57 protein-coding genes and 1 pseudogene (1 of these 58 running past the window's edge) are annotated in these 57,671 nt (G+C 39.0%); 45 read left to right on the forward strand and 13 right to left on the reverse strand.

What is annotated here, in order from left to right:
* The 16 genes from QM877_RS04575 to QM877_RS04650 all read left to right on the forward strand — a co-directional run.
* Nucleotides 1-1,424, forward strand: a 1,424-nt coding sequence (locus tag QM877_RS04575) for an LPXTG cell wall anchor domain-containing protein (protein ID WP_414317728.1), incomplete at its 5' end; no start/stop codon positions are given.
* A gap of 175 nt (nt 1,425-1,599) precedes the next feature.
* The gene (gene hemW, locus QM877_RS04580; RefSeq protein ID WP_414317729.1) at nt 1,600-2,730 is read left to right on the forward strand and encodes a radical SAM family heme chaperone HemW; all 1,131 of its coding nucleotides are present in this window, start codon (nt 1,600-1,602) and stop codon (nt 2,728-2,730) included.
* 4 nt (nt 2,731-2,734) lie between these two features.
* Complete coding sequence (locus QM877_RS04585; protein ID WP_414317730.1) at nt 2,735-3,472, forward strand: acyl-ACP thioesterase domain-containing protein; 738 nt, start codon at nt 2,735-2,737, stop codon at nt 3,470-3,472.
* Between the two features lie 10 nt (nt 3,473-3,482).
* The gene (locus QM877_RS04590; RefSeq protein WP_414317731.1) at nt 3,483-4,256 is read left to right on the forward strand and encodes a TIGR01457 family HAD-type hydrolase; all 774 of its coding nucleotides are present in this window, start codon (nt 3,483-3,485) and stop codon (nt 4,254-4,256) included.
* On the forward strand, nt 4,246-4,869 hold the full coding sequence (locus QM877_RS04595; RefSeq protein ID WP_414317732.1) for a TIGR01906 family membrane protein: 624 nt from the start codon (nt 4,246-4,248) through the stop codon (nt 4,867-4,869). Before QM877_RS04590 ends, QM877_RS04595 begins: the two co-directional genes overlap by 11 nt.
* A gap of 210 nt (nt 4,870-5,079) precedes the next feature.
* Nucleotides 5,080-5,481 carry a Spx/MgsR family RNA polymerase-binding regulatory protein gene (locus tag QM877_RS04600; protein ID WP_045763368.1) on the forward strand — a complete coding sequence of 134 codons (402 nt, stop codon included), beginning with the start codon at nt 5,080-5,082 and terminating at the stop codon, nt 5,479-5,481.
* Nucleotides 5,482-5,760 (forward strand): UPF0223 family protein, encoded by a 279-nt coding sequence (locus QM877_RS04605; RefSeq protein ID WP_045763367.1) that lies wholly within the window; start codon nt 5,482-5,484, stop codon nt 5,758-5,760.
* Entirely contained in the window at nt 5,750-6,517 is a 768-nt protein-coding gene (locus QM877_RS04610; protein ID WP_414317733.1) for an inositol monophosphatase family protein, read from the forward strand. The genes QM877_RS04605 and QM877_RS04610 overlap by 11 nt, the downstream gene beginning before the upstream one ends.
* Nucleotides 6,518-6,523: 6 nt before the next feature.
* Nucleotides 6,524-7,837, forward strand: coding sequence for an RsmF rRNA methyltransferase first C-terminal domain-containing protein (locus QM877_RS04615; RefSeq protein WP_414317734.1), 1,314 nt, complete (start codon nt 6,524-6,526; stop codon nt 7,835-7,837).
* 109 nt (nt 7,838-7,946) lie between these two features.
* Nucleotides 7,947-8,825: a phosphate ABC transporter substrate-binding protein PstS gene (locus QM877_RS04620; RefSeq protein ID WP_049530895.1), complete on the forward strand. Its 879-nt coding sequence runs from the start codon at nt 7,947-7,949 to the stop codon at nt 8,823-8,825.
* Nucleotides 8,825-9,742, forward strand: a complete 918-nt coding sequence (gene pstC, locus QM877_RS04625; RefSeq protein WP_049509826.1) for a phosphate ABC transporter permease subunit PstC — start codon at nt 8,825-8,827, stop codon at nt 9,740-9,742. The genes QM877_RS04620 and pstC overlap by 1 nt, the downstream gene beginning before the upstream one ends.
* Nucleotides 9,732-10,616 carry a phosphate ABC transporter permease PstA gene (pstA, locus tag QM877_RS04630; RefSeq protein WP_000543058.1) on the forward strand — a complete coding sequence of 295 codons (885 nt, stop codon included), beginning with the start codon at nt 9,732-9,734 and terminating at the stop codon, nt 10,614-10,616. The genes pstC and pstA overlap by 11 nt, the downstream gene beginning before the upstream one ends.
* A gap of 10 nt (nt 10,617-10,626) precedes the next feature.
* The gene (gene pstB, locus QM877_RS04635; protein ID WP_414317735.1) at nt 10,627-11,430 is read left to right on the forward strand and encodes a phosphate ABC transporter ATP-binding protein PstB; all 804 of its coding nucleotides are present in this window, start codon (nt 10,627-10,629) and stop codon (nt 11,428-11,430) included.
* Between the two features lie 12 nt (nt 11,431-11,442).
* Nucleotides 11,443-12,201 carry a phosphate ABC transporter ATP-binding protein PstB gene (gene pstB, locus QM877_RS04640; protein ID WP_414317736.1) on the forward strand — a complete coding sequence of 253 codons (759 nt, stop codon included), beginning with the start codon at nt 11,443-11,445 and terminating at the stop codon, nt 12,199-12,201.
* An 11-nt stretch (nt 12,202-12,212) separates the two neighbouring features.
* Entirely contained in the window at nt 12,213-12,866 is a 654-nt protein-coding gene (gene phoU / locus QM877_RS04645) for a phosphate signaling complex protein PhoU (RefSeq protein WP_414260125.1), read from the forward strand.
* Nucleotides 12,867-13,023: 157 nt separating this feature from the next.
* A complete protein-coding gene (locus QM877_RS04650; RefSeq protein ID WP_414317737.1) occupies nt 13,024-13,839 on the forward strand; it encodes an ABC transporter substrate-binding protein in 816 nt (271 codons plus the stop codon).
* Nucleotides 13,840-13,858: 19 nt separating this feature from the next.
* Here QM877_RS04650 and QM877_RS04655 read toward each other — a convergent pair whose 3' ends face one another.
* Nucleotides 13,859-15,133 carry a PLP-dependent aminotransferase family protein gene (locus tag QM877_RS04655; RefSeq protein WP_414317738.1) on the reverse strand — a complete coding sequence of 425 codons (1,275 nt, stop codon included), beginning with the start codon at nt 15,131-15,133 and terminating at the stop codon, nt 13,859-13,861.
* 374 nt (nt 15,134-15,507) lie between these two features.
* Here QM877_RS04655 and budA point away from each other — a divergent pair, with 374 nt between their 5' ends.
* The 12 genes from budA (at nt 15,508) to alaS (ending at nt 28,100) form a co-directional block, all read left to right on the forward strand.
* Nucleotides 15,508-16,236, forward strand: a complete 729-nt coding sequence (gene budA / locus QM877_RS04660) for an acetolactate decarboxylase (protein ID WP_414317739.1) — start codon at nt 15,508-15,510, stop codon at nt 16,234-16,236.
* Between the two features lie 12 nt (nt 16,237-16,248).
* Entirely contained in the window at nt 16,249-17,001 is a 753-nt protein-coding gene (locus tag QM877_RS04665) for a YhfC family intramembrane metalloprotease (RefSeq protein ID WP_371620952.1), read from the forward strand.
* Nucleotides 17,002-17,118: 117 nt separating this feature from the next.
* Nucleotides 17,119-18,024 (forward strand): UDP-N-acetylmuramate dehydrogenase, encoded by a 906-nt coding sequence (murB, locus tag QM877_RS04670; protein WP_414317740.1) that lies wholly within the window; start codon nt 17,119-17,121, stop codon nt 18,022-18,024.
* A 161-nt stretch (nt 18,025-18,185) separates the two neighbouring features.
* Entirely contained in the window at nt 18,186-19,343 is a 1,158-nt protein-coding gene (locus QM877_RS04675) for an ABC transporter ATP-binding protein (protein ID WP_049526954.1), read from the forward strand.
* A complete protein-coding gene (locus QM877_RS04680; protein ID WP_000754116.1) occupies nt 19,324-20,130 on the forward strand; it encodes an ABC transporter permease in 807 nt (268 codons plus the stop codon). The genes QM877_RS04675 and QM877_RS04680 overlap by 20 nt, the downstream gene beginning before the upstream one ends.
* The gene (locus tag QM877_RS04685; protein ID WP_045763347.1) at nt 20,127-20,900 is read left to right on the forward strand and encodes an ABC transporter permease; all 774 of its coding nucleotides are present in this window, start codon (nt 20,127-20,129) and stop codon (nt 20,898-20,900) included. The genes QM877_RS04680 and QM877_RS04685 overlap by 4 nt, the downstream gene beginning before the upstream one ends.
* Nucleotides 20,897-21,967 (forward strand): ABC transporter substrate-binding protein, encoded by a 1,071-nt coding sequence (locus QM877_RS04690; protein WP_414317741.1) that lies wholly within the window; start codon nt 20,897-20,899, stop codon nt 21,965-21,967. The genes QM877_RS04685 and QM877_RS04690 overlap by 4 nt, the downstream gene beginning before the upstream one ends.
* Before the next feature lie 151 nt (nt 21,968-22,118).
* Nucleotides 22,119-22,370 (forward strand): hypothetical protein, encoded by a 252-nt coding sequence (locus QM877_RS04695; RefSeq protein ID WP_060955564.1) that lies wholly within the window; start codon nt 22,119-22,121, stop codon nt 22,368-22,370.
* A 152-nt stretch (nt 22,371-22,522) separates the two neighbouring features.
* Nucleotides 22,523-23,428, forward strand: coding sequence for a GIY-YIG nuclease family protein (locus tag QM877_RS04700; RefSeq protein WP_414317742.1), 906 nt, complete (start codon nt 22,523-22,525; stop codon nt 23,426-23,428).
* Between the two features lie 53 nt (nt 23,429-23,481).
* A complete protein-coding gene (locus QM877_RS04705; protein ID WP_414317743.1) occupies nt 23,482-24,696 on the forward strand; it encodes a PASTA domain-containing protein in 1,215 nt (404 codons plus the stop codon).
* Nucleotides 24,697-24,979: 283 nt separating this feature from the next.
* Entirely contained in the window at nt 24,980-25,465 is a 486-nt protein-coding gene (locus tag QM877_RS04710) for an LURP-one-related/scramblase family protein (protein WP_414317744.1), read from the forward strand.
* 16 nt (nt 25,466-25,481) lie between these two features.
* Entirely contained in the window at nt 25,482-28,100 is a 2,619-nt protein-coding gene (gene alaS, locus QM877_RS04715; protein ID WP_414317745.1) for an alanine--tRNA ligase, read from the forward strand.
* A gap of 94 nt (nt 28,101-28,194) precedes the next feature.
* Here alaS and gdhA read toward each other — a convergent pair whose 3' ends face one another.
* On the reverse strand, nt 28,195-29,541 hold the full coding sequence (gdhA, locus tag QM877_RS04720; protein WP_075230690.1) for an NADP-specific glutamate dehydrogenase: 1,347 nt from the start codon (nt 29,539-29,541) through the stop codon (nt 28,195-28,197).
* A gap of 229 nt (nt 29,542-29,770) precedes the next feature.
* Between gdhA and QM877_RS04725 the strand changes: the two genes are divergently transcribed.
* The 6 genes from QM877_RS04725 (at nt 29,771) to QM877_RS04750 (ending at nt 34,849) form a co-directional block, all read left to right on the forward strand.
* Complete coding sequence (locus QM877_RS04725; protein WP_414273710.1) at nt 29,771-30,706, forward strand: dihydroorotate oxidase; 936 nt, start codon at nt 29,771-29,773, stop codon at nt 30,704-30,706.
* Between the two features lie 32 nt (nt 30,707-30,738).
* On the forward strand, nt 30,739-31,776 hold the full coding sequence (gene holA, locus QM877_RS04730) for a DNA polymerase III subunit delta (protein WP_414317746.1): 1,038 nt from the start codon (nt 30,739-30,741) through the stop codon (nt 31,774-31,776).
* A gap of 69 nt (nt 31,777-31,845) precedes the next feature.
* Nucleotides 31,846-32,451, forward strand: coding sequence for a superoxide dismutase SodA (gene sodA, locus QM877_RS04735; protein WP_126419845.1), 606 nt, complete (start codon nt 31,846-31,848; stop codon nt 32,449-32,451).
* 151 nt (nt 32,452-32,602) lie between these two features.
* On the forward strand, nt 32,603-33,511 hold the full coding sequence (locus tag QM877_RS04740) for a LysR family transcriptional regulator (RefSeq protein WP_049526940.1): 909 nt from the start codon (nt 32,603-32,605) through the stop codon (nt 33,509-33,511).
* Nucleotides 33,508-33,969, forward strand: a complete 462-nt coding sequence (lspA, locus tag QM877_RS04745) for a signal peptidase II (RefSeq protein WP_414317747.1) — start codon at nt 33,508-33,510, stop codon at nt 33,967-33,969. Before QM877_RS04740 ends, lspA begins: the two co-directional genes overlap by 4 nt.
* Nucleotides 33,959-34,849, forward strand: coding sequence for an RluA family pseudouridine synthase (locus tag QM877_RS04750; protein WP_414317748.1), 891 nt, complete (start codon nt 33,959-33,961; stop codon nt 34,847-34,849). Before lspA ends, QM877_RS04750 begins: the two co-directional genes overlap by 11 nt.
* Nucleotides 34,850-34,872: 23 nt before the next feature.
* Here the strand turns inward: QM877_RS04750 and ffh are convergent, their stop codons facing one another.
* Genes ffh through QM877_RS04765 form a run of 3 tightly spaced genes read right to left on the reverse strand, consistent with a single transcriptional unit; the run spans nt 34,873 to nt 37,006 of the window.
* Entirely contained in the window at nt 34,873-36,438 is a 1,566-nt protein-coding gene (gene ffh, locus QM877_RS04755; protein ID WP_414317749.1) for a signal recognition particle protein, read from the reverse strand.
* Nucleotides 36,439-36,455: 17 nt separating this feature from the next.
* Nucleotides 36,456-36,671, reverse strand: a complete 216-nt coding sequence (locus QM877_RS04760; protein ID WP_414317750.1) for a 2-oxoglutarate:acceptor oxidoreductase — start codon at nt 36,669-36,671, stop codon at nt 36,456-36,458.
* 2 nt (nt 36,672-36,673) lie between these two features.
* A complete protein-coding gene (locus tag QM877_RS04765; protein ID WP_045615678.1) occupies nt 36,674-37,006 on the reverse strand; it encodes a putative DNA-binding protein in 333 nt (110 codons plus the stop codon).
* A 153-nt stretch (nt 37,007-37,159) separates the two neighbouring features.
* Here QM877_RS04765 and rnc point away from each other — a divergent pair, with 153 nt between their 5' ends.
* The 4 genes from rnc to QM877_RS04785 all read left to right on the forward strand — a co-directional run bounded on the left by rnc (nt 37,160) and on the right by QM877_RS04785 (nt 42,850).
* Complete coding sequence (gene rnc, locus QM877_RS04770; RefSeq protein ID WP_414317751.1) at nt 37,160-37,858, forward strand: ribonuclease III; 699 nt, start codon at nt 37,160-37,162, stop codon at nt 37,856-37,858.
* The gene (gene smc, locus QM877_RS04775) at nt 37,849-41,388 is read left to right on the forward strand and encodes a chromosome segregation protein SMC (RefSeq protein WP_414317752.1); all 3,540 of its coding nucleotides are present in this window, start codon (nt 37,849-37,851) and stop codon (nt 41,386-41,388) included. The genes rnc and smc overlap by 10 nt, the downstream gene beginning before the upstream one ends.
* A gap of 86 nt (nt 41,389-41,474) precedes the next feature.
* Nucleotides 41,475-42,134, forward strand: a complete 660-nt coding sequence (locus tag QM877_RS04780; RefSeq protein ID WP_414317753.1) for a trimeric intracellular cation channel family protein — start codon at nt 41,475-41,477, stop codon at nt 42,132-42,134.
* A gap of 137 nt (nt 42,135-42,271) precedes the next feature.
* The gene (locus tag QM877_RS04785) at nt 42,272-42,850 is read left to right on the forward strand and encodes an HD domain-containing protein (protein ID WP_414317754.1); all 579 of its coding nucleotides are present in this window, start codon (nt 42,272-42,274) and stop codon (nt 42,848-42,850) included.
* Between the two features lie 303 nt (nt 42,851-43,153).
* Here QM877_RS04785 and QM877_RS04790 read toward each other — a convergent pair whose 3' ends face one another.
* Nucleotides 43,154-43,621, reverse strand: coding sequence for an 8-oxo-dGTP diphosphatase (locus tag QM877_RS04790; protein WP_000136624.1), 468 nt, complete (start codon nt 43,619-43,621; stop codon nt 43,154-43,156).
* A gap of 331 nt (nt 43,622-43,952) precedes the next feature.
* Here QM877_RS04790 and QM877_RS04795 point away from each other — a divergent pair, with 331 nt between their 5' ends.
* From QM877_RS04795 to ftsY, 3 genes are read left to right on the forward strand one after another with little or no spacing between them, the layout of a single operon-like run.
* Nucleotides 43,953-44,744, forward strand: coding sequence for a Cof-type HAD-IIB family hydrolase (locus QM877_RS04795; RefSeq protein WP_414317755.1), 792 nt, complete (start codon nt 43,953-43,955; stop codon nt 44,742-44,744).
* Nucleotides 44,744-45,562, forward strand: a complete 819-nt coding sequence (locus QM877_RS04800) for a Cof-type HAD-IIB family hydrolase (protein ID WP_414317756.1) — start codon at nt 44,744-44,746, stop codon at nt 45,560-45,562. Before QM877_RS04795 ends, QM877_RS04800 begins: the two co-directional genes overlap by 1 nt.
* A 3-nt stretch (nt 45,563-45,565) precedes the next feature.
* Complete coding sequence (gene ftsY, locus QM877_RS04805; RefSeq protein WP_414317757.1) at nt 45,566-47,020, forward strand: signal recognition particle-docking protein FtsY; 1,455 nt, start codon at nt 45,566-45,568, stop codon at nt 47,018-47,020.
* Nucleotides 47,021-47,163: 143 nt separating this feature from the next.
* Here ftsY and tnpA read toward each other — a convergent pair whose 3' ends face one another.
* From tnpA to QM877_RS04840, 7 genes and pseudogenes are all read right to left on the reverse strand, one after another.
* Complete coding sequence (gene tnpA / locus QM877_RS04810) at nt 47,164-47,628, reverse strand: IS200/IS605 family transposase (protein WP_414317758.1); 465 nt, start codon at nt 47,626-47,628, stop codon at nt 47,164-47,166.
* Between the two features lie 186 nt (nt 47,629-47,814).
* A complete protein-coding gene (gene zwf / locus QM877_RS04815) occupies nt 47,815-49,302 on the reverse strand; it encodes a glucose-6-phosphate dehydrogenase (protein WP_414317759.1) in 1,488 nt (495 codons plus the stop codon).
* A gap of 185 nt (nt 49,303-49,487) precedes the next feature.
* Nucleotides 49,488-49,682, reverse strand: coding sequence for a hypothetical protein (locus tag QM877_RS04820; RefSeq protein ID WP_414317760.1), 195 nt, complete (start codon nt 49,680-49,682; stop codon nt 49,488-49,490).
* Nucleotides 49,683-49,796: 114 nt separating this feature from the next.
* On the reverse strand, nt 49,797-50,537 hold the full coding sequence (locus tag QM877_RS04825) for an amino acid ABC transporter ATP-binding protein (RefSeq protein ID WP_049503260.1): 741 nt from the start codon (nt 50,535-50,537) through the stop codon (nt 49,797-49,799).
* Complete coding sequence (locus tag QM877_RS04830) at nt 50,537-52,711, reverse strand: ABC transporter substrate-binding protein/permease (protein ID WP_414317761.1); 2,175 nt, start codon at nt 52,709-52,711, stop codon at nt 50,537-50,539. The genes QM877_RS04825 and QM877_RS04830 overlap by 1 nt, the downstream gene beginning before the upstream one ends.
* 169 nt (nt 52,712-52,880) lie before the next feature.
* Nucleotides 52,881-53,954 carry a sensor histidine kinase gene (locus QM877_RS04835; protein WP_414310537.1) on the reverse strand — a complete coding sequence of 358 codons (1,074 nt, stop codon included), beginning with the start codon at nt 53,952-53,954 and terminating at the stop codon, nt 52,881-52,883.
* Nucleotides 53,939-54,610: pseudogene (locus QM877_RS04840) on the reverse strand (response regulator transcription factor). The gene QM877_RS04835 and the pseudogene QM877_RS04840 overlap by 16 nt, the downstream one beginning before the upstream one ends.
* Nucleotides 54,611-54,779: 169 nt before the next feature.
* Here QM877_RS04840 and QM877_RS04845 point away from each other — a divergent pair.
* The 4 genes from QM877_RS04845 to uvrB all read left to right on the forward strand — a co-directional run.
* Entirely contained in the window at nt 54,780-55,490 is a 711-nt protein-coding gene (locus QM877_RS04845; protein ID WP_414310538.1) for an ABC transporter ATP-binding protein, read from the forward strand.
* Nucleotide 55,491: 1 nt separating this feature from the next.
* Nucleotides 55,492-56,325, forward strand: coding sequence for a hypothetical protein (locus tag QM877_RS04850; protein ID WP_414310602.1), 834 nt, complete (start codon nt 55,492-55,494; stop codon nt 56,323-56,325).
* On the forward strand, nt 56,285-56,974 hold the full coding sequence (locus QM877_RS04855) for a hypothetical protein (RefSeq protein WP_414310539.1): 690 nt from the start codon (nt 56,285-56,287) through the stop codon (nt 56,972-56,974). The genes QM877_RS04850 and QM877_RS04855 overlap by 41 nt, the downstream gene beginning before the upstream one ends.
* Before the next feature lie 291 nt (nt 56,975-57,265).
* Nucleotides 57,266-57,671: the 5' portion of an excinuclease ABC subunit UvrB gene (gene uvrB, locus QM877_RS04860; protein ID WP_414310540.1), read on the forward strand. Its footprint extends 1,583 nt past the window's final position; only the first 406 of its 1,989 coding nucleotides appear in the window; it begins with the start codon at nt 57,266-57,268; its stop codon lies beyond the right edge, outside the window.

The raw sequence follows: 57,671 nt of genomic DNA on the forward strand, positions 1-57,671 counted from the left end.
CTCCAGCTAAGGTAACACCAAATGCACCAAGAACTGAAAAACCAGCTAAGATTGAAATCACACGCAAACCAAATGGTGATGCGATTGTAACGCCTAAGAAACCAGATGGTTCAACATACCCATCAGGCAGCAAGGTAGTGATTCCAGGTGAAAACAACACACCAATCGAAGTAACAATTGGCGACAATGGTTCAGGTGAAGTACCAAATGGCAACCTTCCTAAGAAAGATGTCCCAGGAAAAGGAACAGTAACCGAACCGAACAAGAAACCATCACAACCAGTAGATGTAACAACACCAGCTCGTAAGACACCAACAGTAGATGTTGAACAAGATCCTAAGACAGGTGACGTTACAGTAACACCTAAGAAACCAGATGGTTCAACATTCCCACCAGGAACTAAGGTAGAAATCCCAGGTAAAGATGGTAACCCAATCACAGTAACAATCGGTGAAGATGGTAAAGGTAAAGTACCAAATGACAAACTTCCTAAGAAAGATGTCCCAGGTACAGGTAAGATTACAGAACCAGGTAAACCAGCTGTTGAAGTTCCAGTAACAACACCAGGTAAGGTAACACCAAATACTCCAACAACTGAAACACCAAGTGAGATTGAAATCACACGCAAACCAAATGGAAATGCGATTGTAACGCCTAAGAAACCAGATGGTTCAACATACCCATCAGGCAGCAAGGTAGTGATTCCAGGTGAAAACAACACACCAATCGAAGTAACAATTGGCGACAATGGTTCAGGTGAAGTACCAAATGGCAACCTTCCTAAGAAAGATGTCCCAGGTACAGGAACAGTAACCGAACCGAACAAGAAACCATCACAACCAGTAGATGTAACAACACCAGCTCGTAAGACACCAACAGTAGATGTTGAACAAGATCCTAAGACAGGTGACGTTACAGTAACACCTAAGAAACCAGATGGCTCAACATTCCCACCAGGAACTAAGGTAGAAATCCCAGGTGAAGATGGTCCAATCACTGTAACAATCGGTGAAGATGGTAAAGGTAAAGTACCAAACAGTGAATTACCAGACGGTAAAGTTCCAGGTACAGGTAAGATTACTGAACCAGGTAAACCAGCTGTTGAAGTTCCAGTAACAACACCAGGTAAGGTAACACCAGCAACACCAACAGATCCAATTCCAGATGCACCAGTGACACCTGATACTAATGGAGGTTCTGGTCAAGATACACCAGCACCAGCTACTCCAACTCCAAATGCAGTTACTCCGAATGCATATCAGGTAGATACTAAGACTACTGTTGATAATGGAGCTAAGTCAAATGATTCTCAAAATGTGTTGCCAAATACAGGAACAGAATCAAATGCGACTCTTGCATCTCTAGGTCTTCTTGGTATTCTAGGTGGTCTCGGACTTGCTTTGGGAAAGAAAAAAGAAGACTAAAAATTTAGTTAAATAAACATTCATTCTTTTGTGTTATAAAGACAAACTAGATTGGTTCTGGGAATCGTGTTAGTCATAAAATAAAAAGAATGTTTAGATAAAGAAAGCGAACAATGCTAGGATTTTGTTAAACGGAATTCTAAGTATTGTTCGCTTTTGTGGTATAATAAATACTATGCATAAGAAATCGACATCAGCCTATGTGCATATTCCGTTTTGCACACAGATTTGTTATTATTGTGACTTTTCAAAAGTCTTTATTAAAAATCAGCCAGTAGACAGCTATCTAGAGCATCTACTGCAAGAATTTCATTCTTATGATATTCGAAAATTGCGTACACTCTATATTGGTGGTGGGACACCGACTGCCTTGTCTGCTTCTCAATTGGAAGTTTTGTTAGATGGATTGACTAAAAACCTGGACTTATCAATGTTGGAAGAGTTAACCATTGAGGCTAATCCTGGTGACCTGGATGCTGATAAGATTGCTGTTTTGAAAAATTCTGCAGTTAATCGTGTATCACTAGGAGTTCAGACCTTTGATGACAAAATGCTGAAAAAAATTGGGCGTAGTCATACGGAAAAGGATATTTATGAAAATATCGATCGTCTCAAACTTGCTGGTTTTGATAATATTTCCATTGACTTGATTTACGCACTTCCTGGTCAGACTATGGACCAGGTTAGGGATAATGTTGCCAAGGCTATTTCCCTTGATATTCCTCATATGAGCCTCTATAGCTTGATTTTGGAAAATCATACGGTCTTTATGAATCGCATGAGACGAGGGAAATTACCACTTCCTAAGGAAGAATTAGAAGCAGAGATGTTTGAGTATATCATTGCAGAGCTAGAAAAAGCTGGCTTTGAGCACTATGAAATTTCTAATTTTTCTAAGCCTGGCTTTGAAAGTCGACATAATCTCATGTACTGGGATAATGCCGAGTATTATGGAATAGGTGCAGGTGCGTCTGGCTATGTAGATAGTGTTCGCTATAAAAATCATGGTCCTATCCGCCATTATTTAAAGGCGGTAGAAGAGGGAAGTGCTCGTATCAATGAAGAACACCTGAGTCAAAGGGAGCAAATGGAAGAAGAGATGTTTCTCGGCCTTCGCAAGAAGTCAGGAGTTTCGATGGCACGCTTTGAAGAAAAATTCGAACGGTCTTTCCAGGAACTGTATGGAGAAATCGTCGAAGACTTGATTCAACAAGGTCTCGTGCAGCTTGATAGTGACCGTGTTCGCATGACCAAGAGAGGTCTCTTTTTAGGAGATACAGTAGCAGAACGATTTATATTGGAGTAGAATTATGGGCTTAACTTATCAAATGAAGATGAAAATTCCTTTTGATATGGCTGACATGAATGGCCATATCAAGCTACCAGACCTTATCTTATTGTCCCTCCAGGTATCAGGAATGCAGTCAATTGAACTGGGAGTGAGTGACAAGGATGTTTTAGAACAGTATAATCTGGTCTGGATTATCACAGATTATGATATTGACGTGGTTCATTTGCCTCGTTTTGCTGAGGAAATCACCATTGAAACAGAAGCTTTGACCTATAATCGTCTCTTTTGCTACCGCCGATTTACTATTTATGATGAAGATGGTCAAGAAATCATTCATATGGTAGCTACCTTTGTCCTTATGGACCGTGAGAGTCGAAAGGTTCATCCTGTAGTATCAGAAATTGTCGCTCCTTACCAATCTGAGTTTTCTAAGAAACTGGTCCGTGGGCCAAAATATACAGAGCTGGAAGAAGCGATAAGCAAGGACTACCACGTTCGTTTCTATGACTTAGATATGAATGGTCACGTCAATAACAGCAAATACCTAGACTGGATTTTTGAGGTCATGGGAGCTGATTTCCTGACTAATCATATCCCTAAAAAAATCAACCTCAAATATGTCAAGGAAGTTCGACCAGGCGGAATGATTACTTCTAGTTATGAATTGAATGGACTAGAGAGCAATCACCAAGTCTCAAGTGATGGCGATATCAATGCTCAAGCAAAGATAACTTGGCAAGAAATTAACAAAGATTAGAAAGAAATATATGACTTATAAAGGATATTTAATTGATTTAGACGGAACAATCTATAAGGGGAAAGATAGAATCCCTGCGGGAGAGGCTTTTGTTCACGAGTTACAAAAAAGAGAGATTCCTTATCTTTTTGTAACAAACAACACCACTCGTACACCTGAAAGTGTTCAAGAGATGTTAGCCAATCAGTTTAACATTGACACCCCTGTATCGACGATCTATACTGCAACTTTAGCTACAATTGATTACATGAATGACCTAGGACTTGAAAAGACAGTCTATGTCATCGGAGAAGCAGGCCTAAAGGAGGCCATTCAAGCAGCAGGGTATGTCGAAGATAAAGAAAATCCAGCCTATGTGGTTGTTGGTTTGGACTGGCAAGTAGACTATGAAAAATTTGCTACGGCAACCCTAGCTATCCATAAAGGTGCTCATTTTATCGGTACCAACCCAGATTTAAATATTCCAACGGAACGTGGACTTTTGCCTGGTGCCGGTTCACTGATTACTCTTCTTGAAGCAGCAACTCGTGTAAAACCAGTTTATATTGGAAAACCTAATGCGATTATTATGGACAAGGCTGTTGAACACCTAGGATTAGAGCGCGAAGAAATCGTTATGGTGGGGGATAATTATCTTACTGATATTCGAGCTGGTATTGACAATGGCATTCCTAGTCTTTTGGTAACGACAGGGTTTACAAAACCTGAAGAAGTAGCAGACTTGCCAATTGCACCAACTCATGTCCTTTCAAGTCTAGCGGAGTGGGATTTCGATGAAAACTAAGTTTACTTTTGTAGGAAGTATTCTCTTTCTCCTCTCGCTTGCTATTTTATTGACCATTTACCTGGCTTGGTTGGTCTATCCTCTGGAAATTTCTTGGTTACACCTAACAAGTCGTGTTCCTTTCCAACCTCAGACTATCCAGCATAATTTTAATGTTTTGATGGATTATTTGACCAATCCATTAAATCAAGCATTGGAAATGCCAGATTTTCCTTCATCTGCATCTGGAATCCATCATTTTGCAGTTGTGAAGGGACTTTTCCATCTTGCTCAAGGAGTAGCAGTAGTAACTCTACCGATTTTCTATCTTTTTTGGAAGCAAGTTATTCAGAAAGGTTTTCTGCCACTTTATCGTAGAGCACTCTTAATCATACTTTCTCTACCTTTGGTTCTTGGTTTAGTTGGTGTCTTCATTGGTTTTGAACAATTCTTTACTTTGTTTCATCAAATTCTTTTTGTAGGTGATGATACCTGGCTATTTGATCCGGCAAAGGATCCTGTCATTCTTATCCTACCAGAGAACTTTTTCCTCCATGCCTTTCTTCTATTTTTCTGCTTGTATGAATTGATTTTTGGATTTCTGTACCTACAGAGTAGAAAAACAAATAGATAAGTGAAGAAAAGTATTACTGATTCCAAATAAAATCTAGGAAAAAACTATCGTTTGTAACATGAATATTTCTACTTTTAAGCAAAACATTCACATTTGATTCTAAAAAACCTATTTTTCTTGAAAAAGTAGGTTTTTTTACGGAAATAACTAGTCAAGCGCTTTATTTTTTTGTATAATAGGAATAGAAAAGTATGTAAAGAAGAGGAAAGCATGATTACACTATTTTTATCACCGAGTTGTACATCATGTCGTAAAGCAAAGGCCTGGCTCGAGAATCATAAAGTGCCCTTCCAAGAGCATAATATTATGACCAGCCCTTTAACGAGAAAAGAACTGCAACACATTCTTTCCTTGACCGAAAATGGTACTGATGACATCATCTCGACTCGTTCAAAGATTTTTCAAAAATTGAATATTGATGTAGAGAGTATCTCAGTATCGGAGTTGCTTCATTTAATTGAGCAGTATCCGAGTCTTTTGCGTCGTCCGATTATTATTGACGCAAAGCGGATGCAAATCGGTTTTAATGAAGATGAGATTCGTGCTTTTCTCCCTCGTAGTTACCGTAAACAAGAACTGAAAGAAGCTACATTGAGAGCTGGTATTAATTAGATGAATAAACAGTATAGTTACCCACTAGATTTGTCGTGGAGCACTGAAGAACTTGCTTCAGTGCTTTCTTTTTTTAATGATGTTGAAGCAGCCTATGAGACTAAGGTAGAGGCAAAAAAACTACTAGATTCCTATAAGGGATTCAAAGCGGTTGTTCCAAGCAAGAGTGAAGAAAAACGCTTGGGCCGTGAATTTGAAACTGCGAGTGGTTACTCCTTCTATCGAGCTGTCCAATTGGCCAAAGAACAAGGGGAAGGGAAGATTTCGCTTGGAAAATAAATTTATGTTTGCCAAAGAGATTGTCAAGGAAGCAGGAGACTATATTCTAGCTCATATGCAGGAAGAATTGCATATTGAGAGAAAATCATCCCCTACAGACTTGGTGACTCGTTTGGACAAGGAAGTTCAGAATTTTTTAGTTGATAAAATTCGTTCGCGTTATCCTGATGACCAATTTTGTGCAGAAGAGGGATGTCTACGTGCTTCAGTTGGACATGGATCTGTTTGGGTCATTGATCCCATTGATGGTACCAACAACTTTGTTGCACAAGGTGATGATTTTGCCATTATGGTAGCATATTTTGAAAATAGTGTGGGCCAGTTTGGGATTATTTATGATGTCATGAAAGGTTATTGTTATCATGGAGGAGGTGCTTTTCATGCCTGTCTCAATGAAGAACCCTTGCCTAGTTTTAAGGATAAGCCCTTGCGAGATTTTCTAATTGCGAGTAATGCTGGCATGTTGGAAACAAACGCCTGGGGTGTGGCAGAATTGGCTAATGCTTCACTTGGTGTACGTATCTATGGAAGTGCGGCTATTAGTTTTTCAAAAATATTATCTGGTCAGCTATTGACCTATATCACCTATCTCCAACCTTGGGACTATGCTGCAGCTGGTATCATTGGAAAAAGTTTAGGTTATCAGATTGTTACCTTAACTGGAGAGCCGGTGGATTTTCAGACACGACAACCAATTATGATGGTTCCAACAGACAAGTTGGCAGAAATCCAATCCTATATCTATGAAAGGAAATAAACTTACATGCAATTTCCAGAAGGATTTGTAAAAAAATATGAAGCAATATTGGGAGATGAGGCAAGAGCTTTTCTTGCCTCTTTTGATGATGAGGCAGTTTCTGCCTTTCGCATCAATCCCTTAAAAGAAAGTCAAGTTTCTTTTTCAGATGCTATTCCACATACACCTTGGGGCTATTATGGCAAGGTTTCAGGGAAATCACCTGAGCATGTAACAGGTTTGGTCTATTCCCAAGAACCTGCTGCACAAATGGTTGCACAAGTAGCTCAACCAAAACCAGGCATGAAGGTCTTGGATTTGGCAGCGGCTCCCGGTGGGAAATCAACTCAACTGGCAGCTTATCTTGCAGGCGAAGGACTACTTGTTTCCAATGAAATTTCTAGCAAGCGAGCTAAGATTTTGGTTGAAAATATGGAACGGTTTGGAGCATCAAATGTAGTTGTAACCAATGAATCTGCCGATCGTTTGGCTAAAGTATTTAAAGGATATTTTGACCTAATTGTCCTAGATGCACCATGCTCTGGAGAAGGGATGTTCCGAAAACAGCCAGATGCTATGGATTATTGGAGTGTAGAATATCCAAGCCAATGTGCTGACTTGCAGCGTGAAATTCTAGAGGATGCGGTCACCATGTTGGCTGATGGTGGCCGTTTGGTTTATTCAACCTGTACCTGGGCCCCAGAAGAAAACGAAGAAATTATCAAATGGTTATTGGATAGTTATGATTTTGAATTGATTCCAATCGAACCTATCAATGGTATGGCTCCTGGGATTGATTTTCCAGAGACAGCTCGGATGTACCCACATCGTTTTAAGGGAGAAGGCCAATTTGTTGCTCATCTTCAGTTTAAGGGACAAAACAAGTCAGGCAAGTTCAAGCCTTCTAAGACTAATCTCAGTCGCGAACAGTTGAGTTTATGGCAAGATTTTGAAAAAAAACACCTAAAGATTAATTTGCCAGGTATTTTACAGACTTTTGGAGACCAACTGTATCTCTTGCCTGAAGGTCTACCAGATTTAGGAAAACTAAGAATTGCACGAAACGGACTTCATCTTGGAACCTTTAAGAAAAAACGTTTTGAACCAAGTTTTGCACTTGGCCTAGCTTTGAAACCAAGTCAAGTCAATCAAGGAATTGAAATTCATCAAGAGGACTTTGTCAAATATGTAGCTGGTGAAACAGTTCAATTATCTGAAACTTTGCCAAATGGGTGGTACCAAGTTTTGGTTGCTGGAAATGGTTTGGGTTTTGCAAAAGTGACAGGAAATACATTGAAGAATTATTTCCCTAAGGGCTTGAGGTTTCAGGTGAAAAACTAGTCAAAATCAGTATTCTATGTTATAGTGGAAGTATGGATTTTTTGCATAAAACATAGAAAAATAGGGCGAAATTCCAAGCTATTCATCATTATTTTCAAGGAGACAAATAGTGAAAAAATTTAAAAAACTCACACTCTCTCTTGCGACTCTTTTACTTGCTGGTTCGTTAGTAGGATGTGCAAGTTGGATTGATCGTGGGGAGTCTATGACGGCTGTTGGTTCAACTGCTCTCCAACCTTTAGTCGAGGCGGCTGCAGATGAATTTGCATCAGCTCACATCGGAAAAACAGTCAATGTTCAAGGTGGTGGTTCTGGTACAGGACTGTCGCAGGTTCAGTCAGGAGCAGTAGATGTCGGCAACTCCGATGTATTTGCGGAGGAAAAAGACGGTATTGATGCCTCAGCATTGGTCGACCATAAGGTAGCTGTTGCAGGTTTGGCTGTTATTATCAATAAAGAAGTAGATGTTGATAATCTAACGACGGATCAGCTCCGACAAATCTTCACAGGAGAAATTACCAACTGGAAAGAAGTCGGTGGTAAAGATTTAGCCATTTCTATTATCAACCGTGCGGCAAGTTCAGGTTCTCGTGCGACTTTTGACAGTGTGATCATGGATGGGCAATCAGCAATGCAAAGTCAGGAACAAGATTCAAACGGGATGGTCAAATCAATTGTTTCTCAAACCCCTGGAGCCATTTCCTACTTAGCCTTTGCCTATGTTGATGACTCAGTTGGGACTATCAAACTCAATGGTTATGAACCCATTTCAGAGAATGTAACCACGAATAATTGGCCTTTGTGGTCTTATGAACATATGTATACACTTGGTGAGCCAAATGAATTGGTTGCCGAATTCCTAAACTTTGTCCTTTCAGACGAAGCTCAGAATGGAATCGTTAAAGGAATGGGTTATATTTCAGTTAAGGAAATGAAGGTTGAAAAAGATGCTGCAGGTACTGTGACAGCAATAGAAGGGAGCCAATAATGAATCAAGAAGAATTATCTAAAAAATTGCTCTCTCCTTCAAAAAACTCTCGTCTTGAGAAATTAGGAAAAGGGCTAACTTTTGCCTGTCTCTCTTTGATTGTCATTATTGTAGCCATGATTTTGATTTTCGTGGCTCAGAAAGGGTTATCTACCTTCTTCGTCAATGGTGTTAACATTTTTGAATTTTTATTTGGACAGACTTGGAACCCTTCAGGGAAACAATTTGGTGCTCTTCCGATGATTTTAGGTTCCTTTATTGTTACCATCCTATCAGCTCTTATTGCAACACCATTTGCCATTGGGGCTGCAGTCTTTATGACAGAAGTATCACCAAAAGGGGCAAAGATTTTGCAACCTGCTATTGAACTCCTAGTCGGGATTCCTTCAGTAGTTTATGGATTTATCGGATTGCAGGTCGTCGTACCATTTGTACGTAGTGTCTTTGGTGGAACAGGTTTTGGTATTTTATCAGGAATTTTCGTTCTCTTTGTTATGATTTTGCCGACTGTAACCTTCATGACAACAGATAGCCTACGTGCGGTGCCTCGTCATTATCGTGAAGCTAGTTTGGCTATGGGGGCCACTCGCTGGCAAACCATCTGGCGTGTAACCTTGAAGGCGGCACGTTCAGGTATTTTTACGGCAGTAGTCTTCGGAATGGCGCGTGCCTTTGGTGAAGCCCTGGCTATTCAGATGGTTGTCGGAAACTCAGCCGTTGTCCCAACTTCACTAACAACACCTGCTGCGACTTTAACCTCTGTTTTGACCATGGGTATCGGAAATACTGTTATGGGAACTGTTGATAATAATGTTCTTTGGTCACTAGCCTTAGTATTGCTCTTGATGAGCCTGGCCTTTAACAGTGTGATTAAATTGATTACGAAAGAAAGAGGAAAGAAAAACTATGCACGCTAAGAAATTAGATAAACTTGCTACAGCTGTCCTCTATACCATCGCAGGAATCATTGTGACCATCCTTGCTTCCTTGATTCTCTATATCTTGGTTCGAGGCTTACCTCATGTTTCTTGGTCCTTCTTGACTGGAAAATCATCTTCTTACCAAGCAGGTGGTGGTATTGGAATCCAGCTTTATAATTCCTTCTTCCTTTTGGTCATTACCTTATTCATCTCTGTACCTCTATCAATGGGGGCTGGAATTTATTTGGCTGAATATGCAAAAAAAGGTCGTGTTACCAACTTCGTTCGTACCTGTATTGAAATTCTGTCTTCACTGCCATCAGTCGTAGTCGGTCTCTTTGGTTACCTCATCTTTGTAGTTCAGTTTGAATATGGATTTTCAATTATTTCTGGTGCCTTGGCTTTGACTGTCTTTAACCTTCCACAGATGACGCGTAATGTTGAAGACAGTTTGAAACACGTTCACCATACGCAACGTGAGGCTGGTTTGGCGCTTGGGCTTTCTCGTTGGGAAACAGTTCTTCATGTCGTTATCCCCGAAGCCCTACCTGGTATTGTAACAGGTATTGTGCTTGCCTCAGGTCGTATTTTTGGTGAAGCTGCGGCTCTTATCTATACTGCAGGACAATCTGCGCCAGCTCTTGACTGGTCAAACTGGAATGTTCTCAGTGTAACCAGTCCAATCTCAATCTTCCGTCAAGCAGAAACCTTGGCTGTTCATATTTGGAAAGTCAATAGTGAAGGAACTATTCCTGATGGGACACTTGTTTCAGCGGGTTCTGCTGCGGTGCTCTTAATTTTTATCTTGATTTTTAACTTTGGAGCACGAAAACTCGGAAGCTATCTACATAAGAAATTAACCGCTGCCTAAAGGAGAAGCCATGTCAAAATATAATTGGGATGAAAGGCATATCATTACTTTTCCAGAAGAAAAAGTGGCCCTCTCTACGAAGGATTTACATGTTTACTACGGTAAAAATGAATCCATCAAGGGCGTGGATATGCAATTTGAAAAAAATAAAATTACGGCCTTGATTGGTCCATCAGGATCTGGGAAATCAACCTACCTACGCAGTCTCAATCGTATGAATGATACTATTGATATTGCGAAGGTTACAGGACAAATTCTCTATCAGGGAATAGACGTCAACCGCCCTGAGATCAATGTTTATGAAATGCGTAAACATATCGGAATGGTTTTCCAACGTCCAAATCCATTTGCTAAATCTATTTACCGCAACATCACCTTTGCACATGAACGTGCAGGTGTTAAGGATAAGAAAGTCCTTGATGAAATTGTAGAAACCTCTCTTCGTCAGGCCGCCCTCTGGGATCAGGTTAAAGACGACCTTCATAAGTCAGCCTTAACTCTTTCAGGAGGTCAACAACAGCGTCTCTGTATCGCTCGTGCAATCTCTGTGAAACCAGATATCCTCTTGATGGATGAGCCAGCATCAGCCTTGGATCCGATTGCGACAGCTCAACTTGAAGAAACCATGCTGGAGTTGAAGAAGGAATTTACCATTATCATCGTAACTCACAGTATGCAACAAGCTGCGCGTGCTAGTGATTATACAGGATTCTTCTACCTGGGTGACTTGATTGAGTATGATAAGACATCTAATATTTTCCAAAATGCGAAGCTACAGTCAACAAATGACTATGTAACTGGACACTTTGGTTAGAAAGGGAACAGTATGACAGAACCGATTTTACAGGTTTCAGACCTGTCAGTCTATTACAATAAAAAGAAGGCCTTGAATAGTGTTTCCTTATCGTTCCAACCCAAGGAAATTACGGCACTTATCGGTCCGTCTGGATCTGGAAAATCAACACTTCTAAAGGCTATTAACCGAATGGGTGACCTTAATCCTGAAGTGACGACAACTGGATCAGTGGTTTATAATGGGCACAATATCTATAGTCCTCGTACGGATACAGTTGAATTACGTAAAGAAATTGGTATGGTCTTCCAACAACCCAATCCTTTTCCTATGTCTATCTATGAAAATGTCGTTTATGGCCTCCGTATAAATGGGGAAAAAGACAAGCAGGTCTTAGATGAAGCAGTGGAGAAGGCTTTACAACGTGCTTCAATCTGGGATGAAGTCAAGGACCGTTTGCATGATTCTGCTATTGGTCTTTCAGGTGGGCAACAACAACGTGTTTGTGTGGCACGTGTATTGGCGACTAGCCCTAAAATCATCCTCTTGGATGAACCAACTTCAGCCTTGGACCCTATTTCTGCTGGTAAGATTGAGGAAACCTTGTATGGTCTAAAAGACAAATACACCATGCTCTTGGTTACTCGTTCTATGCAGCAAGCATCTCGAATCTCCGATAAGACAGGCTTTTTCCTCAATGGAGATTTGATTGAATTTAACGATACCAAGGATATGTTCCTCGACCCACAACACAAGGAAACAGAAGATTATATTTCAGGAAAATTTGGATAAGGAGATAAATGATGTTACGTTCTCAATTGGAAGAAGATTTAGAGAAATTGCATAATCAGTTTTATGCTATGGGACAAGAAGTTCTTTCCCAAATCAATCGTACCGTACGTGCTTTTGTAACGCATGACCGTGACATGGCTAAAGAAGTCATTGAGGAAGATGCAGAAGTAAACGAATACGAAGTGAAACTTGAAAAGAAATCATTTGAAATGATTGCCCTACAACAGCCAGTTTCACAAGACTTACGTACAGTTTTAACAGTTCTAAAAGCTGTGTCAGACTTAGAACGTATGGGTGACCATGCAGTATCTATCGCAAAAGCAACGATTCGTATGAAGGGTGAGCAGCGTATCCCTGCAGTTGAAGAAGAAATTAAAAAAATGGGTCGTGAAGTAAAAAACTTTGTTGAAGCCGCTTTAGAACTTTATTTGAATGGTTCTGTGGATCAAGCCTATGAAGTTGCAACCATGGATGAAAATATCAACCATTACTTTGATAATATTCGTGATCTTGCAACTGAAGAAATTAGAAAGAACCCAGAAGCTATCGTCACAGGTCGTGATTACTTCCAAGTCATTTCTTACTTGGAACGCATCGGTGACTATGCAAAAAATATCTGTGAATGGGTTGTTTACTTTGAAACAGGTAAGATTGTTGAATTGTAAAATTGATTAATTATGCAAAAAAAGGAGCTTGTTAGTAAGTAAAAGCTCTTTTTTTGAAACAAAAATTGAAAATTTTTCATAAAAATTTGGAATATGCTTGACAAACGAAGTAGATAGAGTTATAATTATACAAAATTAACAGAGAGGTTGTTTATTTATGAATTTTAAAAAATGGATATTTGTCTTATGTAGTTTTCTTGCAAGCTTCTTATTGGTAGCTTGCCAATCGTCTAGTTCAAGCTCGCAGTCTGCAGTGGAGGCCATCAAGCAAAAAGGAAAATTAGTGATCGCAACTAGTCCCGACTATGCTCCCTTTGAGTTTCAAGCACTTGTGGATGGTAAAAACCAAGTCGTAGGTGCGGATATTGACATGGCGCAAGCAATCGCTGATGAACTTGGAGTGAAATTGGAAATTTCAAGTATGAGTTTTGATAATGTCTTGACCAGTCTTCAAACAGGAAAAGCAGACCTAGCAATTGCGGGAATCAGTGCAACTGAAGAAAGACAAGAAGTCTTTGATTTCTCAATTCCTTACTATGAAAATAAAATTAGCTTCCTTATCAGAAAATCAGATCTTGAAAAATACAAGGGTTTGGACTCTCTAGCAAGTGCTAATATTGCAGCTCAGAAAGGAACTGTTCCTGAATCTATGGTTAAAGAGCAACTTCCAAAGGCACAGTTGACTTCTTTGACAAACATGGGAGAAGCAGTCAACGAGCTCCAATCTGGTAAAGTTGATGCCGTTCATATGGATGAGCCAGTAGCACTAAGCTATGCTGCTAAGAACTCAGATTTGGCAGTGGCTACAGTAAGCTTGACTATGAAAGAAGGCGAAGCAAATGCTGTAGCTATCAAAAAAGGTAACTCAGATTTGAAGGAAGTAGTTGATAAGGTCATCCAAAAACTGAAAGATGACGGAACTTACCAAACTTATCTTGAAAAAGCTGCTAAGCTAACAGAAGTAGAGCAATAAAAAATAACAGAGTTGGATTTCAGTCCAGCTCTGTTTTTAAATAGCTTAATGTTTCTTCAATATTTTCTAAGGAAATTTTTGCAAAGTGATAAGGGCAGTTCGTTAGATAGGAAGATTCGAAGAAGTCAAGTTCTAGAGGGCTGTGTTTAAGACTAGCGATGCTAGGATAGTTCCTGAGATCAAGCAAAAGCCCATCATGAAGTGGATAGTTCGGTAGGGAAAGGGGATACCTTTGTAAGAGCTGTTGGATGTGCTCCTGACTTTTTTCTTGCAGTGCCAGTCGTGCTAGTCTGTTTTTCTCAAAGAGTTGACTATCGATGTAGAGTGATAGAGCCTTTTGCATGATAAGGTTGTTATCGTAGTCGAGAATGTTTTTATAGGTCACAAAAGCTTCCTTGATAGTGTTTGGAAGAAGAAGGGCAGTGATTCGAAGGGCAGGAAATAGACTGGTAGAAAAGGACTTGATATAGATGACCAAATCATGTTGGTCTAAATAATGAAAGGTTTGTCCCATTTTAGGATCCAAGTCACCTAGGTAGTCATCCTCAACGATATAAATCTGATGTTTGGCAGCCAAGTCAAGGATGGCAAGTTTTTCCTCTTCAGAATAGGAATGCCCCAGAGGATAGTGGAAACGGGGAATAGTATAGAAAAACTTAATCTTTCCGCTTTTAAAGTGTTCCTCAAGTTCGTTTAGGTCAATGCCGTCTACTCGACGGTCAATGGTTTGATAGGGAAGATTTTGAGCTAGTAGCAGCTGATTCATCCGATGATAGGTCGGTTGTTCGACCAGTATTTCCTGAGCTTGACCTGGAAAATCAATCTGGGAAAGAATAAACAGTGCTTGTTGGGTTCCAGACGTCATGACCAACTGGTCTGCCTTACTATAAATCGCTTGATCAAAGAGTAATGTCTGAACGGACTGACGTAATTCTTCTAAACCCTCTTGGTGTTCATAGTAGTTGTAGAGATAATTTTCTCGCCCAATCAAGCTCTCATTGACGCACAGACGAAAATCATCATAGGCCGCTGCGTGTTCATCGTTAACTGAGATAATTAAGTCTTCATGACTGGTTTGTTGCTCCAATACATAATAACCACTTTGAGGTTTTGAGTAGATATATTTCTCGTATCGGAGTTCTAAGAGTGCGCGCTGTATGGTGTCTTTGCTACAGTGAAAATTTTGACTGAGTTTTCGGATAGATGGTAGGCGACTTCCAGTTGGAAATCTACCTGATTCTATCTCATTTTTTAGATAGTGAACGACTTGTTCATACTTGCTTTCTTGCTTCATCCCAGACCTCTCTCGATTTTGTTACATTGTACCTTTTTTTTAGAAGTTTGGCAATGTTATACTCTTCGAAAATCTCTTCAAACCGCGTCAACGTCGCCTTGCCGTATATATGTTACTGACTTCGTCAGTCCTATCCACAACCTCAAAACAGTGTTTTGAGCTGACTTCGTCAGTTCTATCCACAACCTCAAAGCAGTGCTTTGAGCTGACTTCGTCAGTTCCATTTACAACCTCAAAACAGTGCTTTGAGCAACCTGCGGTTAGTTTCCTAGTTTGCTCTTTGATTTTCATTGAGTATTAAAAGGCAGTCTAGCATTCAATTCTAATCAGAAATGTGATATACTTAGTAAGTAAAATTTTCAAAGAAGAGTGAGATGATAAAGGTGCAAGAACCAGTTAAATTATTCCAATACAATACTTTGGGAGCCTTGATGGCGGGACTTTACGGTGGAACCATGACCGTTGGTGAATTACTTGAACATGGTGATTTAGGATTAGGAACCCTGGATTCTATCGATGGAGAATTGATTGTCTTAGATGGGAAAGCTTATCAGGCTAAGGGATCAGGTGAGAAACCTGAAATTGTGGAAGTTTCACCAGATGCTTTGATTCCCTATGCAGCAGTTGTACCCCACCAGGCAGAAGTTATTTTCCGTCAGCGTTTTGAAATGACTGATCAGGAACTTGAAAAACGTATTGAGTCCTATTATGATGGAGAGAATCTTTTCCGTTCCATCAAGATCCATGGTGATTTTAAACACATGCATGTTCGCATGATTCCAAAATCGACAAATGAAACGAAGTTTGCTGAGGTTGCGACGCATCAGCCTGAATATAGCTGTGACAATGTCTCAGGAACTATCGTTGGTTTTTGGACACCTGAAATTTTCCATGGAGTTAGTGTTGCTGGTTACCATCTACACTTTATCTCAGATGACCTAACCTTTGGTGGCCACGTTATGGATTTTGTCATCAAGGAAGGTATTGTAGAAGTGGGAGCTGTTGACCAGTTGGATCAACGTTTTCCTGTTCAGGATCGTCAATATCTATTTGCTAAGTTTAACGTTGACGAGATGAAAAAAGATATCGAACAGGCAGAATAATAGGAGTCAAATATGAAAATTCATGTAATAATAACGATGCTGGCCTTATTTGCCGTCCTCATTGCAGCAGTTTGGTACGCAAGAAAGAAATACAAGATTAATTTTGCAGTTTTGGGACTTGGGGCAGTTGCATTTTTTGCTTCATCTCAGGTCTTAGAGAAAATCGTTCATCTCTTGGTTCTTCATCCACAAAAGGATGGGACAGTTCCACTCATGACGGGAAATCCCCTTCTCTATGTGATTTATGGGATCTGTATGGCTGCTTTGTTTGAAGAAACAGCTCGACTTATTTTCTTTAAATGGTTGGAGAAGAAAAGAACTTTGGAAGATTCAGATGCCCTTGCTTATGGATTGGGGCATGGTGGCTTGGAATTGCTCTACCTCGGAATGGGAAGCTTGATTAGTCTTTTGATCCTCTTTTCGTTATTAGAGTCTTCAAATCCAGATCTGGCAAATCTCCTTCCCCAAAATACACTTGAAACAGTACAATCTCTATCTGGATGGCAAGTTTATTTACTCGGTGTTGAGCGTGTGCTTGCTCTTGTTATGCAAATCGGTCTCTCTTTCTGGGTTTATCAAGCAGTTCGTCAAAAGAAATGGATTTACCTGGTAGCTGCTTATGGTTTACACGCCCTATTTGATTTGGCTCCGAGCCTATCTCAAGTTGGCTGGTTGTCAAATCCCCTTCTCGTAGAAGGATTGTTAGCAGTGGAAGTTATTATTTTTATTTACTTTACAAAATCGATCTTTTATAAAAAGCAATAATACAAAAAAGAGGTTCATCCTCTTTTTAGTTTGAGCTTTTGAAAAAGCTAACCAAATCATCGAAAAAAATCGCTAAAAATGGTATAATGGAATGAATTTCATAAAAGGATTAGAAAAATGACTGTATCAGATAAATTAAAAGAAACCTTAGAAGGAATCGATATTCGTTTCGACGAACCATTAAAATCCTATACTTATACAAAGGTTGGAGGAAAGGCAGATTATTTAGTTTTTCCACGCAATCGCTATGAGATGGCTCGTGTGGTCAAGTTTGCCAATCAGGAAAACATTCCTTGGATGGTTCTTGGAAATGCAAGTAACATTATCGTCCGTGAAGGTGGAGTCCGTGGTTTTGTAATCATGTGTGACAAGCTCAATAATGTCTCTGTTGATGGCTATACCATTGAGGCTGAAGCTGGAGCTAACTTGATTGAGACTACTCGTATTGCCCTTCGTCATAGTTTGACGGGCTTTGAGTTCGCTTGTGGTATTCCAGGAAGCGTTGGTGGTGCTGTCTTTATGAATGCTGGCGCTTATGGTGGTGAGATTGCTCATGTTCTCCAGTCTTGTCAAATCTTGACTAAGGAGGGTGAAATCGAAACCTTGTCTGCTAAAGACTTGAACTTTGGTTACCGTCATTCAGCTATTCAAGCATCAGGGGCAGTAGTCCTTTCTGCTAAGTTCGCCCTAGCTCCAGGTAATCACCAAGTCATCAAACAGGAGATGGACCGCTTGACTCATCTTCGTGAACTCAAGCAACCTTTAGAGTATCCTTCATGTGGATCAGTTTTTAAACGTCCAGTGGATCATTTTGCAGGTCAATTGATTGCAGAAGCTGGCTTGAAAGGTTATCGTATCGGTGGCGTCGAAGTCTCAGAAAAGCACGCAGGTTTTATGATTAATGTTGCTGATGGAACTGCTAGAGATTATGAAGACTTGATTGAGTCTGTCATTGAAAAAGTTAAAGAACACTCAGGTGTTACTCTTGAGCGAGAAGTTCGTATCTTGGGTGAACATGAGTAAATAGTAGAAATAGCTTAGCTGCTACTAACTAGAATGTAGAGGGGGTGAAAGCCTATCGGTAGCGAAGATATATGCAGGTGGTCTAACTCCCTGCAAGAGGTAGTAGCGGCCTGACAGAGCCCTGATCTGTTAATCTATGAAAAAGAAGGAATTTATGCCAATTGAAAAAACCAATTATCGAATTCAGAAACGTTTCTAAAGTTTTTGAAGATAGCAACACCAAGGTTCTCAAGGATATTAACTTTGAGTTGGAAGAAGGGAAATTTTATACACTGCTAGGTGCATCTGGTTCAGGAAAATCAACCATCCTCAATATCATCGCTGGTTTGCTAGACGCAACGACTGGAGATATTTTACTGGATGGCGTGCGAATCAATGATATCCCAACTAATAAGCGCGATGTTCATACAGTCTTCCAATCATATGCCTTGTTTCCGCATATGAATGTCTTTGAAAATGTTGCCTTTCCATTGCGTTTGCGTAAGGTCGATAAAAAAGAAATCGAACAACGTGTATTAGAAGTTCTCAAGATGGTACAGTTGGAAGGTTTCGAAAAACGTTCTATTCGTAAGCTTTCTGGAGGACAACGCCAGCGTGTAGCGATTGCGCGTGCGATTATCAACCAACCTCGTGTGGTACTCTTGGATGAGCCTTTGTCAGCCTTGGACTTGAAATTGCGAACAGACATGCAGTACGAACTGCGTGAACTACAACAGCGATTGGGCATTACCTTTGTCTTTGTTACCCACGATCAAGAAGAAGCCTTGGCTATGAGTGACTGGATTTTCGTTATGAATGATGGAGAAATCGTTCAGTCAGGAACACCAGTTGATATCTACGACGAGCCAATCAACCACTTTGTTGCTACCTTCATCGGTGAATCAAATATCCTGCCTGGAACTATGATTGAGGACTACTTAGTTGAGTTTAATGGGAAACGATTTGAAGCGGTCGACGGTGGGATGAAGCCAAATGAACCTGTTGAAGTCGTGATTCGCCCAGAGGACTTGCGCATTACCCTTCCAGAAGAAGGAAAACTTCAAGTTAAGGTTGATACTCAGCTTTTCCGTGGGGTTCACTATGAGATTATCGCCTATGATGAACTCGGCAATGAATGGATGATTCACTCAACTCGTAAGGCCATTGTTGGTGAAGAAATCGGTCTGGACTTTGAACCAGAAGACATCCACATCATGCGTCTCAATGAAACAGAAGAAGAGTTCGATGCACGTATCGAAGAATATGTAGAAATCGAAGAGCAAGAAGCAGGTTTGATCAACGCTATCGAGGAGGAAAGAGATGAAGAAAACAACCTCTAAACTCTTTGTAGTGCCCTACATGCTTTGGATTGCACTCTTTGTTTTGGCACCTTTGGTCTTGATTTTTGGGCAATCCTTTTTCAACATCGAAGGCCAGTTCAGTTTAGAAAACTATAAATCCTATTTTGCGTCACAAAATTTAACCTATCTCAAAATGAGTTTTAACTCAGTTCTCTATGCTGGGATTGTAACTCTGGTGACGCTTCTTATCAGCTATCCAACAGCCCTATTTCTGACTCGTCTTAAACACCGTCAACTCTGGCTCATGCTCATCATCTTACCAACTTGGATCAACCTTCTCCTTAAGGCCTATGCCTTTATCGGGATTTTTGGGCAAAATGGTTCTATTAATCAATTCCTCGAATTTATCGGAATCGGTTCGCAGCAGTTGCTCTTTACGGATTTCTCATTTATTTTTGTAGCGAGTTACATCGAGCTTCCATTTATGATTTTGCCAATCTTCAATGTTTTGGATGATATGGATAATAATCTCATTAATGCTAGCTATGACCTCGGTGCAACCAAGTGGGAAACTTTCCGTCATGTCATCTTCCCTCTTTCTATGAATGGAGTGCGAAGTGGTGTCCAATCTGTCTTTATCCCGAGTTTAAGTCTCTTTATGTTGACCCGTTTGATTGGGGGGAACCGAGTGATCACCTTGGGAACTGCTATCGAGCAGAACTTCCTGACAAACGATAATTACGGTATGGGTTCAACTATCGGTGTTGTTCTTATCCTGACCATGTTCATCACTATGTGGGTGACTAAGGAAAGGAGAGAACGATGAAAAAATTATCAAATCTTTACCTAGCCTTTGTTTTTATCGTCCTCTATTTGCCAATCTTTTACTTGATTGGTTATGCCTTCAATGCTGGGGATGATATGAATAGCTTTACAGGCTTTAGTTTGTCTCACTTTGAAACCATGTTTGGCGATGGAAGACTCATGCTAATCTTGGTTCAGACCTTTTTACTAGCCTTCCTATCAGCTTTGATTGCGACTGTCATTGGGACTTTCGGTGCCATTTACATCTACCAATCACGCAAAAAATATCAAGAAGCCTTCCTATCACTCAATAACATTTTGATGGTTGCCCCAGACGTCATGATTGGTGCCAGCTTCTTGATTCTCTTTACCCAACTCAAGTTTTCACTTGGTTTTCTGACGGTTCTGTCTAGTCACGTAGCCTTCTCCATTCCAATCGTAGTGCTCATGGTCTTGCCTCGTTTGAAAGAGATGAATGGGGATATGATTCATGCAGCCTATGACCTTGGAGCTAGCCAGTTCCAGATGTTCAAGGAAATTATGCTCCCTTATTTGACACCGTCTATCATCGCAGGCTACTTCATGGCATTCACTTATTCCCTAGATGACTTTGCCGTGACCTTCTTTGTAACGGGGAATGGCTTTTCAACCTTGTCAGTTGAGATCTACTCTCGAGCTCGTAAGGGAATTTCCCTAGAAATCAATGCTCTTTCAGCCTTGGTCTTTCTCTTTAGTATTATCCTAGTTGTCGGATATTACTTCATTTCACGTGAGAAGGAGGAGCAAGCATGAAACGACTCTATTCATTTTTAGCAGGAATTCTAGCGATTATCCTTGTCTTGTGGGGAATTTCTTACCATCTTGATAGTAAAATCAATAGCCGTGATAGTCAAAAATTGGTTATCTACAACTGGGGAGACTATATCGATCCTGAACTTCTGGAGAAATTTACAGAAGAAACAGGAATCCAAGTCCAGTACGAAACCTTTGACTCCAACGAAGCCATGTACACGAAAATCAAGCAGGGTGGAACGACTTATGATATTGCCATCCCAAGTGAGTACATGATTAACAAAATGAAGGACGAAGACCTTCTAGTTCCACTGGATTATAGTAAGATTGAGGGCATTGAGAATATCGGTCCAGAGTTTCTCAACCAGTCCTTTGACCCAAACAATCAGTACTCTATCCCATACTTCTGGGGGACCTTGGGAATCGTCTACAATGAAACTATGGTGGAAGAAGCGCCTGAACATTGGGACGACCTTTGGAAGCCAGAGTATAAAAACTCTATTATGCTTTTTGATGGGGCGCGTGAAGTACTTGGTTTAGGTCTTAACTCGCTAGGCTATAGCCTCAACTCTAAAGATCCACAGCAGTTGGAGGAAACGGTAGATAAGCTCTATAAGCTAACACCTAATATCAAGGCTATTGTGGCGGATGAGATGAAGGGTTACATGATTCAGAATAACGCTGCCATCGGTGTGACCTTCTCTGGTGAAGCCAGTCAGATGCTAGAGAAAAATGAAAATCTTCGCTATGTCGTTCCGACAGAAGCAAGTAATCTCTGGTTTGACAATATGGTCATTCCTAAGACTGTCAAGAACCAGAATGCAGCTTATGCATTTATCAACTTTATGTTGAAGCCCGAAAATGCTCTCAAAAATGCAGAGTATGTCGGTTACTCAACACCAAACAATGCTGCTAAGGAAATGCTCCCTGAGGAGACAAAAGAAGACAAGTCCTTCTATCCAGATGCAGACACTATGAAACACCTAGAGGTCTATGAGAAATTTGACCATAAATGGACAGGTATCTACAGCGATCTCTTCCTACAATTTAAGATGTATCGGAAGTAATAGATAAACGTAAAAGAACGAATCAGTAACAGCTGGTTCGTTTTTTGAATAGAAAGTAATTTGTATAGTTGTTTATTTTTACTATCCTATTTGCTTATTTTATAGCCTAGTAGTATACTAAGTTTATAATAATAGAAAGCGGTAACAAATCATGAAAATGTCTACTTTTTTCAAAAAAAGTTATTGGCCAACCTTTTTGATTGTTAACGAAACAATTATACTATTTCATTTAAAGGATGGCTTGGATCGGCAATATCTAACAACGGATTCCATACATTTGGTGATAGGTTACTTTATATTTGCAAATATTTTCGTATTTATGTATAGCAATTCGAAAACTTGGAATAAAAGTTGGGATAAAAAGAAAAATGGCAGTAAGAAAAAATATATCCTGAAAAAGTAATCAGGGATGTAGGGAATGTTTTTTTATCGAAGATAATTTGCGGAGATTTTGAAAAAATATTTAAGCTCTTGACCGTTATTAAGTCCTTCTGTATAATGATATAGGAGAGAGATTATGTAAAGTTCTCCATATAAATAAAAGAGAAATACAATATGAATGAAAAGATATATTTGAAGGATATTTTCGGATTTAATGAGTTATTGTCTCAATCAGATTACAAAGGATATCGTATTAAGTTACGATTTAACAAGAATTGGGATGATTATAGTTTTGTTGATGATTATATCAGTGGATCTGAAGATTTTTTGCCTTGGATTTTAAGTAATGGTTCAGATAAAAAAAGTCGAAATCGTAGAAATGAAATTCAGTTTCAATTTATAGAAGTAGAGTACCATAAATGGCTTTTTGTTGGTGCCTATCTTATAAAAGAAAAGAATAGTCAGATAAAGAAAGTGACCTATGGGAACCATCATGTCAAGTTTGCTTTAGCTGAACGATTAAAAGAGTATGATAAGTTTATAGAAAAAGTTTTGGTCAATCATACCAACACAGGCCAATCATGGTTTTATGTCAATCCTAAAATAATTGAATCAGTTGTAGTAGAATCTGTAAGCAGCATCTCCTATTTTAATCAAACCTCTCAATTTCCAGGTTATGAAAATATCTCATTTTCTTATCAAGAATTAAAGAAAAATTGGGCAAATAGTTCTTGGAGACAATATCTTTCAGCTGTTTATGGTGTCTATGTTATTACTGATGCTAAGACAGGAAAGCTCTATGTTGGTTCTGCTTATGGAGATAATGGAGTTTATGGAAGATGGTCTACATACTTAAGTGAAGGCTATGATAAATCCGAAATGGAAGAGAATCGTTATCCAAATAAAAGATTGTATGAAATAGTCGAAAAATATGGAATAAGTTATATTAAAAAGTATTTCCAATATAGTTTATTAGAGATTTTTCCAAAGAATGAAGTTGGAAAACAAAAAGCACTCCAACGTGAACGATATTGGAAGAAAGTTTTAAAATCTAGGGAACATGGTTATAATGCAAACTAGGAGGGAATATAAATAGTCTGAATGATTGGGAAAAAGCTCGTCGAGAAGAAGAATTGAATCAAGAGCTAAAAAGACAAAATAACTTGTTGGAACAGCAGAGATGGGAACAGCAGTTTTCTAACCAAAAGCAACAGGCAGCACTAGATGAACAAAATCGTCTTGCTCGAGAACAACAAGAAACATTAAAAGAGAGAAATGAGTTAGAACGCCAGAGGCAATGGGATGAAGAATCTCGTCATCAAAGAGAGTTAGAATTACGTATAGAGCAACAATATAAAGATAATATATTTGATTTAAAAAAACTGTGGGCTAAAGCTGAATCAGAAGACGAGAGAGTTAGGATACAGATACTTCTAGCAGAAGCAGAAGCTGAATATGATGAGTATTTACTTGAGAAAGAGAGAGAAATAGAACGACAACGTTTGGCTGCGGAGCAATTTCAATTAAAACAACAGGAAGAAAGGGAACAGAATGAATTATTAGAGCGTCGTAGACAGAAAATAAGTAGAATAAAATGGTTTTTCGGAATAGCTATAAGCTTACTTTTATTAGTCATTATTGGAACTTTTTTCATAGGTATGACCAAGTCTAAATCATCTCATACTCATAACAGTAATAATCATTCAACTCAACAGTCTAGTTCAACAACCTCCACAAGTTCTACAACCTCCACAAGTTCTACAACCTCCAAAAGTTCTACAACCTCCAAAAGTTCTACAAAGCAAGCTTCTCTCGGTGGAAATAAATCTAAAGATAAACAAACATCAACAACGTCTCCCACTACTAGACCACAAGCTACAAAAGTATATATTGGAAACTTTATTGGTCGAAAAGTCTCTGATGTTATATCAGAATTAAAGAGTAGTAAAATCCGAGAGGAACATATAAAAGTTGAGGAAGAAGAAAGTAATGAATATTCTCCTGGTACAATTTTACGTCAAAGTTGGTCGGAGGGAGCTTTATATGATTTGAATGATCCATCGGATATTACTTTGACTGTTGCAAAAGAACGAACTAGTGCTACAATGCTAAATTATGCAGGTTCAAGTTTAGAGTTTACCATAAATAATTTAAAACAGATTGTTGGTGTTAAAGAAGCTAATATTGAAATAGTAGAAGTTTCAACTGCTCCTGAAGGTACCTCGGAGGGGACTGTAGTAGATCAAATTCCGAAAGTAGGAGAGGAAGTTGATTTGAAACGTACACGAATTAAGATTTCAATTTATAAGCCTAAAACTCATCGAACATCACAAAGTAGATCTAGATAAATTAAGAGGTTAATGCAGAAAGTTAACTCATGCTATTGGTTAGGATTATTTCCAGTTGACGCAGGCTTAAAAAAACGATATAATAAGAAAGTTGAGAATTGGTTTTCTCTCCATCTTAGTTCAGAGAATTGGCGGTGCTGCGAGCCATCTAAGATAGAAAGTCATGCTACTCAATCCAACAATTGCATAAGAATCAAAGAATGACAAGTTCATTGAATGAAGGTGGTACCGCGGTTTTTCGCCCTTCGTGATATGGATTTGTCTTTTATTTTTGGAGGTGTTTATGAGAACATTTCTTGTTAAACAAAAATTTCGCTTAGGTGGAGAACGCTTTGATATCAAGGATGAGTTGGGCAATGTTGCCTATCAGGTTGAAGGTTCATTTTTTAAGATTCCTAAAACCTTTACCATCTATAATGTTGCTGGTGAACAGGTTAGTGAGATTAGTAAGGAAGTCTTAACTTTCCTACCTCGTTTTGAAATTCAACTGAGTAACGGTGATCATTTTTATATCCGAAAGAAGTTGACTTTCTTCAGAGATAAGTATGAGTTTGATAATCTCGGTCTTCGTATCGAAGGAAATGTCTGGGATTTGAATTTTAAATTGCTGGATGATCGTGACCAAGTGATTGCTGAGATTACCAAGGAACTTTTCCATTTAACCTCAACTTATACCGTAACTGTCTATGAAGACTCTTATGCAGACCTAGTCATTTCCCTCTGTGTCGCTATTGACTATGTAGAAATGCTAGAAAGCCAATCAAATTAGTAAAAAGGAGATACAAATGAAACAATTATCTAGTGCACAAGTACGCCAAATGTGGCTTGATTTCTGGGCGACCAAAGGTCATTCAGTAGAACCATCAGTAAGTTTGGTTCCTGTAAATGATCCAACACTTTTGTGGATCAACTCAGGGGTTGCCACTCTTAAAAAATACTTTGATGGAACCATCATTCCTGAAAACCCACGTATTACCAATGCCCAAAAGGCCATCCGTACTAACGACATCGAAAACGTAGGGAAGACTGCCCGTCACCATACTATGTTTGAAATGTTGGGGAACTTCTCAATCGGGGATTACTTCCGTGACGAAGCCATTACTTGGGCTTATGAACTTTTGACAAGTCCTGAATGGTTTGACTTCCCAGCTGAAAAACTTTACATGACCTACTATCCGGCCGATAAAGATTCATACAACCGCTGGATTGAAGTGGGAGTGGACCCAAGTCACTTGATTCCGATCGAAGATAACTTCTGGGAAATCGGTGCGGGACCTTCTGGCCCTGATACAGAAATCTTCTTCGATCGTGGAGAAGCCTTTGACCCAGAAAACATTGGTCTTCGTCTTCTTGCAGAAGATATCGAAAATGACCGTTATATCGAAATCTGGAACATCGTTTTGTCACAATTTAACGCAGACCCTGCTGTTCCTCGTAGCGAGTACAAAGAATTGCCACACAAAAACATTGATACGGGCGCTGGTTTGGAGCGTTTGGTGGCGGTTATCCAAGGGGCTAAGACAAACTTTGAAACAGACCTCTTCATGCCGATCATTCGTGAAGTAGAGAAATTGTCTGGTAAGGTTTACGACCAAGATGGCGACAACATGAGCTTCAAGGTTATTGCAGACCACATCCGTTCTCTTTCATTTGCCATCGGTGATGGTGCCCTTCCTGGAAATGAAGGTCGTGGTTATGTCCTTCGTCGTCTTCTCCGTCGAGCTTCTATGCATGGTCAAAAATTGGGTATCAATGAGCCTTTCCTTTACAAACTCGTTCCAACTGTTGGAAAAATCATGGAAAGCTACTACCCAGAAGTTCTTGAAAAACGTGACTTTATTGAGAAAATCGTTAAGAGCGAGGAAGAGTCATTTGCTCGTACTCTTCACTCAGGTCAACACTTTGCCCAAGGCATCGTAGCAGACTTGAAAGAAAAAGGACAATCTGTCATTGCTGGTCAAGATGTCTTTAAACTCTATGATACATACGGATTCCCAGTGGAATTGACAGAAGAAATCGCTGAAGAAGCTGGTATGACTGTAGACCGTGAAGGCTTCGAAGCAGCCATGAAGGAACAACAAGAACGTGCGCGTGCATCTGCTGTCAAAGGTGGATCTATGGGTATGCAAAATGAAACCCTTCAAAACATCACTGTAGAAAGTGTCTTCAACTACAATGCTAGTCAATTGTCTTCTAAGTTGGTGGCTATCGTAGCTGACAATGCCGAAGTAGAAGCTGTGTCAGAAGGAACTGCCTCACTTATCTTTGCGGAAACTCCATTCTATGCTGAAATGGGTGGACAGGTCGCTGACCACGGACAAATCTTGGATGAGTCAGGTAAGGTCGTGGCTACTGTCACAAATGTTCAAAAAGCACCAAACGGACAAGCTCTTCATACAATTGAAGTCCTTGCACCACTTTCCTTGAACCAAGAATATACTTTGACAATTGATACAAATCGTCGTCACCGTGTTATGAAAAATCACACTGCGACTCACTTGCTTCATGCTGCTCTTCACAATATCCTTGGAAACCACGCAACACAAGCAGGATCTCTTAACGAAGTTGAATTCCTTCGCTTTGACTTTACCCACTTCCAAGCAGTGACTGCTGAAGAATTGCGTGCGATTGAACAGCAAGTTAACGAGAAAATCTGGGAAGCACTTGAAGTTAAGACAGTTGAAACGGATATTGACACTGCCAAAGAAATGGGTGCTATGGCTCTCTTTGGAGAGAAATATGGTAAAGAAGTCCGTGTTGTGACAATTGGTGACTACTCTATCGAGCTTTGTGGTGGTACCCACGTTGGCAACACTTCTGAAATTGGTCTCTTCAAGATTGTCAAAGAAGAAGGGATCGGATCAGGAACTCGCCGTATCTTGGCAGTGACTGGTAAGGAAGCCTTTGAAGCCTACCGTGAACAAGAAGATGCTCTTAAAGCAGTCGCAGCAACCTTGAAAGCACCTCAACTTAAAGAAGTACCTCACAAGGTAGAAGGACTTCAAGAACAACTTCGTCAATTGCAAAAAGAAAATGCTGAGTTGAAAGAAAAAGCCGCAGCTGCAGCCGCAGGCGACATCTTCAAGGATGTGAAGGAAGTCAATGGTCACCGTTACATTGCTAGCCAAGTTTCTGTATCTGACGCTGGTGCCCTTCGTACTTTTGCAGATAACTGGAAACAAAAAGACTACTCTGATCTTCTTGTCCTAGTTGCCGCTATCGGTGACAAAGTCAATGTCCTTGTAGCAAGCAAGACAAAAGACCTTCATGCAGGAAACCTTGTCAAAGAATTGGCACCAATCGTCGATGGACGTGGTGGTGGTAAACCAGACATGGCCATGGCAGGAGGAAGCAACCAATCTAAAATCCAAGAATTGTTGGATGCAGTAGCAGGTAAATTGTAAGAAAATAAAGATCTATCCACTCGGATAGGTCTTTTTTAATATATAAGAAAAAACTCCTCACAGGAGATGTGAGGAGTTATATAGTTACTAGGAATTAAACAATACCTTGGGCAATCATAGCGTTTGCTACGTTTTCAAAGGCTGCAATGTTTGCACCTGCAAGGTAGTCAGTACCAAGACCGTAAGTTTCTGCAGTTGTTTTAGCTGTGTTAAAGATGTTAGTCATGATGTCTTTCAAGCGACCGTCAACTTCTTCACGTGTCCATGAAAGGCGAAGGCTGTTTTGGCTCATTTCAAGAGCTGATACAGCTACCCCACCAGCATTGGCAGCTTTGGCAGGTCCATAAAGGATTCCATTTTCCTTGTAGACTTTGATAGCTTTAAGGTCGCTAGGCATGTTAGCACCTTCAGATACACAGATAACTCCTTGAGCAACCAAGCGTTTCGCAGCTTCACCGTTGATCTCGTTTTGAGTCGCACATGGAAGAGCGATATCGTAGTTTCCAGTGTAAGTCCATACAGAACCTTCGTAGTAAGTAGCAGTTGGTTTTTCTGCAGCGTACTCAGTCAAACGAGCACGACGTTTTTCCTTAACATCTGTAAGAAGGTCAAAGTCGATACCATTTTCATCAATGACATAACCATTTGAGTCAGATACAGAGATAACAGTTGCACCAAGTTCAGTTGCTTTTTGAAGAGCGTATTGAGCTACGTTACCAGAACCTGAAATCACAACTTTCTTACCAGCAAAGCTGTTGTCGTTAGCTTTAAGCATTTCTTCAGTGTAGTAAACCAAACCGTAACCAGTTGCTTCTGGACGGATCAAGCTACCACCAAAACCAAGAGGTTTACCAGTCAAGACACCAGCATCAAATTGGTTGAGGCGTTTGTATTGTCCGTAAAGGTAACCAATCTCACGTCCACCAACACCGATATCACCAGCAGGTACGTCAAGAGATGGTCCGATGTATTTTTGCAATTCAGTCATGAAGCTTTGGCAGAAGCGCATCACTTCAGCATCAGTTTTGCCTTTAGGATCGAAGTCTGATCCACCTTTACCACCACCGATTGGAAGTCCAGTCAAAACGTTTTTAAAGATTTGTTCGAATCCGAGGAATTTCAAGATCCCTTGGTTTACAGTTGGGTGGAAACGAAGTCCGCCTTTATATGGTCCAACAGCTGAGTTGAATTGAACACGGTAACCACGGTTAACTTGAACTTTTCCATCACGGTCAACCCAAGGAACACGGAAAGAAATCACGCGCTCAGGTTCTGTGATACGTGCCAAGATATTTTCTTCAATATACTCAGGGTGTTTTTCAAAGACAGGCTCCAAAGTGCTGAAGAATTCTTCAACCGCCTGGAGAAATTCAGCCTCATGCCCGTTACGAGCTTTTACAGTTTCAAACACGCTTTGGATATATTCTTTAGCAGATGTCATATCGTTCTCCTTTTTGTTGTCATATTTTATTACATGAGACATTATAGCAGAAAAATTTTTCAGTGTAAAGAAAAAAACATAAATTTTCTAAAAATTCGTTCAATTTAAAATGACTGATTCAAAACATGCTAAAAAACGAACCTTTTCTATGGAAATGGTTTTATTGAAAAGCAAAAGTCAAAGTATGGTATAATAATAGACATAAAAAGGAATCTGGAGGAACAGAATCATGGTATCAACTAAAACACAGATTGCTGGTTTTAAGTTTGACAATTGCTTGATGAATGCAGCTGGTGTAGCTTGCATGACCATAGAGGAGTTGGAAGGAGTTAAAAACTCAGCAGCAGGAACCTTTGTCACCAAGACAGCAACCTTGGAGTTTCGTCAGGGGAATCCTGAACCACGCTATCAAGATGTTCCACTCGGTTCTATCAACTCAATGGGGCTCCCAAATAATGGTTTAGATTATTACCTTGATTATCTTCTGGAATTACAAGAAAAGGAACCAAATCGTACTTTCTTTCTCTCTTTAGTTGGAATGTCTCCAGAGGAAACTCATACCATCTTGAAAAAGGTTCAAGAGAGTGATTTTCGTGGTCTAACTGAACTCAATCTCTCATGTCCAAATGTTCCTGGTAAACCTCAGATTGCCTATGACTTTGAAACTACAGACCGTATCTTGTCAGAAGTCTTTGAGTATTTTACAAAACCATTAGGAATTAAGCTTCCACCTTATTTTGATATTGTTCATTTTGACCAGGCTGCAGCGATCTTTAACAAATATCCGCTCAAGTTTGTCAATTGTGTCAACTCTATTGGAAATGGTCTTTATATAGAAGATGAGTCAGTCGTGATTCGTCCCAAGAATGGCTTTGGTGGAATCGGTGGAGAATACATCAAACCAACAGCCCTTGCTAATGTCCATGCCTTTTATCAACGCTTGAATCCAGAAATTCAAATCATCGGAACAGGTGGAGTATTAACAGGACGTGATGCCTTTGAACATATCCTATGTGGTGCCAGCATGGTGCAGGTAGGAACTACCCTGCATAAAGAAGGTGTAGGTGCTTTTGATCGCATTACAAACGAACTCAAAGAAATTATGAAGGAAAAAGGTTATGAAAGCCTTGAAGATTTCCGTGGTAAATTGAATTATATTGATTAAATAAAAGCGAAACTAAAAAGAAAGGAGAAATGATGCTAGCAATAGAAGAAAGCCGAAAGCTATCCCTATCAAATTTACCTAGTTTGACCCTGTTTACAGGGGCTGATCAAGGACAGTACGACATCATGAAAACTCAGGTTCTAAAGCAAATCGGCTACGATCCTGCAGATTTGAATTTTGCTTATTTTGATATGAAAGAAGTAGACTACAAAAGCTTGGAACTAGAGCTGGTCAGTCTTCCTTTCTTTGCGGATGAAAAAATTGTTATTTTAGATCATTTTCTCGATATAACGACAGCTAAAAAACACTATCTATCTGATGATGAGCTTAAGGCTTTTGAAGAATATTTGGAAAATCCATCTCCGACGAGTAAATTAGTTATTTTTGCTGAAGGGAAGCTGGATAGTAAGAGACGTTTAGTCAAATTACTCAAGAGGGATGCCAAGATTTTTGAAGCCATCGAGCCAAAAGAACAAGAGATGCGTGCTTATTTTCAAAAGTGGGCTCAGGAACAAGGACTTTCCTTTGAGGGGAAAGCTTTTGAACAGTTACTTATCAAATCAGGTTTTCAATTCAGTGAAATTCAGAAAAACCTACTCTTCTTACAGTCTTATAAGGATGATGACCGGATTACCGAAGAAGACATTGTTGAAGCCATACCAAAGACTTTGCAGGATAATATCTTTGATTTAACTCAGTTAATATTGACTAAGAAGATTGATCAGGCACGTGATTTAGTAAAAGATTTGACTTTGCAGGGAGAAGATGAGATTAAACTGATTGCCATTATGTTGGGGCAGTTCAGACTTTATACACAAGTGAAAATTTTGCAAGAGTCTGGTCAGATAGAGTCCCAGATGGTCAGCAGTTTAGGTCATTATCTTGGTCGCAATCCGAATCCCTACCAAATCAAGTTTGCCCTTCGTGATTCACGAAGACTATCCCTTGATTTTCTCCAGAATTCTATTCGTCATCTCATCCAAGCTGATTACCAAATTAAGACAGGAGTTTATGAGAAAGGCTACCTGTTTGAGAAGGCTTTGTTGCAGATTGCTAGCCAGTCAAATTGAGCAAATAACTTGAAAAAATAGGATGATTGCGTTATCATCTTTATATAGAAAGAAAAAGAGGTATTACAGATGGCTATTATCTTACCAGATCTTCCATACGCTTACGATGCATTGGAACCATACATCGATGCTGAAACAATGCACTTGCACCATGACAAACATCACCAAACTTACGTTAACAATGCAAATGCAGCTCTTGAAAAACACCCTGAAATCGGTGAAGACCTTGAAGCTTTACTTGCTGATGTAGAATCTATCCCAGCTGATATCCGTCAAGCGCTTATCAACAACGGTGGTGGACACTTGAACCACGCTCTTTTCTGGGAATTGATGACTCCTGAAAAAACAGCTCCTTCAGCAGAACTTGCAGCAGCAATCGATGAAACTTTCGGTTCATTCGAAGAATTCCAAGCAGCATTCACTGCAGCAGCAACAACTCGTTTTGGTTCTGGATGGGCATGGTTGGTTGTTAACCAAGAAGGTAAACTTGAAGTAACTTCAACTGCAAACCAAGACACACCAATCTCAGAAGGCAAAAAACCAATCTTGGGCTTGGATGTTTGGGAACATGCTTACTACGTGAAATACCGTAACGTTCGTCCTGACTACATCAAAGCTTTCTTCTCAGTTATCAACTGGAACAAAGTTGACGAGCTTTACGCAGCAGCTAAATAATCTTAATAACGACACCTTTTGGTTAGAATTTCATCTAACTTGAAAGGTGTTTTTTGGTTGCTTTCCTCAGAAGTATCTGTCTTATGATTTTCCTTTGTTGGATAGGCTTGATTTATGGTATAATGATAAGATAGAAATCGAAGGAGAAATCATGAATATTCAACAATTACGCTACGTTGTAGCTATTGCTAATAGTGGTACTTTTCGTGAAGCGGCTGAGAAGATGTACGTTAGCCAACCGAGTCTATCTATTTCTGTAAGAGACTTGGAAAAAGAGCTTGGCTTCAAGATTTTCCGCAGAACCAGTTCAGGTACTTTTCTTACTCGCCGTGGAATGGAATTTTATGAAAAGGCACAAGAATTGGTTAAAGGATTTGATGTTTTCCAAAATCAGTATGCCAATCCTGAAGAGGAGAAAGATGAGTTTTCAATAGCCAGCCAGCACTATGATTTCTTGCCACCAACCATTACAGCTTTTTCGCAACAATATCCTGACTATAAGAATTTCCGTATTTTTGAATCAACAACTGTTCAGATTTTGGATGAAGTAGCCCAAGGACATAGTGAGATTGGAATTATCTACCTCAACAATCAAAACCAAAAGGGAATTATGCAACGGGTTGAAAAGTTAGGACTTGAAGTGATTGAGTTGATTCCTTTCCAGACGCATATCTATCTGCGTGAAGGGCATCCTTTAGCCAAGAAAAAAGAGTTGGTTATGGAGGATTTGGCTGATTTACCAACAGTTCGATTCACACAGGAAAAGGATGAGTATCTTTATTACTCAGAGAACTTTGTAGATACAAGTGCTAGCTCTCAAATGTTTAACGTAACTGACCGTGCTACCTTAAATGGAATCCTTGAAAGAACAAATGCTTATGCGACTGGTTCTGGATTCTTAGATAGCGACAGTGTGAACGGGATCACCGTTATTCCGCTAAATGATAATCTCAATAATCGCATGGTTTATGTGAAACGTGAGGAAGTAGACTTGAGCCAAGCGGGAACCTTATTTGTAGAAGTTATGCAAGAGTATTTTGATCAGAAGAGGAAAGCATGAAAAAAAGAGGAATAATTGCAGGGATTATAGCAGCCTTAATTGTCTTAGATCAATTGGTAAAGGCGTACGTCGTTCAAAATATTGCTCTTGGTGAAATCAAATCATGGATCCCAAATCTAGTTAGTTTAACCTATCTGCAAAATAGAGGAGCAGCCTTTTCTATCTTACAAGATCAGCAGTTGTTATTCGCTGTCATTACCCTGGTCGTCGTGGTAGGTGCCATTTGGTATCTCCATAAACACATGGAGGATTCCTTATGGACTGTCTCAGGATTGGTTTTGATTATTGCAGGTGGTCTAGGGAATTTTATCGATCGCATCAGTCAAGGATTTGTCGTGGATATGTTCCACTTAGACTTTATTAATTTTGCAATTTTCAATGTAGCTGATAGTTATCTGACAGTAGGAGTAGTTGTGTTATTGCTTGCAATGCTAAAAGAGGAAATGAATGGAAATTAAAATTGAAAGAGGCGGACTACGTTTAGACAAGACTTTGTCAGATTTGACAGAACTGTCGCGAAGTCTCGCCAATGAACAAATCAAATCAGGCCAAGTCTTGGTCAACGGTCAGGTTAAAAAAGCCAAGTATACGGTCCAAGAGGGTGATGTCGTTACTTATCAGGTGCCAGAACCAGAAGTTTTGGAGTATGTGGCTGAAGATATTCCTTTAGAAATCATTTATCAAGATGAGGATGTAGCTGTAGTTAACAAACCTCAAGGAATGGTTGTTCATCCAAGCGCTGGTCATACCAGTGGGACCTTGGTTAACGCCCTTATGTACCATATCAAGGACTTATCAGGCATCAATGGTGTCTTGCGTCCAGGGATTGTCCATCGTATTGATAAAGATACATCTGGACTCTTGATGATTGCTAAAAATGATGATGCCCATTTAGCACTGGCTCAAGAATTGAAGGATAAGAAGTCTCTTCGTAAATATTGGGCCATCGTTCATGGTAATCTTCCAAACGACCGTGGAGTCATTGAAGCGCCGATCGGACGTAGTGAAAAAGACCGTAAGAAACAAGCTGTGACTGCCAAAGGTAAACCAGCAGTGACACGTTTCCAAGTCTTGGAACGCTTTGGTGATTATACATTGCTGGAGTTGCAACTGGAAACAGGACGTACTCACCAAATCCGTGTACACATGGCTTACATTGGTCATCCTGTCGCTGGGGATGAGGTTTATGGTCCTCGTAAAACTCTGAAGGGGCATGGACAATTTCTCCATGCCAAGACACTTGGATTTACCCATCCAAGAACAGGTGAAACTATGGAGTTTACTTCCGAAATCCCAGATATCTTTAAAGAGACTCTGGAAAAACTTCGAAATAACTAAAAAAGGACTCAAGCGAGTCCCTTTTATTTGCGTTTTTTCTTAGCTTTTTTCATTTTATTAGCCATGCGTTTCATGGATTGCTTCATAGCAAATTCACCGATTTTACCCTTGAGACCTCCACCGAACATCTGGCTCATATCAGGCATTCCTGCTCCTCCAAGAGATGACAAGTCAGGCATACCACCTTGTCCCATCATACCTTCAAGGGCTGACATATCCATACCACCAGGTATATTTTTAGGAAGGTTGTTAGGGTTGATGCCCATCTGTTTCATCATCTTGTTCATGTCACCAGACATGACACCTTGCATGAGTTGTTTAGCTTGGTTGAAGTCCTTGATGAACTTGTTGACTTCGATAAAGGTATTACCAGAACCGGCAGCGATACGACGACGGCGACTTGGAGTAAGTAAGTCTGGGTTTTCACGTTCTTCAGGAGTCATAGAAGAGACGATGGCACGTTTGCGAGCAATTTGTTTTTCATCCACCTTCATATTTTGAAGGGCAGGATTGTTGGCCATACCAGGAATCATCTTGAGCAAATCTTCCATTGGCCCCATATTTTGCACCTGATCCAACTGATCGATGAAATCGTTGAAATCAAAGGTATTTTCTCGCATCTTTTCAGCCATTTCAAGGGCTTTTTGCTCATCGTATTCTTGGGAAGCTTTCTCAATTAGAGTCAGCATATCCCCCATACCGAGAATACGGCTAGCCATACGGTCTGGGTGGAAGGTTTCGATGTCTGTAATTTTTTCACCAGTACCAGTGAATTTGATTGGTTTTCCAGTGATGTGACGAACAGAAAGGGCCGCACCACCACGAGTGTCCCCGTCAATCTTTGTAAGGATGACACCAGTCACTTCCAACTGAGCGTTAAATTCACGCGCAACGTTAGCAGCTTCTTGACCGATCATAGCATCGATGACAAGAAGAATTTCATTTGGTTGAGCTAGAGCTTTGACATCACGGAGCTCATTCATGAGAAGTTCGTCAATTTGCAAACGACCTGCCGTATCGATCAAAACATAGTCGTTATGGTTAGCTTTGGCTTGCTCCAAACCTTGGCGAACAATCTCAACTGCAGGAACTTCAGTACCAAGAGCAAAGACAGGTACATCAATTTGTTGTCCAAGTGTTTTCAATTGGTCGATAGCAGCAGGACGATAGATATCAGCCGCAATCATCAAAGGACGAGCATCCTCTTCCTTTTTGAGTTTATTGGCAAGTTTACCTGCAAAAGTTGTTTTACCAGCCCCTTGCAAACCGACCATCATGATAATAGTTGGGATTTTTGGTGACTTGATAATCTCAGCAGTGTCTGAGCCAAGAACTTCTGTCAATTCTTCATTGACAATCTTGATGATTTGTTGAGCTGGATTGAGGGTATCAATGACTTCATGCCCAATGGCACGTTCACGAACCTTCTTGATAAAGTCTTTGACAACAGGTAAAGCAACGTCGGCTTCTAAAAGAGCCAGACGAATTTCTTTGGTTGCTTCTTGGATATCACTTTCTGTGATTTTTCCTTTTTTACGTAGGTTTTTAAAGACGTTCTGCAAACGTTCTGTTAAATTTTCAAATGCCATTATTTTCTCCTATTTTTTCAATTCAGTGGAAATCGTCCGAAATGTTGCAAACACTCTAGTTCTTCGGGTGTGACTTCTTTCATGATTTCATTTGGATATCCCCAACAGCTAAAACCTATTTGCATAGCTTTGGAGATATCATTGGGCGAGATAATCTGTAGTCGACTAGGAAATGGTTCCTCTGCGGCTAATAGTTTGCAAGGTATTCCTTGATAAATAACTAGACTGTCCATGATTACTCCCGATTGTCAATACTTGTTAAAATCTCAATTTGCTCTTGGAGAAAAGCATCTTCTGGATAGCGCTCAATGATCTGATCAAAAATCTGACTGCGGACAATGTAGTCAGAGTACATATGAAGCTTCATCTCATAGTCTTCCAGTATCTTTTCTGTTCGTTTGATATTATCATAAACAGCCTGACGACTAACACCAAATTCTTCAGCAATTTCAGCTAAACTATAGTCATCTGCATAATAGAGTTCGATATAGTTCATTTGTTTATCAGTCAAGAGGGCTGCATAAAATTCAAACAGAGCATTCATTCGATTGGTTTTTTCAATTTCCATAAGATTTATTATACCAAAAAATAGCCTGATTCGCTAGCTAGGGATAGTTTTTAGATAGAAGTTGTAATTAAGTTTTTTTACTCTTATTTTCTGACGATAAGGTCTTTTTTTGATATAATGGATAGGATTATAATGATTTAGAAAGAGGTAGTCATGAAAGAATTAGAATCAGTGTTACAAGAACGTTTTGATCTTGTTTTTTCAGATAAAAGCTTACTTGAAACAGCTTTTACCCATACCAGTTATGCCAATGAGCACCGCCTCTTAAAAATTTCACACAATGAACGCTTGGAATTTTTAGGAGACGCTGTTCTGCAATTATTAATTTCAGAATATCTGTTTAAAAAATACCCTAAAAAACCAGAAGGGGACTTGTCAAAACTCCGTGCTATGATTGTCCGTGAGGAGAGTTTGGCTGGTTTTGCCCGTGATTGTCAGTTTGACCAGTTTATCAAGCTTGGTAAGGGGGAGGAAAAGTCTGGGGGTCGTAACCGAGACACGATCTTGGGCGACGCCTTTGAAGCCTTTTTAGGTGCCCTTCTTTTAGACAAGGATATAAAAACTGTAAAAACATTTATCTACCAAGTCATGATTCCTAAGGTTGAAGCTGGCGATTTTGAGATGATCAAGGATTATAAGACTCACCTCCAAGAATTACTTCAAGTCAATGGTGATGTCGATATTCGTTATCAGGTGATTTCAGAGATTGGGCCAGCCCATGATAAAATGTTTGAGGTTGAAGTCCTTGTTGAGGGGCAAAGTTTAGGTTCCGGTCAAGGACGCTCCAAAAAATTAGCAGAGCAGGAAGCCGCTAAAAATGCAGTTGAGAAAGGGCTGGATTCATGTATTTAAAGGAAATTGAGATCCAAGGATTTAAGTCCTTTGCTGACAAGACCAAGGTTCTTTTTGACCAAGGGGTGACGGCGGTTGTAGGACCAAATGGCTCTGGGAAATCAAATATCACTGAAAGCCTCCGTTGGGCACTAGGTGAATCTAGTGTGAAAAGTCTGCGTGGCGGCAAGATGCCTGATGTCATCTTTGCTGGAACAGAAAGTCGGAAACCTCTAAACTACGCTTCTGTTATTGTTACTTTGGATAACCAAGATGGCTTTATCAAGGATGCAGGTCAGGAAATCAAGGTGGAGCGTCACATATATCGTACTGGAGATAGTGAATACAAGATTGACGGTAAAAAAGTTCGTCTTCGTGATATTCATGACCTTTTCTTGGATACTGGACTTGGACGTGATTCCTTCTCTATTATTTCCCAAGGGAAGGTCGAAGAAATCTTTAACTCTAAGCCTGAGGAACGCCGCGCTATCTTTGAAGAAGCGGCGGGAGTCTTGAAATATAAAACTCGTCGCAAAGAAACAGAAAGTAAGCTGCAACAAACTCAAGACAATCTAGACCGCTTGGAAGATATCATCTATGAGTTAGATAATCAAATCAAGCCCTTAGAAAAGCAAGCAGCAACAGCTCGTAAATTTATGGACTTGGACAGTCAGCGTAAAGGTATCTACTTGGATGTTCTGGTTGCACAAATTCAAGCCAATAAGGCTGAATTGGATGTCACAGAAGAAGAATTAAACCAAGTCCAAGAACTGTTGACTAGTTATTATCAAAAACGTCAAGACTTAGAAGAAGAAAACCAAACTCTCAAAAAGAAACGTCATGATTTGCAGGCTGAGATGGCAAAAGACCAGTCAAGCTTGATGGATTTGACTGCTTTAATCAGTGATTTGGAACGGAAGTTGGCCTTGTCTAAACTGGAGACTGAGCAGGTTGCTCTCAATCAACAAGAGGCTCAAACTCGTTTGGCTAGTTTAGATGAAAAGAAAAATACTCTTATTCAGGAAAAGGAAGAAAAAGAAAACAGTCTAAATAAGTTAGAAGAAGAATTAGCTGTTAATACTAAAGAACTCAATCGTTTAGAAGCTGAGTTGCTAGCTTTTTCTGATGATCCAGACCAAATGATTGAGCAATTGCGTGAACGTTTCGTTGCCTTTTTACAAGAAGAAGCTGATGTGTCTAACCAGCTGACACGGATTGAAAATGACCTTGAAAATAGTCGCCAACAGACTCAAAAGCAAGAAGAACAATTAGCATCCTTGAAGGAACAATTGGCTACTGCTAGATCTAAGGCAAGTGAACAAGAGGCTGATCTAAAATCAGCACAAGAAAAAGTACAGTCCTTGCTTGCTGACTATCAGACGCATGCTAAACAGGAAGAAGAACAAAAGCAGGCTTATCAAAGCCAGCAAAATCAACTATTTGACCGCCTAGATAGTTTGAAAAACAAACAGGCCAAGGCGCAAAGTTTGGAAAACATCCTTAAAAACCATAGTAATTTCTATGCAGGTGTTAAGAGTGTTTTACAAGAGAAAAATCGCCTAGGAGGTATTGTCGGAGCGGTTAGTGAACATTTAACTTTTGATGTTCGTTATCAAACAGCTCTTGAAATTGCCCTCGGAGCAAGTAGCCAACATATCATCGTTGAAGATGAACAGGCAGCAACAAAGGCCATCGATTTTCTTAAGAGAAATCGAGCTGGTCGCGCTACCTTCCTACCTTTGACAACTATTAAGGCACGTAACATTTCTAGTCAGAACCAAGATGTGATTGCCTCAAGTCCAGGTTTTCTTGGCATGGCAGATGAATTGGTTACCTTTGATGCAAAGCATGAAGCAATATTTAAAAACTTGCTAGCTACGACAGCTATCTTTGATACAGTGGAGCATGCGCGTGATGCAGCTCGTAAGGTGCGTTATCAGGTTCGGATGGTAACCCTAGATGGTACAGAATTGCGAACAGGTGGTTCTTATGCTGGTGGTGCCAATCGTCAAAATAACAGTATTTTCATCAAGCCTGAATTGGAGCAATTGCAAAAAGAAATTGCTCAAGAAGAAAAGTTGATTCGTCAGGAAGAAGAAAAACTGAAAACAGTTCAAGAAAACTTAGCTAGCCTCGCTCAAACTTTGGAGGCCATTAAATCTCAAGGAGAGCAAGCTCGTATAGAGGAGCAGGGCTTATATCTGACTTATCAACAAACTTGCCAACAAGTCGAAGAACTCGAAACACTTTTAGAACTTCAGGAAAAAGAATTAAACAACCTCAGAGGTGGAGATTGGCAAGTTGAAAAAGAAAAATGCCAAGAACGTCTCTCAATCATCGCAACTGAAAAGCAAAAGCTGGAGTCTGAGATTGAAGAAATCAAGTCCAATAAAAATGCGATTCAAGAACGTTATCAAAGCTTGCAGGATAAACTTTCTCAAGAACGTCTGCTCAAAACAGAAATGATAGGGCGAAAGCGTTACGAAGTTGCAGATATTGAACGGATTAACAAAGAGCTTGAATACCTTGAAATGGAGCAAGAAGAGATTGAACGTCTTTTGCAAGAAAAGGTAGACAATCTTGAAAAAGTTGATACGGAACTTTTGGCCAAGCAGGAAGCAGAAGCCAAGAGTCAGAAGGAAGAAATTCAACAAGGGCTTATTCGTAAGCAGTTTGAGCTGGATGATATTGAAGGTCAATTGGATGATATTGCTAGTCATTTAGAACAAGCTCGTCAGCAAAATGAAGAATGGATTCGTAAGCAAACACGTGCAGAAGCAACCAAAGAGAAGATTACGGACCGACTTCGTTATCTTCAAAGCCAATTGACAGAAGAATATCAGATTAGCTATACGGAAGCCCTAGAACAAGCCAATCAGTTAGAAGATTTAGCTATGGCTGAACAAGAGGTCAAGGATTTGGAAAAATCTATCCGTTCACTTGGTCCAGTCAATCTGGATGCCATTGAACAGTTTGACGAAGTTCACGAACGCTTGGAATTCTTAAATAGTCAGCGTGATGACATTCTTTCTGCCAAAAATCTTCTTCTTGAAACCATTACAGAGATGAACGATGAAGTGAAGGAACGATTTAAATCAACCTTTGAAGCTATTCGTGAATCCTTTAAAGTGACCTTCAAGCAGATGTTTGGTGGTGGTCAAGCGGACCTAATTCTGACAGAAGGTGATTTATTGACAGCAGGTGTCGAAATCTCTGTTCAACCGCCTGGTAAGAAAATCCAATCTCTCAACCTCATGAGTGGTGGAGAGAAGGCCTTGTCAGCTCTTGCTTTGCTCTTCTCAATCATTCGGGTCAAGACCATTCCATTTGTTATCTTGGATGAAGTAGAGGCTGCACTCGATGAAGCTAACGTTAAACGCTTTGGGGATTATCTCAATCGATTTGACAAGGATAGCCAGTTTATCGTCGTTACCCACCGTAAGGGAACCATGGCAGCAGCAGACTCTATCTATGGGGTAACCATGCAAGAATCTGGTGTTTCTAAGATTGTTTCTGTTAAACTAAAAGATTTAGAAAATATGGATGCTTAGTTAGTGCTCGTTACAAATTTTTAAACTAAGCATTTAAATTACCTTCAAGAAGTCGGAAGGGTTACAAAATAATTTGAGGAGCTTATATGGATTTTGATCTATTCCTAATGATCTGTAATTATATTGGAACTATAGCCTTTGCTGCTTCAGGAGCCATCAAAGGATTCGGTAAACGTTTAGATATTTTTGGAATCAGTTTATTGGCAATTGTAACTGCAGTAGGCGGAGGAATCCTAAGAGATTCCATTATCAGTCGCTTTCCTGCTTCTCTAGCAGATCCTAGCCCCATTTATGTCTCTATCCTGGTAGCGGTTATCATGTATGTCTTTGTAACTTCAAAACAGGCCAATGCTAGTCATGATAAAAAGTTCTATAAGTGGTTGAGAGAAGCCTATCTCATCTTTGACTCCATTGGGCTGATTATCTTCTCCTTGATTGGAGCGACAGCCTTAGTGGATAGTAAGCTAAATTTGATGTCTGCAGGGATTTTGGCTTGTTTAACAGGAGCCGGTGGTGGTATTATCCGAGACCTCTTAATCAACGAAGTTCCAAGTGTTCTAAAAGAAGACATCTATGCCCTTCTATCTTTCGTAATTGGAGTTATTTATTACTGGCTAGCATTTGTTCTTCATTTTCCTAGAATTTCTGCCTTTATCATTCTCTCGATAGCTGGCTTTGTGATTCGACTTTGTATTATTAAGTTCAAGCTCTCTTTGCCAAATATGGATAAGAGAACCTTGAACTGATGAATAAGCGAGAATTATTTTATCAGCGTCTAATCTCATGTGGATTAGGCGTTATTTTTTGCAAATACGGGAAATTAATGATGTAAAGATTATTTTTTGCTAATATATTTGTAATTTCGAATAAGGTTGGAATAGCAATGAGTAATTTGAAACATTCAGTTGATTTTATTAAAGAAATAGAGAAATTAAAGGCAGTAAGAAGATTTAATAGAACTCTTGATGGCAGATTTGAAAATAGTGCCGAACATTTTTGGCAGGGTGCCATAGCTGCGATGGTTCTTCAAGATTATTATCCTGAAAAATTGGATATGGAGAAAGTCACTTCTATGTTATTGATTCATGATTTAGGTGAGATTTATGCTGGAGATACTTGGGTGTTTGATGATGAAAAAAAGCTTCATTCTCATGATAGAGAACGAGCATCTATAGAAAAAACAATGAGTATCCTTCCAGAAGAAAAATATTTACAAATGAAAAATTCGTGGTTGGAATTTGAAAAAGGGCAGAGTTATGAAGCAAGATATGCAAGAGTGATCGACGCCTTGGTACCGCTGATAAATCACTTGGAAGTGTCAGAATTCAATTATAATCCTGATAATATCAGTGCAGACATTGTATTAGAAAAGAAAAAGTTCATAAAAAGTGAATCAGAAGAATTATGGAGACTGACAGAAGACTTGATTAAGGAAAGTGTGGAAAAGGGCTTATATTTTTAATAACAATTGGCCCAATAGAAGATAGATTTTTAACTGGAGAATGGAAATATATATGATTAAACTTGTCACAACTGAAATTGGAATAAGGAAATTGATACAGTAAAATACAAAGAAAGCCTTGAAATGTTTCCAAGGCTTTTTAGCTATCTATAGATACATGGAAAAAGTTGTTAGAGTTTAGATACCCTTGTTTTGTATAACGTTACACTATATGTTATTAAAGACAGATTGTGTTGAGTATTGAATTATACAAAAATTACTAATGGATTAAGACTTTTGCATTTGATTATACCGTAGAGAATATTAATCAAATAAAATTGTTTTGTTTTCACTAATGCATTTCTTATTATCATCCCAATAGTTAATGCTTTCAAAGCTTCCTTTTCTTAAATAAAGCGGCAGCCTTTTTCTTATTTCATCTTGCATTGGTATTTTATCAATATCTTTTAGATTCCACCATTTTGGCTCACCTTCAGCTGATGTGCTTAGTTCACCAGTAAACTGAGTACATAAAAAGTCATAGAAGACAAATCTCTCATTACCAATTGAATTAGTAAAGCCTGAAATTCCTTTTAATTCAAGATTTAATGCAGTAAGTCCAGTTTCTTCCTTAAGTTCTCGTAATGCAGCTTCAAAAAAACTTTCAGGGAATTCAACCTTTCCGCCCGGTGGAATCCAGCCAGGAAAATTATCGTGCTGTCTATTAAGTAATAAAATTTCTTGATTTTTCAAAACACAAATATTAACCCAGTTTTTGATTTTTTCAGTCATATGATCAACCTCCAACAAGTATTTTTTCATATGCAAGAATATATGTCAAGAACTATATGCTATTTATGATAGTGACAAATGTATCTCAGCCAAAGATTGATAATTTTTACGCAATAGTTGATTAACTCTTAGAATAAACTTCAATCAAGAACTTTGGAAGAAAAGTGTTGAGAGGTTGGATATAAAAGAAGGCAGGCAAATCAGCCTGGCCTTCAAAATGGCATATGGATTGATTTATAGAAGCTAAGGGAGTGTCAATTCGGCACGTCTTTTTTTGCTTCTTCTATGGTATAATAGAAGGTAGATTTATTAATTGGAGTATGAAGAATTTATGATTAAATTAGTAGCAACGGATATGGACGGTACTTTTTTGGATGGTGCCGGTCAATTTGATATGGAGCGTCTGAAAAAGTTGCTTCATTCTTATCAAGAAAAAGGAATCTACTTTGCTGTTGCCTCAGGTCGTGGGCTTTTGTCACTTGAAAAGCATTTTGCGGATGTTAAAGATGAGATTATTTTCATTGCTGAAAATGGGAGTCTCGTTCGTTTCCATGGAGAGGACCTCTATGAAGCAACCATGCCTCGAGATTTTTACCTATCAACATTTGAAAAACTAAAGACTTCACCTTATTTTGATGAGAAGAAGATGCTCTTGACTGGTAAAGAGGCTTGCTATGTCTTAGATACAGTAGATGAAATCTATCTTATGTTTAGCCATCATTACAATGAAAATATCAAAAAAGTAGCCAGACTAGAAGATATTACCGATGAGATTTTCAAATTCACAACTAACTTTACTGAAGAGACAGTAGAAGCCGGAGAAGCTTGGGTCAATGAACATGTTCCTGGGGTCAAGGCTATGACGACAGGCTTTGAATCCATTGACATCGTTTTAGACCATGTTGACAAGGGAGTCGCTATTGTCGAATTGGCTAAGAAATTGAATCTAGATATGGATCAAGTGATGGCCTTTGGTGATAATCTAAATGATCTTCACATGATGCAGGTTGTAGGGCACCCAGTCGCACCTGAAAATGCACGTCCAGAGATTTTAGAACTTGCTGAAACAATTATTGGACACCACAAAGACCAGTCAGTTATCGCTTATATGGAGGAATTGTAATGGCAGATATTAAATTAATTGCTTTGGACTTAGATGGAACCTTGCTGACGACAGACAAGAAATTAACTGATCGTACCAAGGCAACTTTAAAGGCTGCGCGTGATCAGGGAGTCAAAGTGGTATTGACAACTGGACGTCCCCTCAAGGCCATGGATTTCTTCCTCAAAGAGCTAGGGACAGACGGCCATGATGATGAGTATACTATCACCTTTAATGGAGGCTTGGTTCAGAAAAATACGGGTGAAATCCTTGATAAGACAGTCTTTTCGATTGATGATGTGACACGCATTTATGAAGAAACTGAAAAACTAGGCATTCCTTTAGATGCTATTTCAGAAGGCACCGTTTACCAAATCCAATCAGATCAAGAGAGTCTGTATGCTAAATTTAATCCTGCTCTGACTTTTGTTCCAATTGACTTTGAAGATTTGTCTAGTCAGATGACCTACAATAAATGTGTGACAGCCTTTGCCCAAGAACCGCTGGATGCCGCAATTGCTAACATTTCATCAGACTTGTTTAACAATTATGAAATTTTTAAATCTCGCGACATGCTTTTGGAATGGTCGCCAAAGAACGTTCATAAGGCTACTGGATTAGCTAAATTGATTAACCACCTAGGAATTGACCGAAGTCAGGTGATGGCATGTGGAGATGAGGCCAATGACCTTTCCATGATTGAATGGGCAGGACTCGGTGTTGCTATGCAAAATGCTGTGCCTGAGGTCAAGGAAGTTGCGAATGTCGTGACTCCAATGACCAATGACGAGGAAGCTGTTGCCTGGGCCATTGAAAAATATGTACTGAAGGAGAACTAAAGCATGGGATTATTTGACCGTTTATTTGGTAGAAAAGAAGAACCAAAAATCGAAGAAGTTGTTAAAGAAGCTTTGGAAAACTTGGATCTGACAGAACCTGGCGACGAAGTTGAAGCACTTGGAAATGAAGAATTTGAAGTGAAAAATACTGAAGAAATCGACCAAAGTTCAGAAGTTGAGGAAACTTATTCTAAAGAAGCTAGTGAGTCGGAAGAACCAGTAGCAGAAACAACTCTAGAAACAGTTGAACCAATAGCAACCCCTCAGGAAGAAGAGACTCAGTTTGAAGAGGAAACGGAGTGTCATTGTTGTCAGGAAGAGTCAGAGTCAACAGAAGTTGAAGAAACTGAAGCCAGTTCTCAAGAAGTAGTGGAGTTTGTTGCAGAAGAACCTGAGTCACCAGTCGAAGAAGTACCTTCAAGTGATAGTGGCGAGGAAGAATCTGATCAAGTTCAACCAGACGAAACGGAAGCAGACACTTCTCAAGAAGTGGAAGAAGATCTAGTAATCGAAGAAATTTCTCAAGTTCAAGAGACTGTACAGGAAAAATATGACCGTAGTCTCAAGAAAACTCGTACGGGATTTGGTGCTCGTTTGAATGCTTTCTTTGCTAACTTCCGCTCTGTTGATGAAGAATTTTTTGAAGAACTAGAAGAACTCTTAATCATGAGTGACGTTGGTGTACAGGTAGCATCAAACTTAACAGAAGAGCTACGTTACGAAGCTAAGCTTGAAAACGCCAAGAAACCAGATGCCCTCCGTCGTGTTATCATTGAAAAATTGGTAGAGCTCTACGAAAAAGATGGACAATACAATGAAAGCATTAACTTCCAAGATGGTTTGACTGTCATGCTCTTTGTAGGTGTTAATGGTGTCGGAAAAACAACTTCAATCGGTAAATTGGCACATCGCTACAAGCAAGCAGGCAAGAAGGTCATGCTGGTTGCTGCAGATACCTTCCGTGCTGGTGCAGTTGCCCAATTAGCTGAATGGGGACGTCGTGTGGATGTTCCAGTGGTTACAGGACCAGAAAAAGCTGATCCAGCCAGTGTTGTCTTTGATGGGATGGAACGAGCAGTAGCAGAAGGTGTTGATATTCTCATGATTGATACAGCTGGCCGTTTACAAAACAAGGAAAACTTGATGGCAGAGTTGGAAAAAATTGGTCGTATCATTAAACGTGTCGTGCCAGAAGCTCCTCATGAAACCTTCCTAGCTCTCGATGCCTCAACAGGTCAAAATGCTCTTGTTCAGGCCAAGGAGTTTTCAAAAATTACGCCTGTTACAGGAATTGTCTTAACCAAGATTGATGGAACTGCCCGAGGTGGTGTCGTTCTTGCTATCCGTGAAGAACTCAATATCCCTGTTAAGTTGATTGGATTTGGTGAAAAGATTGATGATATCGGTGAGTTTAACTCAGAAAACTTTATGAAGGGCCTTCTAGAAGGTTTGATCTAAAATCATAACCACCCGTCTAACGGGTGGTTTGCACCAGGGCTATAAGCCCAAATTACCAGCCAGCGCCTAAAGACGCTGGCTTTCACGTTGTTCAAGCCTCATTGCTCTTGACTCGTCACTTGCCTCTTAAAGAGGCGTGAGTATTACTTGCCACTATCCCTAAAGGGATCCTCATATTCTTTTACACTTAATTTATCTAGTGCTATATCATGCTTTTCCTGATCTTGTATGTATTTCCTTATCGTGGCTTCATTAAGCCCTACTGTACTCACATAATAACCTTCTGCCCAGAAATGCCGATTCCCAAACTTGTACTTGAGGTTGGCGTGTTTGTCAAACATCATGAGTGCACTTTTGCCTTTTAAATATCCCATGAAACTTGAAATACTAATTCTAGGTGAAATACTTACCAACATATGAACATGATCTGGCATTAAATGGCCCTCGATAATCTTAACACCTTTATAACTACATAATCTATGGAATATTTCTCCCAAACTACTTCGATATTGATTATAGATCTCTTTTCGTCTATACTTAGGGGTGAACACAATGTGATATTTACACATCCATTTTGTGTGTGATAAACTATGTGCTTTTTGAGCCATATTTTTCTCCTTTCGCTTTACAATTGGCTTGAACACCTTAATTGTATCGCGTTTGGAGTTTTTTGGTATAACCTTCGATGCGCACCCGCATAGCGGGTGGTTTTTTTGTCTCGCACCTAACGGAGCGAGACGGACTGAAAGTCACATAAGAAAATCCTGCAAGAATTCTTGCAGGATTGTTTTTGATTATTCTAGTCTACCATCTTTACGATAGGCGATATCTGGTTGCCAAGTCCACTCAGCTCCGTATTTTTTAAGTAAATCAAAGCTAGCTTGAGGTCCCATACTACCAGCCTTGTAGTCATGGAGTGGAGCACCGTTTTCAGCCCAAAGATTTTCAATACGGTCAATCAATTTCCATGAGGCACTTACTTCATCCCAGTGGCTAAAGTTAGTTGAATTATTGTTCAAAACATCATAGATGAGTTTTTCATATGGATCTGGCGAAGCACCTGTTGCAGTTGCATCTGTTCGATAGTCAAGAGAATTTGGCGCAAGGCTAAACTCTTCTCCTACCTTTTTACCGTTAAGACTGAGAGAGAAACCTTCAGTTGGTTGGATATAGATGGTAAGCACGTTTGGTGCTAGAGGCTCTCCGAAAATGGAATCCATTTGCTTGAAGACAATGTTCACGTGTGTTCCTTTTTCTGTTAGGCGTTTCCCTGTACGGAAGAAGAAAGGTACATCACGGAAGCGATCAGTATTTACAAAGAAGGCACCTGAAGCAAAGGTTTCTGTCATAGATTCAGGGTTAACATTTGGTTCACTACGGTAAGAGATGTATTTCATGCCATCAACTTTACCAGAACGATATTGACCACGGATGAAGTGCTCTTTAAGTTCCTCATCTGTAGGGTGGTAAAGATTTTTAAAGACTTTGATTTTCTCTGCGCGAATATCATCCTTTGTAAAGCTTGCTGGCTTGTCCATAGCAAGGAGTGACAGAAGTTGGAGGGTATGGTTTTGAACCATATCACGAAGGGCACCAGATTCATCATAGTAGCCACCACGCTCTTCAACACCTAGACGTTCTGCAAAGGTAATTTGAACGTTATCGATGTGTTCACGATTCCAAACATTTTCAAAAATCATATTGGCAAAGCGAATGGCAAAAATGCTTTGAATCATTTCTTTACCGAGATAGTGGTCGATACGATAGATTTGCTCTTCGTTAAAAGTAGCTAGGAGTTCTTCGTTTAGTTTGCTTGCAGTCTCATAGTCTGTTCCAAAAGGTTTCTCAACAATCAAACGTTCAAAGCCTTTACCATCAACAATTTGCTCTGATTTGAGGTGTTTAGCGATGGTACCAAAGAACTGAGGTGCCATTGAGAGGAAGAAGAGTTTGTTGTGCTCAGTCTGATATTTTTCGTTTAATTCAGCCTGAAGTTTGCGTAGTTCGATGTAGTGCTCAGTGTCATTAACATCGTGACTTTGATAGTAAAAATGACTCGCAAATGCTTGAGCTTCTTCCACACTGTCTGCCAAGTCTAAAATAGATTCGACAACGACAGATTCAAAATACTCCTTACTCCAAGGTCTACGAGCAGTTCCAATAACAGCAAAATGATCAGAAAGATTACCTGATTTATAAAGTCTAAAAAGTGAAGGGTAGAGCTTACGTTTGGCCAAATCCCCACTTGCACCGAAAATTGTAACAATAACTTTTGATGACATCTAGCTACCTAATTTCTATTTTGTTTCCTAGTTAAACTAGGCATGAGGAATCCCCATTTTCATATCCTTTATTTTATCATAATTTTCTAAAAAATCCAAAAATCCAATACGTCTATACTAAGAGGCTGGGCAAAAACTCAATTTCATACTCTTCGAAAATCTCTTCAAACCACGTCAACGTCGCCTTACCGTATGTGTAGGATACTGACTACGTCAGTTCCATCTACAACCTCAAAACAGTGTTTCGAGCTGACTTCGTCAGTCTTATCTACAACCTCAAAGCGGTGCTTTGAGCTGACTACGTCAGTTCTATCTGCAACCTCAAAGCAGTGCTTTGAGCAACCTGCGGCTAGCTTCCTAGTTTGCTCTTTGATTTTCATTGAGTATTAGGAGAAACCGAAGTAAATTTTCCCACAATAAAACGCATAATATCAAGGTTATTCATCCCTGATACAATGCGTTTTTTTGATTATAAAGACTTTACCTAACTTCTTCTAGGCGTTTAGAACCTTGTCTAAAAATTCTTTAAGACGCGGATGTTGTGGGTTATCAAAGATTTGGTCAGGGGTACCATCTTCTAGGAATTCACCGTCTGCAGTAAAGATCACACGATTGGCAACCTTACGAGCAAATCCCATTTCGTGGGTTACGATGATCATGGTCATGCCTTGTTCGGCCAATTCCTTCATAACGTTAAGAACGTCTCCAACCATCTCAGGGTCGAGGGCAGAAGTTGGTTCGTCAAAGAGCATGATATCAGGGTTCATGGCTAGACCGCGAGCGATAGCCACACGCTGTTTTTGACCACCTGATAGGCTTTCAGGATTTGCATTAGCCTTATCAGCCAATCCAACTTTTTCAAGGAGTTCCATTCCCAATTTTTCAGCTTCGGCCTTAGTCATCAATTTATGCTCTACTGGAGCGAAAGTGATATTTTCTAATACCGTCATGTGTGGGAAAAGATTGAAATGCTGGAATACCATTCCGACGTTTTCACGAACGTGGTCCACGTTGGTTGCTTTATCCGTCAAATCATAACCATTAACCGTGATATGACCTTTTGTACCTTCCTCAAGAAGATTCAAGCTACGCAAGAAAGTTGATTTACCTGAACCAGAAGGTCCAATGATACAAACAACATCTCCTTCATAGAATTTTGCTGAGATTCCTTTAAGGACTTTGTTTTTACCATATTGTTTATGTAAATTATCGACATCGATTTTTAATTTAGCCATTATTGAATCCTCTTTTCTAAGCGTTTTGCAAGTCTAGTAAGAAGAGTGATAATCACAAGATAGAAGACTGCGAGAATTGCATACATTTTGAAACTTTGGTAGTTACGAGCAATGATAATCTTACCAGTCTGGAAGAGTTCGACCAAACCGATTGCAGATACGATAGTTGTATCTTTCAAAGCAATGACAAATTGGTTGACGAAGTTTGGAAGCATAAGTTTGGTTGCTTGAGGCAAGACAATTTTACGCATGGTTTTACTGTAAGAGATACCAAGGCTTCGACTAGCTTCCATTTGTCCGATAGGAACAGCCTTAATACCACCACGAACAATTTCAGCGATATAGGCAGCTGAGTTTAGCGAGAGTGCGATTGTACCAGCGACAAAGTCATTGATTGGACTCTGTTGGCCTGTAAGGGATTCGATAAAGTTAGGAACTCCCCAGAAGATAAAGGCAGCAAGAATCATCAATGGAATACCACGAATCACATCGACAAAGATTTCTGAAATAATACGAAGTGATTTATAAGGACTAACGCTAAACATACCAAAGATAATCCCGATAACAATCGCAATTGCAAAGGAAATCAAAGCTAGAGAAAGGGTAATTCCAAGTCCACTTAGGAGTTGTTTGTAGTTGTTTTTCAACAAGCCCAAGATAGTAGTTTCGTCAACAGTTGATGATTCACTTGTTGAATCAGTTGCAAGGTATTTATCAAGAATCTTTTGGAATTCACCACTTGCTTTAAGATTTGCAAGACCGTTGTTGAACATTTCAATCAATTCAGGATTGCTTCCCTTTTTAACTGCAAAAGCAGTTTCACCGATTGGAGTACCTTCGATTGGTGTTTTTAATTTTTGCCCTTGACTGATAGAGTATTTAAGAACTGGTTCGTCATCCATTACGGCGTCAATTGAACCTGTGTTCAAGCTGTCATACATAGATGAACCGTCTGCAAAGGTTTTAATTTTATAACCATATTTGCTTTGATTTTCAGTTAGGAAGGTTTGAGAAGCAGTACCGTTTTTTACACCAACGGTTTTACCATTCAAATCTTCATAAGAAGAGATGGTACTTGATTCCTTAACTCCAAGAATAGTATTAGCTGTATAGTAAGAATCAGAGAAATCAAAGGTTTCTTTACGAGCGTCTGTAACAGACATACCAGCAATCATACCATCAGCTTGACCAGATTGGACCGCGTTAATAGCAGCGTCAAAACCTGGGTTGGTGATTTCAATTTCAAAACCTTGGTCTTCGGCAATAGCCTTGATCAAGTCCATATCAATACCAGTGTACTGGTTGCTTGAGTTTTGGAAAACGAATGGTGCAAATGAAGAATCACTTGCGATAACGTATTTTGATTTGACTGGAGTAGCTTTTTGTCCTGCGCTTGTAGTAGAAGTGAGAGAAGTCACTTGTGAACTAGTTTTAGAGGAACTTGTCCATTTATTGATAATTTTGTCCAAGCTACCATCTTTTTTCATCTGAGCCAAAGCTTCGTTAAATTCTGTAACCAGGTATTCGTACTTGCTACCTTTTTTAACTCCAAAAGCAAAGCTTCCAACGGCTTCTCCGTCCATGTTGATACTGAGATCTTGCCCTTGGTTAATAGCGTACTCGATGACTGGTTTGTCATCCATGATGGCATTTACAGCCCCTGTACTGAGACTGTTATTCATCAAATCACCAGTATCAAAGGTTTTGATAGTGAAACCATATTTATCTTTGATGCTTTCTAGGAAACGTTGTGCGGCAGTACCGTTTTTAACACCAACAGTTTTACCACTGAGTTCTTCATACTTAGTGATTTTGTTAGACTTAGTCGTTGCGATGACAACTTTTGTATCATAGTATGTATCAGACATGGTAAAGACGTTTTCACGTTCTTTGGTTTTTGTCATACCAGCCATGATCGCATCTGCTTGCCCTGCTTGGACCGCATTGACAGCAGCATCAAAGCCTGGATAAGACATTTGGATATTCCATCCTTTTATCTCAGCGACTTTATTGATAATGTCGACATCAATTCCTTTATAAGTCTGGTCTGTATCTTTAAACTCAAAGGGTGCATAAGCTGTATCACTAACAATCTTGATAGTGTCCGCATTAGCATAGCCTAAAGAGAATAAGGGAAATAAAAATAATAAAAATGCAAGGATTTTTTTCTTCATGTTTAGTCTCCTTTTTAGAATATTTACCCATTATAGCAGAAAATAAAAAAGTTGGCAAATATTTAGTGTTTTGATGTAAGAAGATGTGACATGTAGTTTCTTGTAATACTGATTTTTTTGACGTAAAAATTAAAAGAAGCCGAACACATAATGATGAGTTCGGCTTGTTCTATATAATAGGAATGATTAGCTTGACTTGTGCACCATTATTGCTATTTTCTAAGTGCATAGTTCCATTATGAAGTTTCATGACACGTTTGACGAAAGATAAACCAAGTCCATAGTGACTTTCTTGAGAGGGGGTTCTTGCTTGGTCATCTTTATAGAAAAGATTTCCAGCATTTTGTAATATGTTTTTTGAAAAACAAGATTGGTTATTCCATATAGTTAGAACTAATTGACTATTTTCTTGTGAAATTGTGAGGTGGATTTGTGCATCATTTTCTTTTTGATGTTGTATAGCGTTGTTAATAATATTTGTGATTGCTCGGAAAAATAAATTGGAATGAATTTCAATTTGTGTCGATGGATTTATTGTGTTTGTAAAAACAAAGTGTGTATTTCTAGGAACTAACGGTGTGATATGTTCCTTTAATTGATGAGTTACTTGTTGAATTGATATCTTTTCAAGTTGAATATCATGGTCATAAAAAGTTTTGGAGTATTGGATGAAGTGGTTGAAATAATCGTTTAACTGAATACTTGCTTGCTCCAGATCTTTTAGACATTCCATTACTTGGGGTGTTTGCTTGGTAGATTGTAGGAATTCAGCATTTCCTCTTATGACAGTTAGAGGAGTTCGAAGATCATGCGCAGCGCTAGATACTTGAAACATGAGTTCTTTTTTTTGTTCTTTTTCATTTTCAATCCTATTTTTTATATCAGATTGCATTTTTTCTATTAGATCATTTGTTTCAATAAACTCTTTAATCTGTAAATGCTGATTTTCATTTTTTGTGAAATATAGACCACTATGATAAACCATGTTCATTTCTTTTTGAATCTTGGTTAATAATTGTCGAATATTTGTTACAATGATAAGAATTAAAATGATGCAAAGATAAATCCAAGAACTGACGCTAAAAAATAAAGCAAAGAGATTGGCATTTTTCTCATTGATTCCAGATACAGAAGATAGAAGAGCAGGAACTATGTAAAAAAGTAAAAGACATAAAAGAAATTGCCAAATGATTTTAAGGTAGGTATGCTGAATGAGTTGTTTGATTGTCATTTCTTTTGCCATTTGTATCCTCCTCCCCAAACCGTTATGATAGGATCAATTTGATGATCCTTAAATTTTTGTCTGATTTGATAGATGTATTCGGTGATTGAACGTAGCTGTACATCAGAGCTTACAGGATAGAGGTAATCGTAAAGTTCCTCTGCGCTAAATATTCGGTTCTCATTTTTAGCTAAAAGGTAAAGTAAATCAAATTCTCGCTTAGTTAGAGAAATGCTCTTTGATTGATAATAAACTTCTTGACTATCTCGATAAAAAGTTATATCTGAAATCAATTCTTTTTTAGAGGTTTGGCACAATCTTTCCTCTCTCCGAAGATGCATTTAAATTCTTGCAATCAATTCCTTAATACTAAAAGGTTTTGTGATGTAATCATCTGCTCCGGCTTGTATTCCTTTTAGTAAATCTTCTTCAAAATCTTTAGCGGTTAGAAACAGGATTGGAGTCGTAATTTGTGAACGAATGGAGCGACAAATCTCTAAACCAGAAATAGGCATCATGACGTCAAGTAAAATCAGATCGAACCCAGTAAAGTCACAAATATCGATCTCTTCTATATTTGACCGAGTTTCTACGTTAAAGTTGTTTGCTTCTAATGCATTTCCAATTAATCGTAAGATTTTTTTATCATCGTCAATTGCTAAAATTTTATACTTCATAATCCCTCCAATTACTTGTGTATATTATAGCAAACATAGAAAGTAATTTGTTAGAAATGAAAAAATAATTATAAAAATGTTTATTCTGATTTTTTCCTGATATTCTCCTGATATACTTGCTCCAAGTGAAGGTGAAATTTCACAAAAAGTCAGAAGGGAAAAAGAATGAATGATAACAATTCAAAATCTACATAAGGAATATAATAATAAAATTGTCCTACAAAATGTAACTTTCAAAGCTAAGAAAGGTGAGGTAACTGGATTGATTGGACCAAATGGTTCTGGAAAATCAACTCTAATCAGAATTTTACTCGGTCTAGAAAATAGTGAAACAGGAATGGCATTGATCAATGGCAAAAAATACTCTCAATTGGGAGGTAATCCTTTTTGTGTTGTTGGATCATTCCTCGACAGTTGCCAACCTTATCCAACAAGAACAGGATTTCAGCATCTTCGGTGGATTGGCTTGGCTTGTGGTGTTGACAGAAATAGGTGCAACGAATGTTTAGACTTGGTGGGGTTAAGTGAAACTAAAAATAAAAAAGTAAAAGACTATTCATTAGGAATGAAGCAACGTCTTGGGTTAGCAACAGCCTTATTAGCAAATCCTGACATTTTAATTTTAGATGAGCCAATCAATGGACTAGATCCTGAAGGAATACGCTGGGTACGTAATTTTTTACAATCTTTTGTCAGTGAAGGTAAAACTGTATTAATGACAAGTCATTATATGAGTGAGTTAGAATTAACTGTAGATCATTTGGTTGGTATTTCTAATGGGAAGATCGTTATTGATGGTCCTACCAAAGACATTTTGAAACAGTTTGGATCTTTTGAGGAAGCATATTTTAAGGCACTCGAAGGGAAAGAAGGTGAATAATATGTTGAAGCGTTCCTTTTTTAGTGACCTTTATAAATATAGTAGTTTACCTACTTTTAAATTTACTTTTTTTCTTATTTTGGGTGTCAGCATATTTTTTACAATTCAAAATATCCAGGTGATAAATGCCTTAGTAGAAGGAAATGGCCAAGCAGTTAACCTTGATCCGTCTATGTTATCATCGAATCCAGTCTATACAGTCAGGGATGCTCTCTTATCTTCACCCTACCAAGCAAGTGTAATTTTCTTGCCAATCTTGGTTTCACTAGTTTATTCAACCCATTATCAATTTGGTGATGATTATTTTAGCCAATTATTGATTCCTAGCTGGAAAGCTCGTCTTACTGGTTTTATTGCTAGTTCGATAGTCTTATCACTACTTTCTACTGTAATATTTTCGATAGTAAATGCTGTTATCTTACTCATTTTTTTAGATTCAACTTTAAAGAATTATTTAGAATTTACTTTGTTTTTAGATGTGACGGCAAGAGTTGTGATATTTGCAATCGTCCTCACTTTATTAGCTATATTTTTAGTAAGAGTCACAAAAAAATCAATTTCTTCATTAATTACAATCGTTTTATTATTAGTAATTACTTTATCAGGTGTTCTAAGAGGACTTTCTTCTAACATAGAGAATCTATTACCTTTGATTGGAGCAAAGTCATTTGCTTTTGGCCGAGTTGAAGGGACTCAAACGAGCCAATTGTATGGATTTATTCTTTTAGTAGTTGAAGGTGTTGTATTCTTAGTATTGATAATTGTTGTAGAAAAGATGCGAATGGGGAGGAAGAATGGCAAGAATATTTATCAGTCTTATCGTCAAAAAATATAGCTTAAAACCCGTAAAGTATCAAATAGCCATACAGTCGCTTCTGATAGGTTTTGTGTGCCTACTAAGTGTGTTACCAGTTGCAATCAATGGTAGAATTGTAGAATTATCTTTAAAGCAAGCTCTTATTTTTACATCAATGCTCTCTGTTAGTATTGGGTGTGTTAATGCATTTGTAGACTTACAATCACACGAAACAAAACTAGTTTATTTGGTTAGTGGAAAAAGGATCTTAAGTTCAATTAGGATCCTGTTCGTAGAGTTATTTGATGTGTTACTACAATTAATTTTATATTTCATTGTACTGCATATATGGTTTCATTTTTTAAGTAGCGAAAATGGTGTCGGTTTAGAAATTTTCAGTTTCTATTTGATTGGCTCCATCCAATACTTTTTAGTTTCTTATTTTTTAAGTTATTTTTTCAAAAGTCCAATGGGGAGTTTAGCAATTTTGCTGCTATTTCCTATTTTGTTACAACCGTTCATAGAAAGAGTAGCGGAACCATTGACTAGTTATCTGTTTTACAATATTATTGCGGATACAATACTAGGGAGAGCTTCCTACTTGCAACTATGTGTTTATGCTATGGAATTGGTGTTTTCACTTGGAGCCACTCTTTACCTTTTGATAAGGAATCAAGAAGTTAAGTAGTCTTATAAAAATGATGCTGATGAACAAGCTTTGCTACTTCTGTAAGTCATTGGCGTTGATGTTTATTACGTATTGCATTGTTTCAAATAAAAGACAAGACTTTCGAAGTAATATCGGGAGTCTTGTTTAGTTTTCACTTCTAATATGAGTCCAATTAATTATATTGTTATTTAAACATGTACTGATTTACGGGATTATTTTGTTACATCTTGTATTTCCCTTTTATTCCCCAACTCAGAGAATTCTGGTGATTTATGGTAAAATAAGGTCTATATATGTGAGGACAAAGAGATGATCAATAGAATTACAGACAACAAATTTAAACTTGTATCCAAATACCAACCATCTGGGGATCAACCGCAAGCTATCGAACAGTTGGTAGATAATATCGAGGGTGGAGAAAAGGCTCAAATCCTGATGGGGGCGACTGGTACAGGGAAAACCTATACCATGAGTCAGGTTATTTCCAAAGTTAATAAACCAACTCTAGTCATCGCCCACAATAAGACCCTAGCAGGCCAGCTCTATGGAGAGTTCAAAGAATTTTTCCCAGAGAATGCGGTCGAGTACTTCGTATCCTACTATGATTACTATCAACCTGAAGCTTATGTTCCCTCTAGTGATACTTATATCGAAAAAGATAGTTCAGTCAACGATGAGATTGATAAACTTCGTCACTCCGCTACATCAGCGCTCT

The organism is Streptococcus infantis (genome assembly GCF_047463655.1).
Lineage (GTDB): Bacteria > Bacillota > Bacilli > Lactobacillales > Streptococcaceae > Streptococcus > Streptococcus infantis_Z.

What these genes read in the sequence shown, in the direction of transcription:
- QM877_RS04650 (WP_414317737.1), top strand. Translation starts at nt 13,024, where the DNA reads ATGAATTTTAAAAAATGGATATTTGTCTTATGTAGTTTTCTTGCAAGC.
- budA (WP_414317739.1), top strand. Translation starts at nt 15,508, where the DNA reads ATGATAAAGGTGCAAGAACCAGTTAAATTATTCCAATACAATACTTTG.
- pstB (WP_414317735.1), top strand. Translation starts at nt 10,627, where the DNA reads ATGTCAAAATATAATTGGGATGAAAGGCATATCATTACTTTTCCAGAA.
- smc (WP_414317752.1), top strand. Translation starts at nt 37,849, where the DNA reads ATGTATTTAAAGGAAATTGAGATCCAAGGATTTAAGTCCTTTGCTGAC.
- QM877_RS04685 (WP_045763347.1), top strand. Translation starts at nt 20,127, where the DNA reads ATGAAAAAATTATCAAATCTTTACCTAGCCTTTGTTTTTATCGTCCTC.
- QM877_RS04750 (WP_414317748.1), top strand. Translation starts at nt 33,959, where the DNA reads ATGGAAATTAAAATTGAAAGAGGCGGACTACGTTTAGACAAGACTTTG.
- lspA (WP_414317747.1), top strand. Translation starts at nt 33,508, where the DNA reads ATGAAAAAAAGAGGAATAATTGCAGGGATTATAGCAGCCTTAATTGTC.
- QM877_RS04760 (WP_414317750.1), bottom strand. Translation starts at nt 36,671, where the DNA reads ATGGACAGTCTAGTTATTTATCAAGGAATACCTTGCAAACTATTAGCC.
- QM877_RS04665 (WP_371620952.1), top strand. Translation starts at nt 16,249, where the DNA reads ATGAAAATTCATGTAATAATAACGATGCTGGCCTTATTTGCCGTCCTC.
- QM877_RS04795 (WP_414317755.1), top strand. Translation starts at nt 43,953, where the DNA reads ATGATTAAATTAGTAGCAACGGATATGGACGGTACTTTTTTGGATGGT.
- zwf (WP_414317759.1), bottom strand. Translation starts at nt 49,302, where the DNA reads ATGTCATCAAAAGTTATTGTTACAATTTTCGGTGCAAGTGGGGATTTG.
- QM877_RS04585 (WP_414317730.1), top strand. Translation starts at nt 2,735, where the DNA reads ATGGGCTTAACTTATCAAATGAAGATGAAAATTCCTTTTGATATGGCT.
- QM877_RS04605 (WP_045763367.1), top strand. Translation starts at nt 5,482, where the DNA reads ATGAATAAACAGTATAGTTACCCACTAGATTTGTCGTGGAGCACTGAA.
- QM877_RS04845 (WP_414310538.1), top strand. Translation starts at nt 54,780, where the DNA reads ATGATAACAATTCAAAATCTACATAAGGAATATAATAATAAAATTGTC.
- QM877_RS04850 (WP_414310602.1), top strand. Translation starts at nt 55,492, where the DNA reads ATGTTGAAGCGTTCCTTTTTTAGTGACCTTTATAAATATAGTAGTTTA.
- QM877_RS04680 (WP_000754116.1), top strand. Translation starts at nt 19,324, where the DNA reads ATGAAGAAAACAACCTCTAAACTCTTTGTAGTGCCCTACATGCTTTGG.
- rnc (WP_414317751.1), top strand. Translation starts at nt 37,160, where the DNA reads ATGAAAGAATTAGAATCAGTGTTACAAGAACGTTTTGATCTTGTTTTT.
- QM877_RS04820 (WP_414317760.1), bottom strand. Translation starts at nt 49,682, where the DNA reads ATGAAAATCAAAGAGCAAACTAGGAAGCTAGCCGCAGGTTGCTCAAAG.
- holA (WP_414317746.1), top strand. Translation starts at nt 30,739, where the DNA reads ATGCTAGCAATAGAAGAAAGCCGAAAGCTATCCCTATCAAATTTACCT.
- QM877_RS04600 (WP_045763368.1), top strand. Translation starts at nt 5,080, where the DNA reads ATGATTACACTATTTTTATCACCGAGTTGTACATCATGTCGTAAAGCA.
- tnpA (WP_414317758.1), bottom strand. Translation starts at nt 47,628, where the DNA reads ATGGCTCAAAAAGCACATAGTTTATCACACACAAAATGGATGTGTAAA.
- QM877_RS04790 (WP_000136624.1), bottom strand. Translation starts at nt 43,621, where the DNA reads ATGACTGAAAAAATCAAAAACTGGGTTAATATTTGTGTTTTGAAAAAT.
- QM877_RS04800 (WP_414317756.1), top strand. Translation starts at nt 44,744, where the DNA reads ATGGCAGATATTAAATTAATTGCTTTGGACTTAGATGGAACCTTGCTG.
- hemW (WP_414317729.1), top strand. Translation starts at nt 1,600, where the DNA reads ATGCATAAGAAATCGACATCAGCCTATGTGCATATTCCGTTTTGCACA.
- QM877_RS04855 (WP_414310539.1), top strand. Translation starts at nt 56,285, where the DNA reads ATGGCAAGAATATTTATCAGTCTTATCGTCAAAAAATATAGCTTAAAA.
- QM877_RS04655 (WP_414317738.1), bottom strand. Translation starts at nt 15,133, where the DNA reads ATGAAGCAAGAAAGCAAGTATGAACAAGTCGTTCACTATCTAAAAAAT.
- ftsY (WP_414317757.1), top strand. Translation starts at nt 45,566, where the DNA reads ATGGGATTATTTGACCGTTTATTTGGTAGAAAAGAAGAACCAAAAATC.
- QM877_RS04825 (WP_049503260.1), bottom strand. Translation starts at nt 50,537, where the DNA reads ATGGCTAAATTAAAAATCGATGTCGATAATTTACATAAACAATATGGT.
- gdhA (WP_075230690.1), bottom strand. Translation starts at nt 29,541, where the DNA reads ATGACATCTGCTAAAGAATATATCCAAAGCGTGTTTGAAACTGTAAAA.
- QM877_RS04595 (WP_414317732.1), top strand. Translation starts at nt 4,246, where the DNA reads ATGAAAACTAAGTTTACTTTTGTAGGAAGTATTCTCTTTCTCCTCTCG.
- QM877_RS04710 (WP_414317744.1), top strand. Translation starts at nt 24,980, where the DNA reads ATGAGAACATTTCTTGTTAAACAAAAATTTCGCTTAGGTGGAGAACGC.
- sodA (WP_126419845.1), top strand. Translation starts at nt 31,846, where the DNA reads ATGGCTATTATCTTACCAGATCTTCCATACGCTTACGATGCATTGGAA.
- QM877_RS04615 (WP_414317734.1), top strand. Translation starts at nt 6,524, where the DNA reads ATGCAATTTCCAGAAGGATTTGTAAAAAAATATGAAGCAATATTGGGA.
- QM877_RS04785 (WP_414317754.1), top strand. Translation starts at nt 42,272, where the DNA reads ATGAGTAATTTGAAACATTCAGTTGATTTTATTAAAGAAATAGAGAAA.
- QM877_RS04780 (WP_414317753.1), top strand. Translation starts at nt 41,475, where the DNA reads ATGGATTTTGATCTATTCCTAATGATCTGTAATTATATTGGAACTATA.
- QM877_RS04590 (WP_414317731.1), top strand. Translation starts at nt 3,483, where the DNA reads ATGACTTATAAAGGATATTTAATTGATTTAGACGGAACAATCTATAAG.
- pstA (WP_000543058.1), top strand. Translation starts at nt 9,732, where the DNA reads ATGCACGCTAAGAAATTAGATAAACTTGCTACAGCTGTCCTCTATACC.
- QM877_RS04690 (WP_414317741.1), top strand. Translation starts at nt 20,897, where the DNA reads ATGAAACGACTCTATTCATTTTTAGCAGGAATTCTAGCGATTATCCTT.
- ffh (WP_414317749.1), bottom strand. Translation starts at nt 36,438, where the DNA reads ATGGCATTTGAAAATTTAACAGAACGTTTGCAGAACGTCTTTAAAAAC.
- alaS (WP_414317745.1), top strand. Translation starts at nt 25,482, where the DNA reads ATGAAACAATTATCTAGTGCACAAGTACGCCAAATGTGGCTTGATTTC.
- QM877_RS04830 (WP_414317761.1), bottom strand. Translation starts at nt 52,711, where the DNA reads ATGAAGAAAAAAATCCTTGCATTTTTATTATTTTTATTTCCCTTATTC.
- pstC (WP_049509826.1), top strand. Translation starts at nt 8,825, where the DNA reads ATGAATCAAGAAGAATTATCTAAAAAATTGCTCTCTCCTTCAAAAAAC.
- QM877_RS04695 (WP_060955564.1), top strand. Translation starts at nt 22,119, where the DNA reads ATGAAAATGTCTACTTTTTTCAAAAAAAGTTATTGGCCAACCTTTTTG.
- QM877_RS04740 (WP_049526940.1), top strand. Translation starts at nt 32,603, where the DNA reads ATGAATATTCAACAATTACGCTACGTTGTAGCTATTGCTAATAGTGGT.
- murB (WP_414317740.1), top strand. Translation starts at nt 17,119, where the DNA reads ATGACTGTATCAGATAAATTAAAAGAAACCTTAGAAGGAATCGATATT.
- QM877_RS04835 (WP_414310537.1), bottom strand. Translation starts at nt 53,954, where the DNA reads ATGGCAAAAGAAATGACAATCAAACAACTCATTCAGCATACCTACCTT.
- phoU (WP_414260125.1), top strand. Translation starts at nt 12,213, where the DNA reads ATGTTACGTTCTCAATTGGAAGAAGATTTAGAGAAATTGCATAATCAG.
- QM877_RS04700 (WP_414317742.1), top strand. Translation starts at nt 22,523, where the DNA reads ATGAATGAAAAGATATATTTGAAGGATATTTTCGGATTTAATGAGTTA.
- pstB (WP_414317736.1), top strand. Translation starts at nt 11,443, where the DNA reads ATGACAGAACCGATTTTACAGGTTTCAGACCTGTCAGTCTATTACAAT.
- QM877_RS04725 (WP_414273710.1), top strand. Translation starts at nt 29,771, where the DNA reads ATGGTATCAACTAAAACACAGATTGCTGGTTTTAAGTTTGACAATTGC.
- QM877_RS04765 (WP_045615678.1), bottom strand. Translation starts at nt 37,006, where the DNA reads ATGGAAATTGAAAAAACCAATCGAATGAATGCTCTGTTTGAATTTTAT.